Raw genomic sequence first — 56,512 nt, forward strand, 5'->3', positions numbered from 1 at the left:
ATGTCTGAAATAGGTTGATTGTGCATGAGACCTCGCTCCTCCTTTCAGTCCATGAAAATTGTCCGCGAGGGGCGAGGTCTCCTCCTTCATGAGTCTCCTCCGTCACCTACTGAAATTGTACGCCCTCGAACTTCACACGAAGGCCGCAAAAACCTGGTTAGCCACCGGCAAGGCCGTAGGGGTGAGGCGAACCCATCCCCCGTCATATTCCAGCAACCCCTGCTTCACGAGCCTCTCCAGGACCGGCCCATAGGCCTCCTCCAGAGTGGAGCCGAAACGAGCGGCAAACCAGGAGCGATGCACCCCCCGGCGCAGACGTAGACCCAGAAACATGGCCTCGGCCATGGCTTCCCTCCGGCCGACCTCCAGCACCTCCACCACCGGCCTCCTCCCCTCCTCCAACAGGCGGAGGTAGGTGGCGAGGTCGGAGGCATTGGCCCAGCGCTTCCCTTCTAAGAAACTGTGCGCCGCCGGTCCCAGGCCCAGGTAAGGGGAAAGACGCCAGTAGCCCAGGTTGTGCCGGCACTCCTTCCCCGGCAGGGCAAAGTTAGAAATTTCGTAGTGCCGGTACCCCCGCTCCTCCAGGAAATCTATGGTCTCCAGGTACATCTCCCGCACCGTCTCCTCTTCACAGGGAGAAAGCTCACCTCTAGCCACTCTTTCCCCGAGAGGGGTATGCTCCTCCAGTTCCAAGGCGTAAGCCGAGAGGTGCGTGGGTTCAAGAGCCACAGCCGCCCGCAAAGTCGCCCGCCACTCCGCCAGCGTCTGGCCCGGCAGGCCGTAAATGAGATCCAGATTAAGGTTTTCCAGGCCGGCGCGGCGGCAGGCCTTCACGCTTTCCACCACTTCGGCAAAAGTATGCCCGCGCCCCAGAAGCCTTAAGTGTTCAGGCTTGAACGCCTGCATCCCTATGCTTAAACGGTTCACTCCCCATGCCACCAAGCTACTGACCAGCTCCGGGGTGAGGGTCTCCGGGTTGGCCTCCACCGTTACTTCCGCCCGGGGAAGAATAGAAAAACTCCGGTGTATAATGTTAAAAATTTCCTCCAGGAGCTTAGGCGGCAGGCAGGTGGGGGTTCCTCCCCCCAGATAGAGGGTAGAAACCTTCAGCCGGTAGCCGTAAACCTCCCGCCATAAAAGCACCTCTCTCTTAAGACCGCTTAAATACTCGAGCGCCGCCTCTTCCCGGTAGGGGTAGGAAACGAAGTCGCAGTAAGAGCACTTGCGGCGGCAGAAAGGCACATGCAGATAAATTCCGGCCACACTCATCACTCGTCTACCCGCAACACGGCCAAGAAGGCTTCTTGCGGTATTTCCACCGTCCCCACTTGCTTGAGCCGCTTCTTCCCCTCCTTTTGCTTCTCTAGAAGCTTCTTTTTCCGGGTGACGTCTCCCCCGTAGCACTTGGCCAGCACGTCCTTGCGTAAAGGCTTTATGGTCTCGCGGGCGATCACCCGCCCCCCTATGGCCGCCTGGATAGCGATCTCAAACAGGTGCCGAGGGATGAGCTCCTTCAGTTTCTGCACCAGCTGGCGCCCCCGGTAGTAAGCCCGGTCCCGGTGCACGATGGTAGAAAGCGCGTCTACCATCTCCCCCGCCACCAGGATGTCCAGGCGCACCAGATCCCCTTCACGGTAGCCGATAAACTCGTAGTCCAGGGAGGCGTACCCCCGCGTCACCGACTTCAGCCGGTCGAAGAAGTCATACATCATCTCCGCCAGGGGAAGTTCATAGGTGAGGATGACCCTTTCCTGACTGGGGTACTCCATGTTCTTGAAGATGCCGCGCCGCTCGCTACAGAGTTCCATGACCGCTCCCACGTACTCTTTGGGCAGCATAATGGTGGCCCGCACATAAGGCTCCTCTATGGCTTCGATCTCCCCCGCCGGCGGAATACGAGCTGGGTTATCCACCTCCAGCACTCGGCCGTTGCGGCAGCGCACGCGGTAGACCACGTTGGGCGCCGTGGTCACCAACTCCAGGCCGAACTCCCTCTCCAGACGCTCCTGCACCACTTCCATGTGCAGAAGCCCTAAGAAGCCGCAGCGAAAGCCGAAGCCGAGAGCTGCAGAAGTTTCCGGTTCGCAATGAAGAGCTGCGTCATTGAGCTTGAGCTTCTCCAAGGCCTCGCGCAGCCGCTCGAAATCCCCCGACTGCACCGGGTAAAGCCCGCAGAAGACCATGGGCTTGACAGGGCGGTAGCCGGGGAGGGGGGTGGCTGCCGGCCTCCCCGCCTCGGTTATGGTGTCCCCAACGCGGCAGTCCCTCACATTTTTTATCTGAGCGGCTACAAAGCCCACTTCACCCGTCTCCAGGGAGGCCACCGGTTCGGGCTCGGGGCGGAAGACCCCCACCTCGGTAACTTCGAACTCCTTCCCGGTCGACATCATGCGGATGCGCATCCCTGGCGTCAGGCGGCCGTCCACTACGCGGACATAGGCCACTACTCCTTTGTAAGGGTCGTAGTGGGAGTCGAAGACCAGAGCCCTGAGTGGGCCTCCATCCTCCCCTTTGGGAGGAGGAATGTCCCGCACCACACGCTCCAGCACTTCTTCAATCCCTATCCCCAATTTGGCCGAAACCAAAAGGGCCTCCTCACCCGGCAGCCCTAGTACCCGTTCCAGCTCCTCCTTTACCCGGTCCGGGTCGGCGGCGGGAAGATCAATCTTGTTGATGACTGGAATCAACACCAGATCGTATTCCAGCGCCTGGTAGGCGTTGGCCAAAGTCTGAGCCTCTATTCCTTGACTGGCGTCTATAACTAACAAAGCCCCCTCGCAGGCCGCCAGGCTGCGGGAGACCTCGTAGGAAAAGTCCACATGACCAGGAGTATCGATGAGGTTGAGCTGATACTCCCGCCCGTCACGGGCCCGGTAGGTGAGCCGCACCGCCTTGGCCTTGATGGTAATGCCCCGTTCGCGCTCGATATCCATCCGGTCGAGCAGCTGCTCCCGCATCTCCCGGGGCGAGATGGCACCGGTGAACTCCAAAAGCCGGTCGGCCAAAGTGGACTTACCGTGGTCGATATGGGCGATTATACAGAAGTTACGGATGAGTTCCCTCGGCACAGCGCTCCTTCCCCCTCGCCCTTAGATTATATCCCAGCGGGCTTCAGGGAGAAAGCTCTTCCGCTAAGGCTGCCGCCAGTACCTCCGCCCAAAGGACTGCTGCCCGCTCCGCCTCCTCCAAAGTGTTGTCCACTCCGCCTATCTCAAAAAGCAGCGCCCGGGGATGCAGATGCTGGTTATATCTCCCCCCTTTCACCCTTACCCCGCGGCACAACCCGGGATACATGGCGTCGGCCTTGGCGGCTACGCGCCGGGCAAAAGCCAGGTTCTGCTCCCAAGTGGGAAAGGGTTGCCGCTCGCCTGAGCCCACCACGATGAGCACGTGGGCCACTGCCTGTCCCTTTATTTCCAGCACCCGGGCATTTTGGGGCTGACGCGAATCCCGGTGGATATCGAAAACGGCCACCGCCTCAGGGTGAGCGACCAGGAGTTCCTTCACCGTCTTCTCCGACTCTAGGTAAGAAGTGGCATAGCAGGTGTCGTGAATCTTATCGCTACGCAGCACCCTGAACCCCCGCTGCTCGAGCTCCTGGGCCAGTACTGCCGCCACCTTGACCACGCCTCCTCTTCCTCCCTCCACCCGTGCCACCCCTTCGGTGGGGGCGTAGGCCTCCCCCGTGTGCGTGTTGTAGATTATGATCAGGGGCCGCGGCCGACCGTCTTCTTTTTTTGGGGGCGGGGAGGGCGCAGGAGCAGCTACCGCTAAAACCGTTTCCTCCCCCAGCGGCAGAACCAAGCGCAGCCAGTTTTTTCTCTCCCAAACCAAGTGAAGAGACGGGCTAAGCCCCGGCTCCCTGACATAGGGCAGGCAAGAGACCAGGCACTGCCGGTAAGTAAGCCAGCCCTTCTGTACTGCCAGGAAGAAACCGGCCAAGGGGAGACCGAACAAGCAGGTGAGAACCAGAAGGTAAAGCCCTTTTCTAAACAAAGTAAATCCCCCTCCCGGGTAAATCTTTATGCCACCCGAAGGGGGACAAGACCGTGACTTCCTCCCTACACCTTAAGGTGTAGGGCTTCCTTTACGGCACGTTCCCCTTTGCAGGTACTGATGCCGGGTTACACCGGTTACCTGACGGCCCTTTTGAACCCGTTATCGGAGGGGACCGGCACTACCGTCCCGACTCCGTCAGGTACCGCTTAAGCGGCCCTTGACGATACCTGCGTTTTTGCTTTCATTCTACCCACAAAACCCGGCCGCCGTGATCGATCCACCCGCCTTTATGGAGGCAGGTTGTCTTTGCTTACGGTTTTATAAGCCTCCTTTTTAAAAGCTAGCGCAGCAGAGTGGGCACGAAGGCGTCGATGAGACCGATGATGAAGGCAGCAATCAGCGCCCCGATTATGCTGACGCTCAGAAGCCCAGGAATGATGAACTGGGCCAGGTAGATGACCACCGCCGCCGTGATGAAGCCCACCAGGCCGCGGCTGTGAGGCGATATCCGGTCGCCCAGCAGGGTTTCTGCCAGGTAACCGAGCAGGGCAATAACTCCCGCGGCGATGAGCGCCCCCAGAAAGCCCCCTCGAACCACGAAGCCGGGCGAGAGCCAGCTAACGATGAGGAGCACGATGGCCGAAACTATAAAGCGGACGATGGCACCCAGCCAGTTTTGGCGCTCCACCCTTGCTCACCTCCTCCTTCCGGACTCCTCTTTAGCTTTCCTCTGAAAGAGCCTGCTTTATTCCTCCTGCAGCAGTTTTTTGCCAAATTTTAAACGAAGAATAGCCAAGACGCCTTGGAGACATATTAGTATCAGGCCACCATTTAAAACTTTCGAGAGGGGTGAGTTGGTGGGGCGCCGGAGGAAAAAGGCCCTGGTCCCGGAAGCCCAACCCGCTCTCGAACGGTTCAAGTACGAGGTGGCTGAAGACCTAGGACTCGCCGACAAGATCGCCCGAGAGGGCTGGGGAGAAATGACCAGCCGGGAATGCGGTCTGGTCGGCGGCAACATGGTAAAGCGCATGATTGAGTACGCCGAGGAAAAGCTCTCGCGCCCGACCGAGCGCTAAGTCCCTTTCCAAAGGGTGGGCGGCTGACGCCCACCCTTTAATTCTCTCTGGGGAGACGGGCATACACATAAGGTAAAAAAGAAGCTTGGCGGAGGAACCGGATGGCCCGTCAATCCCTACTGGCCGGCACCGCCGTTTTGACTTTTGCCAGCCTACTCAACCGGCTTTTGGGCTTCATCTACCAGATATTCCTCATAAGGATCTTGCAGGCCGAAGGAATCGGCCTTTTTTCCATGGTTTTCCCCCTTTATGTCATGGCCCTAGTTCTCGGCTCTGCCGGCATACCGGCCGCCGTGGCCAAGCTGGTGGCCGAGGCCCAAGCCCAGGGAAACCCGGGACGGATAGCCCGCATCTTTCGCCTGGCCCTGCTCCTCACCGCCGTTTCCAGTCTGCTCGTCACCGCTGCCGCCTTTGCCCTGGCTCCCCTCATGGCCCAGCGGATACTAACCAACCCCCAGGCCTATCTCCCCTTCGTTTGCTTACTGCCCAGCATCCCCATAGTCTCTTTATGCTCGGTTTTCAGGGGCCTTTATCAAGGCTGGCAGGACATGTCTCCTACCGCTTCAAGCCAGATCATCGAGCAGGTGGTACGCGTCTTTTCCGGCCTGGCCCTGGCCTTCTGCCTGGCCCCTTCGGGGGTAGCAGCCGCTTCCTGCGGCGCCTCGCTGGGGGTGGTGGCCGGGGAAACGGCGGGTTTCCTTTTCCTGCTTTTTCTTTTCCGCCGCCAGCTCCCGCTGGTCAGTTCCGGGAAGGACGGCCTATGGAAGGAATTTTTTCCCTTAATAAGCTTTGCCCTCCCCGTCACCTTCACCCGGCTCTCCTCCACGCTTTTCCTCTCTTTGGAGGCTCTGCTTATTCCCCACCGCCTGGTGGCCGGCGGCCACTCGATAAGCGAAGCCACCGCCCTTTACGGTCAGTTTGCTGGGGTAGCGGAAACGCTTCTTTACACTCCCAGCATCGTAACGGTATCGCTGGCCACCGCCCTCGTGCCTGCGGTGGCCGAAGCCGCCGCCAGCCGGGATCCCTACCTCTTACGTTCGCGCATCTATAACGCCTTGAGGCTCACCCTCATCGTAGGCCTCCCCAGCGCCGCCACCCTTTACCTGCTGGCTACCCCGCTTTGCCAGCAGATCTTCGGCTATCCGGAGGCCGGCGTTCCCCTGCGCCTCCTGGCGCTGGGAGCTCCCTTCCTCTACCTCCAACAGACGACCACCAGCATCCTCCAGGGGCTGGGATACCCATTCTTACCCTTCCGCAATCTAGTCCTGGCCTCTAGCGCGAAAATCGCCCTTCTTTTCTGGCTGACCGCCCTTCCTCCCCTGGGGATCAAGGGGGCGGCTTTAGCCTTTGCCGCCGGCTACTTCTTCATGGCTGTCCTTAACCTCTTCGACCTTTTGCGCTTGAGCAGCTTCCTTCCGCCGTCTAAGGAGGTTCTTCGACCGCTGGCGGCCACTCTGGCCGCTTCCGTCTGCTTTCTCTACCTAAGCCGAGAGGAAGAAAGCCTTATTCTCTCTTTGGGGAAGCTCGCTTGGCTCCTTTTTTTATTCTTCCTCCTCTTCCGGGTCTTCAGCCGGGAAGACTGGTCGCGCCTGCAAGCCATAGCCGGCAGAATTCTCCGCGGTAGCCGGCTTCGCCGCTAGCGCAAAATAAGAATAGTCCGAAGGGGGTGAAAAGTTATGGCCCGTTTCTTCGTGAGAAAGCGGATTTTCCCGCAGGAAGTGCGCGACTTCTTCAAAACAGAAGTCGCCCGCGAGTTGGGTCTGGAAGAGCAAATTCAGGACGGATACTGGGGAGAGGTTAAGGCCAAAGATTGTGGCCGGGTGGGAGGTAAGATAGGCGGGAGCATGGTGCGCGCCATGATCCGGCGGGCCGAGGAGGCTCTGGCCCGTGGAGAGAAGGTCTGAAAATGGGGGCAGGTCCTCTTAAGAGGACCTGCCCGGTGTTTAAGAAGAAAAGATGTCGTTGAAACGCCATTTTTTAAGCTCTTCTAGGAAGCTATAATTGGTAAGGTCGATCTGGACCGGCGTTACGGAAATGTAGCCTTCCCGCACCGCCCAAACATCGGTTTCGGGATCGTTGCCGTCCAGCTCCAGGGGTTCCCCCGCCATCCAGTAGTAGGCCCTGCCCCGCGGATCGGTGCGGCAGTCCACTACGTTGACGTAGCGCACGCTCCCCAGCTTGGTCACCTTGACCCCGCGCGGTGCCCCATCGGGCACGTTGACGTTGAGCAGAGTTCCTGGGGGCAGCCGGTGCTTTCGCAGCTCCTCCAGCAGAACCAGGACAAAGCGGGCAGCCCAGGTGTAGTCCGGCTCCCGCCGCGTGGCCAAAGATACGGCCACCGAAGGAATGCCGTTAATCACTCCCTCTATGGCCGCCGAGACGGTGCCGGAGTAAAGCACATCGGTACCCAGGTTGGGCCCGTAGTTTATGCCCGAGACCAAGAAATCCGGACGCTCGGGCAAAAGTACCTCCAGGCCCAGCTTGACACAGTCGGCCGGGGTACCGTCCACCACCCAGCCCTTAAGCCTGGGGCTGCGGAAGCCCGCCTCCCTTACCCGCAGGGGGCGGTGGACGGTGATGGCGTGGCTGGCCGCGCTACGCTCGCGGTCTGGAGCCACCACGTAAAGGGTTGCCACGGGCTCCAGCATCTTGCGCAAAACCCCCAGGCCCTCGGCAAAAATACCGTCATCGTTGGTGAGAAGTATCCGCACTCCGCTCCCCCTCGTCTAAGTTTCGTAGATGGAGATTATCATCTCGCCCTTCTGACTGTCTTTGGTAAGGCCGAAGAGTATCCGTTTATGCTTCAGGGTCTTGTTAAGAAAATCGACCACGCGGTAAAGCTCGTCGCAGGCTTTAAAGGAGCGAGTAGCTATAAGTACCAGTTTAGAGCCTTCCTCGGTTTTCATGCCGGCCGCACCCCCTTTCAAGGCCTGAAATCGCGACCCCGGATCAAGGCCAGGGCTTCGGCGCGCGTAGCCGCATTTTGCTGAAAGATCCCCCTTACCGCCGAGGTAACCGTCTTAGCCCCCGGCTTCTTCACCCCCCGCATGGTCATGCACATATGTTCGGCCTCGATGACCACCAGTACCCCGCGGGGGTTTAACTTCTCCATGATGGTATCGGCTATTTGGGTGGTCAACCTCTCCTGCAGCTGCGGCCGCCGGGCAAACCCGTCGACCACTCGGGCCAGCTTGCTAAGACCGGTTACCACCCCAGCCCGCGGTATGTAGGCCACGTGCGCCACCCCAAAAAAGGGAAGCAGGTGGTGCTCGCAGACAGAGTAGACGGGGATATCCCGCACCAAGACCATTTCTTCGTGGTTTTCGGTGAAGTACTTCTCCAAGTGAACCGCCGGGTCCTCGCGTAAACCGGCGAAGATTTCGGCGTACATCCGGGCTACCCTTTCGGGCGTGTCGCGCAAGCCCTCACGCTCCGGATCCTCCCCTATGGCCTCCAAAAGCAGGCGCACCGCCTGTTTGATTTTCTCTTGGTCGAACATCGCGCTCCTCCTGACCTAAAGCCAGCCGCAAATTTTGTGCACCTGCGGGATGAGGCGCACATCCGAGGTTTTCCTCAGGGCCCACTCCTGCATCTCCAGAAGCCTCATCCCTGAGGGGCGAGAATTGGGGTCTCTGGTGGTTACCGGTTGCAATACGAGCACGGCCCTGGCCTTCTCGGCCAATTCCCCCGCTCGCTCCACTTCCTCTTTCGAGGTCTGCCGGCTGACTACCGCCTTGAGTATGACTTCCTTTCCTTCGAGCCTGGCCAGAAACTCTTCGTGCTCACTCCAGTAGGACCTAAGCCCGGTGCTACTTGGAAGTTTGAGATCCATAGCCACTATGTCCACCAGATCCACCACTTCCTCCAAAGCGTGAGGCAAGGTGCCGTTGGTCTCCAGGTAGATCCGGCAGCCGACCTGGCGCAAGGCCGGCAGGAGCTCGCGCAAGAAAGTCGGATAAAGTAGAGGCTCGCCCCCCGTCAAGGCCACGGCTCCGTGCCTCAACTGCCGCAGCAGGTTAACCACCAGCAGGACCACTTCTTCCGGAGTAAGGGGATTAGGGAGATGAAAAAAGCGCTGCCTTCCCGCCACCAGCTCCACCCGGCAGGTGGCAGGCGTATCCCGGGGAGTGTCACAGTAGCGGCAGGCGAGGTTGCAACCGGCGAAGCGCACGAAAAGGTGCCGCGTCCCCACGTAGGGACCTTCTCCCTGGACGGAGGAGAAGATCTCCCGCAAAGGGGCTAGGGCTACGGCACTCCCCTCACCTTGCACCGCGCCAGGAACACCCCCTTCGTCTCCCCGGCGTAGGCCTCCATGATGGCCTCGGCCAACTCTCGGATCTCTTCCTCCCGGAGGCCCAACTCTAAGAGGCCCACCGCCTTCACCGGCACCCCCTCGGCCCGGACGTTAAGCCCTAAGTGGATCATAACCGAGACAGGGGTCACAGTGGCCACCGACACCGAAAGCTTCCGGTCTTCCGCGAAAAGGTCGTCCCCCCGCCGTTCAAGAGGCCTGACCCCTTTCCTCTCCAGCATCTCTTTGGCAATCACCACCAGCAGGCGCTGCCGAAGAACTCCTTTTTCCAGATCCTGCTCGAAGTGCTCGACCAGAAAGTGGAGCATATCCGGGCTATAGATGACAGAAGAAGCCAGGTAGTCGGCTACGTCCACTAGAGCCTCCCTTTCCACCCGACAGGGGCCGCGAAAGGCCACTATACTGTCCCCCTGCAGGCCCAGATAACGAAAGGCCCAGAGGGAAGAAAGCTGGCTACCGTCATAGGTAAGGGTCTCGCGCAGGTAGAGGGTGCGCATCGCTTCTCCTCACTCCCCTTCGACTTCCCGCAAGGCGCGGAAATAGCGCAGGCAACTGGGGCACCGGCCGCACATCTCTTCTCCCGCCCGGTAGCAGCTCCAGATAAAGGAGAAGGGTAACCCTAGGCGCTTACCCAGCCGGACGATGGCCCTTTTGTCCAGGCGCTGGGTGTAGCTTATCACCCGCACCTTTCCCCGCGTAGAGTAGCGCAGGACTTCGTTCACGGCGTTTACAAAGGGAGGGCTGTTGTCGGGAAAGCTCTGAGCCTCCTCCGCATTAAAGCCGGCTACCACAGCCTCTGCTCCCAGGCTTTCTGCAAAAGCCGCTCCTACGCTCAAAAAAAGCGCGTTCCGGTTAGGAACCCATACCGAACGGGCCAGTTGGTCGGCTAAAACCTCGTCGTCCAGCTCCCTCGTTTCGGGTTCCGGCATCCCCTCCCCCGAGGCCATGGCCGGGGGCAAAAGTTCCTGCAAGAAGGAAAGGGGCAGTACCCGGTGGGGTACACCGTAATGACGAGCGAGCTTGGACGCTGCCTCGATCTCTCTTCTGGCCGCCGCCTGGCCGTAGTCGAAGGTAAGGGAAAGAACTACCTCTCCATCCTCCACCGCACAGGCTAAGCAGACGGCCGAGTCCAGACCCCCCGAGAGGAGGACTACGCTTCTCAAGGAGTATACACCACCCAGGCAGAAGGAGATTCCCCTACCCTTACCTCCTGCAAGGTTACGGCGGAATAGGAGGCCAGCCTGGCAGCCACCTCGTGATAAATGTACCGGGCCAGGTTCTCAGCCGTGGGAGGAAACTCTTTTCCAAAGGGAGGTAACTCGTTGAGGTACTGGTGATCCAGCTTGGCTAGTACCTCCCGCAGGATCTGCTTGAGCACAGCAAAATCCAGCAACATCCCGTCCGGCCCCAACTCCTCCCCTATCACCGTCACGGCGACCTCCCAGTTGTGCCCGTGCAGCCGGCTGCAGGGGGAAGGGTGGTCCGGCAACCGGTGGGCGGCGGAGAAAGAACCCTTAACCGTCAGCCGGTACAAAATTCCTTCCCCTCCAGGAAAGCCGTAACCTTCTCCAAGACCTCGCCCTTGCTCACGAGCCAGTTTTCCCCCGTGCGCCGGAGCTTGAGTTCTACCTTGCCCTCCGCCGCGTGCCTGCCCACCGTGATCCGCAGGGGATAGCCCACCAGGTCGGCGTCCTTGAACTTCACTCCTGGCCGCTCCTCGCGGTCGTCCAACAGCACCTCTATCCCCTTTTCTCGCAGGAGGTTGTAGATCTCCTCGGCCAGCTCCCGCTGGGGTGCTTCCTCGTAGTTGACGGGTAACACCAGCACCTGGAAGGGAGCCACCGCCACAGGCCAAATAATTCCCTCTTCGTCGTGGTGCTGCTCCACCACCGCCGCCATGGTGCGGGTTATTCCTATGCCATAACACCCCATGATGATGGGGCGCTTCTCCCCTCTCTCGTCCAAGTAGTAGGCGTTGAGAGCCCGGCTGTACTTGTCGCCCAACTGGAATATCTGCCCTACCTCTATGCCGCGCACGCTCAGCAAGGGCCGACCGCAGCGGGGGCAGGGATCCCCCTCACTCACCTGGCGGATGTCGGCCACGTCTTGCACGGGGAAGTCCCGGCCTGGCAGGACATTGATGTAGTGGGCATCCGGTCGGTTAGCCCCCACCGCTCCCGCCTTCACGTGGAGTACCTCCCGGTCTACCACTAAGGGCAGGGAGAGCCCTATGGGACCGGCAAAGCCGGGTGGCGCTCCCGTAGCTTCTTCCACCAGGTCTTCGCCGGCCAACTCGAGCTCCAGCACCCCTAGGTGGTTCTGCAACTTGACCTCGTTAACTTCCCGGTCACCCCGCACCAGAGCCGCCACCAGGCCTTTTTCTGTGCGGTAGATGAGGGTTTTGATTATCTGCTTGACGGGAAGCCCCAGGAAAGCGGCCACCTCCTCGGCCGAGCGCACTCCCGGTGTGACCACCAGCTCTATCGGCCCTTCTTCCCCGATTTCCTCCAGGGAAGATAGGCTCTCCGCCTTCTCCACGTTGGCCGCGTAGCCGCAGGTTGTGTCGGGGCAGTAGACCACCACCGCCTCCCCCGCTTCAGCCAAGGCCATGAACTCGTGGCTCACGCTCCCCCCTATGGCTCCCGTATCCGCCTCCACGGCCCGGAAGTTGAGCCCCACGCGGGTAAAAATCCGGGTATAAGCCTCGTACATCTTCCGGTAGCTCTCTTCCAGTCCGGCCCAGTCCCGATCGAAAGAGTAAAGGTCCTTCATTATGAACTCCCTCCCCCGCAAGAGCCCGAAGCGGGGACGCCGCTCATCCCGGTACTTGTTCCCTATCTGGTAGAGGAGCAGGGGGAGTTGCTTGTAGGAGCGAACCTCGGCAGCTACCAGAGCAGTTATCATCTCTTCGTGGGTGGGGCCGAGGCAGAAGTCGCGCCCGTGGCGATCCTTCAGGCGGAAAAGCTCAGGTCCGTACACTTCCCAGCGACCCGAGCGGTGCCAGAGCTCCGCTGGCTGAAGGATGGGCATCAAGATTTCCTGCCCGCCGGCTCGGTTCATTTCCTCGCGAACGATGTTCTCAATCTTGCTACATACGCGCTTTCCCAAAGGGAGCAGCGTATAGATACCGGCCGCCACCTTGCGGATGAAGCCCGCCCGCAGCAAAAGCCGGTGGCTGGCCACCTCCGCTTCGGCCGGCACTTCCCTTAAGGTCGGCACAAGCCAAGTGCTCAACCGCAAAGCTTGGTCCATCCCCCTTTCATTCTACTCCTTCTATGCCCATTTCTTTGATGGTTTCTAGGAGTTCCTCTACCAGTCGCTCGGCCGGCACCTTCTTCACCAAGCGGCCGTGTCGGAAAATAACCCCCCAGCCTCGCCCCCCGGCTAGGCCCACATCGGCCTCCCGCGCTTCCCCCGGCCCGTTGACCGCGCACCCCATTACCGCCACCTTTATGGGTGCCGTCACCCGGCGAAGCCGCCGGTCTACCTCGGTGGCTATGGCAAGCACGTCTATCTCGCAACGCCCGCAGGTGGGACAGGAAATGAGCTCTATCCCCCGCTTCCTGAGTCCCAAAACCTTGAGGATCTCCCAAGCAGCCCAGACCTCCAGACAAGGATCGCCGGTTAGGGAAACGCGGATGGTATCCCCTATCCCTTCTGCCAACAGGATTCCTATTCCCACGGCTGACTTTATGAGCCCCCGGTTCCCGGGACCCGCCTCGGTTATCCCCACGTGCAGAGGATAGTCCACCTTCTGACTCAAAAGCCGGTAGGCCTGGACCGTCAAGGGGACATCGGAGGCCTTGACGGAAACCTTTATCAAGCGAAAGTCCATCTCCTCCAGCAGGCGCACGTGGCGCAAGGCGCTTTCCACCAGAGCCTCCGCCGTCACTCCCCCGTACTTGGCGTAAAGGTCCTTTTCCAGCGAGCCGGCGTTTACCCCTATCCTTATGGGGACCCGGCGCTCCCGCGCCTTGTCCACCACCTTCTCAATCTTTGCTTTATCCCCTATGTTTCCTGGGTTTAGTCGTAACCCGTCGGCTCCGGCTCCCAGAGCCGCCAGGGCCAGGCGGTAATCGAAATGAACATCGGCGACCAGGGGGAGCGAAACTCGCGCCTTTATCTTCTCGAGGGCCCGGGCCGCTTCTAAATCCGGCACTGCCACCCGGACCACTTCGCAGCCGGCCTCCTCCAACGAGCGGATCTGGGCCACCGTGCGCTCGACGTCCTGAGTAGGGGTTTTGGTCATGGACTGAACCACCACCGGCGCCCCGCCGCCGATCTGGATCTTGCCCAAAAACACCGGACGAGTGGGCCGCCTCACTTCCCCATCCCTCCGGTCAGGTGCAACAGATCACGGTAGGTGATGACCACGATGAGGAAGAGGAGCAGGGCGAAACCCACCAGGTGAATCAGATTTTCCTTCTTGGGATCGAGGGGACGCCGGGTCACTCCTTCCCAGAAGAGGAAGAGGAAGCGAGCTCCGTCGAGGGCCGGTATGGGAAGGAGATTGAAAAAGCCCACGTTGATGCTCAAAAAGGCGGTGAACTGGAGCAGGGGAGAAAGCCCCATCTGGGCCACCTTGCCCGTCTCCACTGCTATGCGCACCGGACCGCCTATGTCGGCCGGGGCCTGGTGCAGGAGGAGATGCCCCAGGAAGAGGAGGATGAGCTTTATCATGTTGGCCGTCGCCACGATGCCCTGCTTCAAAGACCCCAGCAAACCCGGGCGCTCGTTCACCACCACCGGCACGATACCGATCTTATTCTTGCCTGTTTCGTCCGGCTGCGGGCTTACCACCAGGTCGGTAAGCTTACCGTCCCTTTCCACCGTGATGGTTCGCTCCTGGGAGGGACCGCGTCCAATGATCCTGGCTATCTCCTTCCAGGAGTTGACCGGTTGCCCGTCTATGGCCACAATGCGATCCCCGGGCTTGAACCCCGCCGCTGCCGCTGGGTAGTGGGGTAGGACCTCGGCGATGCGGGTGGTGGCTACCGGTATACCCTGCCAGAGAAAGACTATGGCCAGCAGGAGCACGGCCAGGAAAAAGTTCATGAAGGGTCCTGCCAGGATCACCAGCATACGGCTCCAGACCGGCTTGCGGGCGAAGCTGTAGGGAGCTTCCCGCTCTTTGTCCTCCGGGTCCATCCCCACCAGCCGGACATACCCGCCTAGGGGCACCAGGCGCAAGCTGTACTCGGTCTTGTGGCGCTTAAACCCTCCCAGCCGGGGACCGAAGCCCAAGCTGAACTCGTAAACACCTATCCCCACCAGGCGGGCGGCCAAAAAGTGCCCTGCCTCGTGGATAAAGATGATGAGCCCGAAAACAAAAATCACCGCTAGGGCAGTTAAGACTATTCCCACTGCTTTATCAGCGCCTCCGCTTCCTTACGCGCCCAGGCATCGGCCTCTTCGATGGCCTCCAAGGAGAGTTCCTTGACCACCTGGTGGCGCCTCATCACTTTTTCCACCACCGCTGGGATACCCAGGAAGGGAAGCCTTTCTTCTAGAAAAGCCGCCACCGCCACTTCGTTGGCAGCGTTGAGTACCGCCGGCATGGTTCCGCCGATCTTTCCCGCCTCTATAGCCAGACTGAGGCAGGGAAAACGCTCGCAATCGGGCTCGGCGAAGGTTAAGGTCCCCACCCGGGCCAAATCCAGGGGGAAAAGCTCGGTGGCCATCCTCTCGGGGTAACTAAGGGCATAGAGGATGGGCAAGCGCATATCGGTCACACTCATGGCTCCCAGCCAGGCTCCGTCGATGAACTCTACCAGGCCATGCACGATGCTCTGGGGGTGAATTAGTACCTTAATCTTATCATACTCCAAGCCGAAGAGCCAATGGGCCTCGATGACCTCCAATCCCTTGTTCATGAGGGTGGCCGAGTCCACCGTTATCTTGGGGCCCATGCGCCAGGTGGGGTGGCGTAGCGCCTCCGCCGGCCGAACCTTAGTCAGCTCTTCCAAGGAATATTCCCGGAAAGGCCCCCCAGAAGCCGTGAGGACTATCCTCTTCACCCCTTTCCTTCCTTCCAAGCACTGCCATATGGCAGCGTGCTCGCTGTCCACCGGTAGAATGAGCGTACCCCTCTTCTGGGCCTCCCGCACCACAATCTCCCCGGCTACCACCAAGGTTTCTTTGTTGGCCAGAGCTACTCTTTTACCAGCTCTTATGGCCGCCAGGGTGGGCTTCCAGCCTACCGCTCCTGTAACCGCCACCAGCACCGTATCCGCTCCCGGCCAGGAAGCCAGGTGCTCAAGCCCTTCCTCCCCCCAAAAGATGGACGGGCGGGACTCAGAGGGAAGCGACTCCGCCAGTAACCGCGCCTCCTCCGCGCTGGCCAGGGCCACCGCTTCGGGGCGAAAGGAGAGCACCTGCTCCCGCAAAAGCTTCCAGTTCCTCCCTGCTGCCAAACCCTTCACCCGGAAGCTTCCCGGGAAGAGTTGCACCACTTCCAGAGCCTGCCTGCCTATGGACCCGGTACTTCCTAAAATCACCAACTCGCGCACAAGATTTTACCCCCTCGCCAACTTTCAGTCGCGGGAAGCCTGCCAAGCTCGGTAGAGAGCCTGGATTACGATGACCGCGACGGGACCCAGCACCAGCCCCCCGGGGCCGATGAGCTTCAAGCCCGCGTACATGCCGAAGAGCACTGCCAAGGGATGAGCCCCCAAAGTGAAAGCCACCACCCTGGCCTCCAGCAACTGCCTCAAGACAAAGGTAGAGCCGTAAACTAGAGATAACTTGATGCCCAAGGGAACAGACCCGCTGAAGAAAGAGTAAGCGATCCAAGGTAAGAAAAGGGTGCTCGGCCCTAAAACGGGTAGGAGGTCTAGAAGACCGGTTAGGAGCCCCAAGGTCAGAGCGTACTTGACGCCGCTCAACCAGAGCCCCACGGTGGTCACCAGCGCTGTCAGGGAAACGAGGAAGAACTGGGCCTTGAGGTATCCCCAGAAGGCAGTGGAGGTGCGCCGCAAGAGATTTAAAGAGGTTTCCCCCCAGGGTTGGGGCCAGAGGCGTTGCCACCAGCTCTCCAGCAAGTAGCGGTCGCGCCCGATGAAGTAGGTGGCTAGGAAGCTCACGAAGACTATGAGGAAGAAACCGGGGATGGCGCCGAAGAAGGAAATGAGAGAGGTGGCCAGCGAGGCAGCCCACTTCTGGGCGCTGGCCGCCAAAGTGTTTAAGGCCATTTCTAGGTAGCGGGCCGCCTCCGGAGGAAGGGTCCCGTAGCGCTCCCGCAGCCAGTTAAACCACCGAAAAAGTTTGTCTTGCGCTTCCAGGGCGTAAGCTGGAATGCTGCCGGCCAAATCCCCTAACTCCACCGCCAGATAAACCCCCAGCAAGGTGAATACCAGCCCCAGGAACAAAAGGAAGAAAAGTATGGCGAGAAAGACGGCTACCCCCCGGGGCAGGCGGCGCTCCAGGGGCCGGACCAAAGGCTCGAGGAACAGGGCCAAAACCGCGCCGATGAGGAAGGGTAGAGAAACGGGGAGAAGGTAGCGCAAAAGCCAGAGGGTAGCTGCCACCAGGATGGCTCCCGCTACCACGCTGCTCGCCGCTAGCCACAGGCGCCGCCACCACTCGGGCAAGGCCCTACCCCCCCAAATGCCAGTAGGCGAAGTAATATACCAAGGGGGCGGAAAGGCACAAGCTGTCAAAGCGGTCGAGAACGCCACCGTGCCCCGGTATGAGGCTGCCGGCGTCCTTTTTATTGCTGGCCCGCTTCACGGCCGAAAGGACGAGATCGCCAAGCTGCGCCGCTCCCCCTACCCCCAAGCCTAAGAGAAAGAGGCTCAAAGGGGAAAGACCGAGCCAAGGGGCAAAGAGCAAAGAAAGGCCCCCGCTGGCCAGAAGCCCTCCCACCGACCCTTCCACCGTCTTGCCGGGACTGAGTTGCGCAACCAGGCGGCGCCTGCCCCAGAGGCGGCCGGTGAAGTAGGCCACCGTGTCGAAAGTCCAGGTGATTAACAAAAGAAAAAGGAGCCAGAACCAGCCGTTAGGCAAGGAGCGAAGAAAGAAAGGGAAAAGCAGTAAAGAAAGATAAGTGCAGGAGAAAAGGGTAGCTGCTGCCTCCCAAGGAGAGAAGCGAGGGAAAAGGAATACCAGGGCTAAGGCGGTGCATATGGCCGCGGGCAAGACGGCAAGTTCATAATTCGGTCTCCCCAGTTGGGCCGCCCAGATGAAGAAAATGGAGTTAATCCACGGCCAAAGCGGAGGTATTCTCAAAAGCAGCGCCATCTCCCGCAGGCCCAGCAGGTAAAGCAGGGTCAGGAAAAGAAAAAAAGGCCATCCACCCCACCACCCCAGAAGCAGGATGAGCGGAGCTCCCAGAACCGCGCTCAAGACGCGCAAGCTGAGTTCCCGCGGCAGAGGCATCTAACTCCTCCGTACCTCAACCCATTTTCAGGCCCCCGAAGCGCCGCTCCCGGCGCTGGTAGGCCACCAGGGCCTGCAGGAAATCCTCTCTGCTGAAGTCGGGCCAGAAGACCGGCGTTACATAAAGCTCCGTGTAGGCCAGCTGCCAGAGGAGAAAATTGCTGACTCGCATCTCCCCGGCAGGCCGGATGAGCAGGTCGGGATCGGGCAGCCCCGCCGTGTAAAGGTGGGCCGCCACCGTGTCCTCGTCGATTTCCTCCGGATCTAATTCCCCTGCACGAACCTTGCGAGCGATGGCACGTACCGCGTCCACTATTTCTCTGCGGGCACCGTAGTTGACCGCCAGATTGAGCAGGAGGCGCTCTCCCAGCGCCGTCTCCCTCTCCAGCCGCTCGGCCGCTGCTAGCACCGCCGGCGGTAGCTCCGAGCGGCACCCTATCACCTTCACCTTTACTCCTTTCTTTCGCAGCTCCTCGATCTCGCGGGTAGCATACTCTATGAAGAGGTTCATGAGAAAGTTTACCTCTTCCGGAGGGCGACGCCAGTTCTCGGTGGAAAAGGCGTAGGCCGAAAGGATAGGAATGCCCAACTCACCGCAAAGCTCCACTATTCGTCTCAAGGTCTCAATTCCCGCCCGGTGGCCGGCGGAGCGCGGAAGACCCCTCTGCGCGGCCCAGCGCCCGTTGCCGTCCATGATAACGGCCACATGCCGGGGCAGGGCCTCCGGCCGTATGAGAGCCAAAAGCTCTTTTTCATTCCGGGGCAGTTCTTCCAGATTCCCCCCTGACTGTCGCTTTACCGGATTGGGCATTAAGACTCGCTTTCCTCCTCGCAGAGGGGGCAGGGGCGGTGCGGCACGTAGACCACCGTCAACTCTGCCTGCTGGGGTCCTGTAACCTTTACCCGCACCACTCTAGCTTCCCCTCGGTCTTCCGCCCGGGGAGCCAGGGTAGAACGAACCGTAATCTGCCAGCCCTGCGCCTCCAGCCGCTCCTTTGCTTCCGCCAGCGGCCAGCCAAGCACTTCGGTCAACATTTTAAACTTCCATGATCTCCTTTTCCTTGGCCGCCAGGAGGTTATCCACTTCCTTAATATATTTCTCGGTGAGCTTCTGCACTTCTCCCTGGAGCCTCTTTATCTCGTCTTCTGAAACGTTTTCTTTTTTCTGCTTCTCCTTGAGTTCGTCGTTGGCCTCGCGGCGGATGTTGCGGATGGCTACCCGGGCCTCCTCCGCCCGCTTGCGCGCCACGCGTACCAACTCTTCTCTCCGCTCCTGAGTGAGCTGCGGCAAGACCAGACGGATTACCTGCCCATCGTTACTAGGGGTTAGCCCCAGGTCGGACTTGAGGATGGCCTTTTCGATTTCGTTAATGATCGATCGGTCCCAAGGCTGAATCACCAACAAACGGGGCTCCGGGGCGGTGATGGTGGCCAGCTGGTTTACCGGGGTGGGAACCCCGTAGTAGTCCACCATTACCTTCTCCAGTAGGGCAGGCGAGGCCCGCCCGGTCCTTATGGCTGCCAGGTCCTTTTTAAAATGCTCCACGGCCTTCTTCATGGAGAGTTCGGCACGCTCAAGGGTTTCCTGCACCCCTCTTCACCCCCTATGAAGGTCCCGACCTTCTCTCCCAGAAGGATCCTGCGGATGCCGCCCGCTTCCTGGACGTTGAAGACTATGACGGGCAGCTTGTTTTCCATGCAGAGGGAAGCCGCCGTGGCGTCCATAACCCCCAAGCCCAGGTTGAGCATTTCCATAAAGGTGAGGTACTCAAACTTGCGCGCCCGGGGGTTGCGGCGGGGATCGTCATCGTAAACGCCGTCCACACCCCGCTTGGCCATTAAAATGGCTTCCGCCTCGATCTCCGCCGCCCGCAGAGCTGCCGTGGTGTCGGTGGAAAAGTAGGGGCTGCCCGTTCCGGCGGCAAATATGACCACCCGCCCTTTCTCCAGGTGACGAATAGCGCGGCGTCGGATATAGGGCTCGGCCACTGCCCGCATTTCGATGGCCGTCTGTACCCGGGTTTCCACCCCTAGCTTTTCCAGGGCGTCCTGGAGAGCCAGGGCGTTGATAACTGTGGCCAGCATCCCCATGTAGTCGGCCGTGGCTCGGTCCATGCCCCGAGCGGCACCAGCCAAGCCCCGCCAGATGTTGCCTCCGCCTACCACTATGGCTATCTCCACGTTAAACTCCTGCTTCACCTGCTGGATTTCGCGCGCTACGAAGGAGACCACCGCCGGGTCGATCCCGTAACCCTGCTCTCCCGCCAGTGCCTCCCCGCTTACCTTTATTACTATCCGGCGGTATTTGGGCTTAGTTGCCATTCCTGGCTCAGCTCCTAGCCCTTGAGCCCTTCCCCGAGCTCATACCGGGTAAAGCGCCTGATCACTATGTTTTCCCCTATCTTGGCTATAAGCTCATTCAGGAGGTCGCGCACGGTTATCTCCGGGTTCTTGATGAAGGGCTGCTCCAGAAGACAGACTTCTTTAAAGAATTTCTCCAGGCGCCCCTCCACCATCTTTTCGATGACGTGCTCCGGCTTGCCCTCGTTACGGGCCTGAGCCCGCAAGATCTCCTTTTCCCGCTCCACTACTTCCGGAGGAACGTCTTCCCGCGCCACGTACTCCGGCTTGGCCGCCGCTATCTGGAGGGCTATGTCGTGGGCAAACTGCCTGAACTCCTCGGTGCGGGCCACAAAATCGGTCTCGCAGTTAACTTCCACCAGTACCCCCACCCGGTTGCCGGGGTGGATGTAAGCCGTGATCACCCCTTCGGCGGCTACCCTTCCCGCCCGCTTGGCGGCCGCCGCCAGGCCTTTTTCCCGGAGATAGATTATGGCCTTTTCTATGTCCCCTCCCGTTTCCATGAGGGCCTTTTTGCAGTCCATCATGCCCGCACCCGTGCGCTCGCGCAACTCTTTCACTAGCTTGGCCGGAATCTCCGTCAAAACCTCGAAACCTCCTTTTCCCGTAAAGTTGCGAGTTTAAACAGATAGAGGGGGCCAAGCCCCCCTCCTTTTAGCCTACTATTTCTTCTTCCGCCTCTTCCGGAGCGGGCTCTGCCACTACTCCTTCTCGCCCCTCGATCACGGCGTCCGCTATCTTGCTGGTTATGAGCCGGATGGCCCGGATGGCGTCGTCGTTACCCGGGATGACGTAGTCGATCTCGTCCGGGTCGCAGTTGGTGTCCACGATGGCGACTATGGGGATGCCCTTCTTGCGGGCCTCCGCCACAGCTATCTTCTCTTTGCGCGGGTCCACCACAAACAGGGCCGAGGGGAGCGAGTGCATGTTCTTAACCCCGCGGAAGTACTTTTCCAGCTTCTCCTTTTCCTTGCGCAGGCGCATGGCCTCCTTGCGGGGCCTGAGATCTATCTCGCCGTTGGCCTCCATCTCCTCCAGCTCCCGCAGGCGCTCGATGCGCCTCTTTATGGTCTGGAAGTTGGTAAGCATGCCCCCCAGCCACCGCTGGTTGACGAAGAACATACCGCAACGGGTGGCCTCTTCTTCGATGGTCTGCTGCGCCTGCCGCTTGGTGCCCACGAAGAGGATGGTCCCTCCCTGGGCAGCCAGGTCGCGAACGAAGTAGTAGGCCTCCTCCAGCTTCTTCAGGGTCTTCTGCAGGTCGATGATGTAGATCCCGTTGCGGTCGGTGAAGATGTAGGGGGCCATCTTGGGGTTCCAGCGCCTGGTCTGGTGTCCGAAGTGCACGCCCGCCTCGAGCAACTGCTTCATCGTAACTATGGCCACTTTTCCACCTCCTTCCCCCGTTGGTTTTTCCTCCGCCGCTTTCATCCCTCCGGGAAACCGCTCTTCGAAGAAGCGGCACCCTCCCGCAAGTCAAGCGACGTGCGTTTTAAAACCTGGCAGAACGCCAAACCCCATTTTACCATGCCGCTTTGGGGGGCGCAAGCTCACAAGATGTAGCGGCTCAGGTCCTCCCGCTTGACTATGGGCTCCAGTTTTCGGCGCACGTAATCGGCATCTATAACTATTTCCTGCCCTTTCATCTCCGGGGCTGCGAAGGAAATGTCCTCTATAAGTTTCTCCATTACCGTATGCAGGCGCCGCGCCCCTATGTTTTCCGTCTGCTCGTTCACCGTATAGGCGATGTCCGCTACAGCCTGCAAGGCGTCGGGGGTAAACTCCAGCTTCACCCCCTCGGTGGCCAGCAAGGCCTGGTACTGGCGGATGAGAGCGTTGGCCGGCTCGGTGAGGATCTGAAGGAAGTCCTCCCGCGTGAGGGGCTTGAGCTCCACTCGGATGGGGAAGCGCCCCTGCAGCTCGGGTATGAGGTCGGAGGGCTTGGCCATGTGGAAAGCCCCGGCCGCTATGAACAGGATGTGATCGGTCTTTACCGGACCGTACTTGGTCGGCACGGTGGAGCCCTCTACAATGGGTAGAATGTCGCGCTGGACACCTGCGCGGGAGACATCGGGCCCCGGCCCTATCTCTTTGCCGGCTATCTTGTCTATCTCGTCGATGAAGATGATGCCGTGCTCCTCCGCCCGCTTTATGGCCTCGGCGGTGACTTCCTCCATGTCGATGAGCTTGGCTGCCTCTTGCTGGGCCAAGTAGCGCCGCGCCTCCTTAACCTTCACCCTCCTTCTCTTTTTCCGAGGAGGGAAGAGGTTACCCATGAAGTCCTGGAGGTTGATCCCCATCTCCTCCACCCCGGCTGCCGAGAAGATTTCCAGGAAGGGGGTGCTCCGGTCCTCCACTTCGATCTCCACGTACTCGTCCTCCAGCTCTCCCCGCAGCAGCCGCTCCCGCACCACCTGCCGCCGGTAAGCCAGCTCCTCCGCCGCCCTCCTCTCCTCTGCCCCCATCCCCTCCGCCGGGCGGGAGTAGCCGAAGAGCAACTCCAGAGGGTTGCGGGCAGGCGCTGCCGGGGCAGGAACCAGGATCTCCACCAGCCGCTCTATGGCCAGCTCCTGGGCCTTGTCCTCCACCGCCGCCATCTTTTCCTGCTTAACCATGCGCACCGCCGTCTCCACCAAATCTCGCACCATGGCTTCGACGTCCCGGCCCACGTAACCTATCTCGGTAAATTTGGTGGCTTCCACCTTGACGAAAGGAGCCCTCACCAGCCGGGCCAGGCGGCGGGCTATCTCCGTCTTACCCACCCCGGTGGGACCTATCATGAGGATGTTCTTGGGCATAACCTCGTCTCGTAGCTCCGGCGGCAAGAGGCTCCTCCGGTAGCGGTTGCGCAGGGCTATGGCCACGGCCCGCTTGGCCTCTTCCTGTCCCACGATATATTTATCGAGCTCAGCCACTATTTGCCTGGGCGTCAGATCCTCCATGACTTATATCTCCTCCACCACAATGTTTTCGTTGGTGTAAACGCAGATGGAGGCAGCTATGCGCAAGGCCTCGCGGGCGATGGTGGCAGCGTCGTAGTCGGTGTGCCAAAGAAGAGCCCGCGCCGCCGCCAGGGCAAAGGGTCCGCCCGAACCTACCGCCACGATGCCGTCGTCGGGCTCCAGCACCTCACCTCCGCCGGTAATGAGGAGCAGATGCTCGGTGTTCGCCACCACCAGAAGGGCTTCTAGGCGTTCGAACCGCCGGTCGGTGCGCCATTCCTTGGCCAGGTTCACCGCCGCCCGCAAAAGGTTCCCTTGCGCCTCTTCTATCTTAGATTCGAAGCACTCAAAAAGGGTGAGGGCGTCGGCCACACTCCCGGCAAACCCGGCCAGCACCCGCCCCTGATAGAGGCGGCGCACCTTGCGGGCGTTGTGCTTGATCACCGTGTTCTGCGCCAGGGTCACCTGCCCGTCGCCCGCCATGGCGGTACGCCCGTTGCGGCGCACCGCTACTATGGTAGTCCCTTCCAAACGCACAAAATCCCTCCTTCAAGCCCGGGGATGGGTTTTTTCGTAGATGTGCTTTATCCGCTCAAGACTTAACCGGGTGTAGATCTGAGTGGTGGCCAAGCGCTTGTGCCCCAAAAGCTCCTGCACCGTCCTGAGATCAGCCCCTCCGTCCAGCAGATGGGTGGCGAAAGAGTGGCGGAAGGTGTGCGGGGTCACCTTTCCTTTAATAACCCCCGTCCTGGCCGCGTAGGAGGTCACGATCAGCCTTATCCCCCGGGCGGAGAGGCGCTCCCCCCGATGATTCAGAAAAAGGGCCGGTTCTTCCTCTCCTTGAGAGCGCCGGCTGAGGAGCAGGGGTCGCCCCCGCTCCAGATAGTCTTTTAAGGCCGCCACCGCCAGCGGGTGCAAAAGGGCAATCCGTTCCTTACTCCCCTTGCCCCATACCCTCAGCTCTCCCCGTTCCAGATCCAAGTCCGAAAGGTTTAAATGCTCCACCTCGCTTACCCGCAGCCCGGCGCCGTAAAGCACCTCCAGCAGGGCCCGGTCCCGCCAAACTTTAGGATCCGCTCCCTTGGGGGCCGTCACCAGGGCCTCGGCCTCGTGGGGGGAAAGGACGCGAGGGAGGCGCTTCTCCCGCTTAGGGGCACTCACCAGCTTCAAGGGGTTGGCGTTGAGTATCCCCTCCCGGCAGAGGAAGCGGAAGAAGCTGCGCCAGGCGGCCAGCTTCCGGGCAATGGTATTGCGGGAAAGGGACCTCTCGTGCAGATGCCCCAGGAAGCGGCGGAAAAGGGAAGGGGTTATAGACCGGAGGGAAAGCTCCGCCTCCGCCACCCCCAAAAGCCGGGCGAAAAAAGAAAGCCCCTCCAGCAAATCTTTCTGGTACTCGGTTAAAGTCCGCAAAGAGGCGCCTTTTTCCGTCTGCAGGTAGACTATGAAGCGATCAATGAGGCTATACATTTTCTTCAGACCTCCAGTTGGTGGGCTTTGATGAACTCCTCCAGCACGGCCAGAGCCCTCTCGGCCAGGAGCAGGCGGCGCCGTCTTTTGTCCCGCACTTTGTGCTCGAGCGGAGGGAAAAGCCCGTAGTTTACGTTCATGGGCTGGAAGTGACGGGGATCGGCGGTGGTTATGTAGTTGAGCAGGGCTCCGTGCGCCGTCTCCGGGGGGAAGACCAAAGGTTTCTCTCCTCTCGCCAACCGCGCCGCGTTTATTCCCGCCACCAAGCCTGCCGCCGCCGATTCCACATACCCTTCCACCCCCGTTATCTGCCCGGCAAAGAAAAGCCCCGGCTTCTTCTTGCAGAGAAGGGTGGGTTCCAGCAGAACAGGAGCGTTTAGGAAGGTGTTGCGGTGCATCATGCCGTAGCGCACAAACTCCGCCCTTTCCAGCCCAGGAATTAAGCGAAAGACCCTCTTCTGCTCGCTCCACTTTAGGTTGGTCTGGAAGCCCACCAGGTTAAAGAGGGTGCCCTCTCGGTTGTCCTGGCGTAGCTGCACCACCGCATAAGGCTGCTTGCCGGTGCGAGGATCGATAAGGCCCACCGGCTTCAAGGGGCCGTAGAGCAAGGTCTCCCTGCCCCGGGCCGCCATAACTTCTATGGGCATGCAGCCCTCGAAGTGAATCTCCTTCTCAAACTCCTTAAGAGGTACCCGCTCCGCCGTAACCAGCGCCTCGTAAAAGCGGTCGTACTCCTCCTTGGTCATAGGGCAATTAATGTAGGCTGGCTCTCCTTTGCCGTAGCGAGAAGACCAGAAAACTTTCTCCTGGTCGATGGACTCCAAGGTAACTATGGGCGCCACGGCGTCGTAGAAGTAAAGGTACTCCTCCCCGGTGAGCTCCTTTATGGCCGCGCTCAGGGCGGGAGAAGTCAGGGGGCCGGCGGCGATTATGGTAGGGAAATGATCGGGTATGGAGGTGACCTCCTCCCGGCGAATTTCGATCAAGGGGTGCGAACTCAACGCCTCGGTGATATAGGCGGCAAAACCCTCCCGATCCACGGCCAGGCTCCCTCCAGCCGGAACCCGGTTGGCCTCCGCCGCCTGCATGATAAGGGAGCCTAGCCGCCGCATCTCTTCCTTCAAGAGACCCACCGCGTTTTCCAGGCTTTCCGCGCGCAAAGAATTAGAGCACACGAGCTCCCCGAAGTAACCGGTGTGGTGCGCCGGGGTCATCTTGTGAGGACGCATCTCATAAAGAATCACCTTTATTCCCCGCCGGGCGATCTGCCACGCCGCCTCCGATCCGGCTAGTCCCGCTCCCACGACCACTACCTGCATTTTTCCTCACCCCTCAAGGCGCTGGTAGCCGCACGACTCGTTGGTGCAGACGACCTGCTTTTTCTTCCCCCTGCCCCGTCGCACCATCAGGCTCCCGCACTCTGGGCAGGGTTCGGGCACTGGCTCCGACCAGACCACGAAGTCGCACTCGGGGTAACGGCTGCAGCCGTAGAAGTACCTTCCCTTCTTGCTGCGACGCTTCACCAACTCCCCTCCGCAGCGCGGGCACTTCACCCCCGTCCCCACTGGCATCCGCATCTGACACTCCGGATAGCCGGAGCAGGCCAGAAATTCCCCGTAGCGTCCCGTCTTTTTCACCATGGGGCGGCCGCATCGGGGGCAGGAGATATCGGTGAAGGTGTCGGGCAAGGATACCCTTTCGATGGCCGCTTCCGCCCGCACCAGATCCTGACTGAAAGACTGGTAAAACTCGCGCAGGATGTCCACCCAATCGGCCTGTCCCTCTTCTACCAGATCGAGCTTCTCCTCCATGGCCGCGGTGAAGCCCACATCCACTATGCCCGGGAAGTGCTCCTTTAGAAGCTCTACCACCGTTCTACCTAAAGGGGTAGGGTGCAGATATTTGTCCACCCGCACCACATAGCCTCGCTTGAGAATGGTCTCGATGGTAGGGGCGTAGGTGCTGGGGCGCCCCACCCCCTTCTCCTCCAGCGCTTTGACCAGCGTGCCCTCCGTGTAGCGAGGCGGCGGAGTGGTAAAGTGCTGCTGGGGGACGAACTCCTCGAAGGTGAGGACTTCCCCTTCCCGCAAAGGGGGAAGCTTTCCTTCTTCTTCCTCTTCCTCCGAGCGCCAGAGGCGCAGGAAGCCGGGAAAGAGAAGATGAGTGCCGGTGGCGTAAAAGGTATAATCCCCCGCCTCTATCTCCACACGAGTGAGGAAGTACCTGGCCGGCGCCATATGAGCCGCCAGGAAGCGCTCCCAGATGAGCCGGTAAAGCTTGTACTGATCCGGGGTAAGGTAAGGCTTGACCTTTTCCGGCGTCCGGTAGACATCGGTGGGCCTTATGGCCTCGTGGGCGTCCTGCACCCGACCTTTGGCTTTCCTTTCTTTAGGCAGGATATCACCCACAAACTCGGCTCCGTAGTGCTCCTTTATGAAGGCCCAGGCCCTCTCTTTAGCCTCCTCCGAAACGCGGGTGGAATCGGTGCGGATGTAGGTTATCAGCCCCACTGGACCTTCCGGCCCCAGATCCACCCCTTCGTAGAGTTGTTGGGCCACGGCCATGGTGCGCTCCAGACGCATGCCCAGGTGGCGGTTGGCCTCCTGCACCATCTGGCTGGTGGTGAAGGGCAAAGGGGGAGCTTTGCTCCTCTCCTGCCGCACGACCCGCGCCACCTTCCAGTCGACCGAAACCGTGGAGAGCATAACCCTCTCCACTTCCTCTGCTGTGCGGCAGGTGAACTTTTTGCCCTTAAAGCGGGCCAGCTTGGCCAAGACCCGCTCCCCCCCGGGAGCAAGGAGCCAGGCCGCCAGATCCCAGTACTCTTCGGGCTCGAAAGCCTCTATCTCTTCTTCCCGCTCGACCACCAGTCTCAAGGCCACAGATTGCACCCGGCCGGCCGAAAGCCCTCGCTTTACCTTGCGCCACAGAAGTGGGCTCAGGCTGTAGCCCACCAGCCGGTCTAAAACCCGCCGCGCTTGCTGGGCGTTTACCCTGTTGAGATCGATGGGACGGGGGGATTTCAAGGAGTCCAAGACCGCATTCTTAGTGACCTCGTGAAACTCGATGCGGCAAGGAGCTTCCGGGGGTATGCCCAGGAGAAGGCAAAGATGCCAGGCAATGGCCTCCCCCTCGCGGTCGGGGTCGGAGGCCATGAGCACCGTATCGGCCTTGGCCACGTAGTTTCTGAGCTCTTGGACCACCTTCCCTTTACCTCTTATGGTGACGTACTTGGGGGTGAAGCCGTTTTCCAGATCTACCCCCAGCTCGCTCTTAGGAAGGTCGCGCACGTGCCCCATAGAAGCTTTTACCAGAAATTGAGAGCCTAGAAACTTGGAAAGCGTCCGGGCCTTGGCCGGCGACTCCACTATGATAAGATGCTTCACCTGGGATCCCCCTTTCTTCTCCGGGAGCGAAGCAGATTTTCTCCCTGTCGCGTGAGCAGATAGGTCCCCCCTCCTCCGGGCCGCACTACCCCCTTGAGCTCCAGCATGGAGAGCAGGCTAAGGCAAGCGTCCACCGACATCTTGCCCCGCTCCACCAGTTCCTCCAAGGAAAGAAAGCCGGCCGCCAGCAGGGAAACTACCTCCTCCTCTTCTGGATTCAACGCCAAACCTTCCTCTTCCTCCGCCCCAATTATCTCCCAGCCCAACACTTCCAAAACGTCCTCTGCTTTTTCCACCAGGTAGGCTCCCTGCTTCAGCAAAAGATGAGAACCTTTAGCCTGCGGGGTGGTCACCCGGCCGGGAACGGCCAGCACCTCCCGGCCGTATTCCAGCGCCAGATCGGCCGTTATCAGAGCACCGCTTTTCTCGGGCGCCTCCACCACGATCACAGCGTGGACCAGCCCCGCTATTATCCGGTTGCGTACCGGAAAATGCCAGGGACGCGCCTCGGTCCCCAGGGGGAACTCGGAGATGAGAGCCCCCTTCTTTTCTATTTCCTGCCATAGCCTCCAGTTTTCACGGGGATAGCAGCGGTCACAACCTGTGCCCAGAACCGCCAAGGTGCGGCCCCCGCCGGAAAGCGCCCCCCGGTGGGCCGCCGCGTCGATACCCCGAGCCAAGCCGCTCACTACAGTCACGCCGAAGCGAGCCAGATCACTGGCCAGGCTCTCCGCCACTTCCCGGCCGTAGCGGGTCGGGCGCCGGGTTCCCACTATGGCTACGGCCCGCTCCTCCCGCCTTATCTCTCCCAGGTAAAAGAGGGCTACCGGCGGCGAGTCTATCTCCCGTAGTAAAGCCGGGTAATCCGGCTCAGCCAGGGTGACGTAGCGCACTCCCAACTTCCTGAGGCGCTCTTCCTCCTTTTTCAGGTCGAGCTTTGCCCTCCGGCCAGCCAGGGCCTCCGCCAGCCTCTCCCCCACCACGCTGGCCCAGTGCCTAGGAGAAGCCAGGAAGGCCTCGCGTGCTGAGCCGAAAAAAGAGATGAGCTCTTTCACCCGCCGCGACTGGCCGGGAAGCAAAAGCTGCCAGGCCAGGCAGTAAAGGCGCTCTTCCGCCGAGTTCAAGCCACCAGGACCTCCTCTACTTTGCCCTCGAGGTAAGTAAGATGCCCCGCCGTTATGCGCACCGCCACCAGCTTGCCGGCGAGCTCAGGTGTCCCGTCCAGGATAACTGTCTTGTAGGTCCGCGTTCTTCCTTCCAGCCGGTTGGGGTTGGTGCGGCTGGGGCCTTCCACCAGCACTTCGTGCACCCTGCCCACCTCCGCTCGGTTGCGCTCCCGGCTTATGGCCTGCTGCAGGGCCAGCAGACGCTTTATGCGCTCCACCTTAACCCCATGCGGCACCTGGTCGGGGAAAGAAGCCGCAGGCGTGCCAGGCCGGGGGTTATAGATGAAGACGAAGGCTTGGTCGAAGCCGACTTCCCGCACCAGCAGGAGCGTTTGCTCAAAGTCCTCTTCCGTTTCCCCGGGAAAACCCACCATGATATCGGTGGAGAAGCTGGCCTGCGGTAAAGCCTCCCTTATCCTGCGCACCAAGTTAAGGTAATCCTGCCGCGTGTACCCCCGGCCCATGCGCCGCAGTATTTTATCCGAACCCGCCTGCACCGGCAGGTGGAAGTTCTCGCACACCTTGGGGAGCTCGGCCACAGCCCGAATGAGGTCCTCCCCAAAGTCGCGCGGGTGGGAGGTGGTGTACCTTATGCGCCATATTCCCTCTACCGCGTTGAGCTGGCGCAGTAAATCCGCAAAGGTCACCGGCGGCTGAAGCCCCTTGCCGTAGGCGTTTACGTTTTGCCCCAAAAGGAAGATCTCCCGATAACCTTCCTTCGCCAGCTCCTTTACCTCCCGCAAGACGTCCTCCGGCCGGCGGCTGCGTTCCCTGCCTCGCACGTAAGGCACTATGCAGTAGGTGCAAAAGTTGTTGCAGCCGAACATAACCGGCACCCAGGCCCGCAGCCGGCTCTTCCGCCGTATGGGGAGCCCTTCCACTACTCCCCGTCCTTCTGGAGAGACCGCCACCACCTGGCCCCGCTCGGCCTCCAAGATGAGGCGCGGCAACTCGTGGCGATCGTGCGTTCCTACTATTAAATCTACAAAAGGAAAGCGGCGTTTAATTTCCGCCGCCGCTCCCGGACGCTGGGGCAAGCACCCCGTAACGCCTAAAAGCAGCCACGGCCGGCGCCGCTTGAGGCGCCCCAAACTGCCCAGAAGCCCCCAGACCTTATTTTCCGCCGACTCGCGCACACAGCAGGTATTAAGCAAAATGAGGTCGGCCTCCTCCGGACTGCTGGCCCGCGTGTATCCCATCTCCTCGACCAGACCGGCCATCACTTCGCTGTCCCACTCGTTCATCTGGCAGCCGTAGGTAAAGATATAGTATTTTCCTCTGGCTTGGTCCCCTGCCACGGTAAAATCCCTCCCGCTAGCATATTTTCTCATCCACGCCCGCCCTAAGACAACTAATGCCTCCTCGGAAGCCAGCGGGCCAGCAGAAGGACGCCTATCGCTCCCAGTATCTCCCCCGCCACCAGCCAGGGGCGGGAAACATAAATATACTTTTCTAGGAAGGGATCGGTCAAGATCAAGCCCGCCCCCACCTTACCCAGAAGGGCGGCGGCCAAGTAGCAGACCCAGGAGTAGCGGTCCATGAGGGCACAAACGAAGCTCGATCCTCCTACCACTAGGGGGATGCTCAGCCCCAGCCCCAAGGCGAGCAAGATAATGTTCCCTTCAGCCACTGCCGCCACTGCCAGGATGTTATCGGTACTCATCGCCACATCGGCTATCACGATGAGTTTTATGGCTTCCCAAAAACTCCTTGCCGCTCCGGTGTTGTTGCCCACCGGGCAGCTCACGTTCTCCCGCAGAAGCTTCACCGCTATACCGAGCACGAGGATGCCCCCTATGAGCTTGAGCAGGGGCAGGAGCACAAGTTGCGACGCCACCGCCGTGAGGCCCACCCTTAAGGCTACTGCCAACCCCGCTCCCAAGAATATGCCCAGCAGGCGCTTGCGCCGGGGGAGACGCCGCACCGCCATAGCGATGACACAGGCATTATCCCCCGCCAGCACAAGGTCGATGAGAACTATGCTCAGTACCCCCAGAAGGAATTCCTCGGACAATCTAAATGCCCTCCTAACGCTCTTCGAAGGCTTGTTCTTCGCCGCAATCATAATGATATCTATGTGGTTTTTCCAGCCGGCATAACGTTCCTTCCCTCTCCCCGCTCCTCTTGCTATACTAAGGTGGATACCAGAAGGATTAAGGAGGGGAAGTTTTAGTGCTTTACGAGAGTACGCGTGGGCAGGCGCCGCCGGTCAAAGCAGCGCAGACCATCCTGCAGGGGCTAGCTCCCGACGGCGGGCTTTACGTGCCCGAATTCTTTCCCCGGCTACGCCTTAGCTCCATTGAGGAACTGAGCCGCCGTTCCTATCCCGAGCAGGCGGTGCGCCTTATCTCCCTCTTCCTCACCGATTTTTCCCCTGCGGAAGTATCCTCTGCTGTCCTGGCTGCCTATAATCTTTTGAAGTTCGACACCGAAGAAATAGTCCCCCTCAAAGTGCTGGCTCCCGATACCGCTGTTCTAGAGCTCTGGCACGGCCCCACCCACGCCTTCAAGGATCTGGCCCTGACCCTCCTGCCCCATCTCATGACCCGGGCGGCGCAGAAGCTGGGACTGGAAAAAGAGATAGTCATCCTGGTAGCCACTTCGGGGGACACAGGCAAGGCCGCTCTGGAAAGTTTCCGGGACGTTCCCCAAACCAAGATAATTGTCTTTTTCCCCAGCGAAGGGGTAAGCGAGATCCAGAAAAGGCAGATGATAACCCAGGAAGGAGAAAACACCTTTGTGGTAGCCGTGGAGGGAAACTTTGACGACGCCCAGAGCGGGGTCAAGCAACTCTTCGGCGACCCGGAGCTCCGCCGGAAGATGGAAAGCGCCGGGATGACCTTCTCCTCGGCCAACTCTATCAACTGGGGAAGGCTTCTCCCGCAGATAGTCTACTACTTCAGCGCTTATGCCCGCCTCCTGCGGGACAAGCTCATCCGCCACGGTGAGGAGATCAACTTCGTAGTCCCTACCGGCAACTTCGGCAATATCCTGGCTGGTTTCCTGGCGCGGGAAATGGGGCTTCCGGTGAAAAGGCTGATCTTGGCCGCCAACGCCAACAACGTGCTCACCGACTTTATTAATACCGGGGTCTATGACCGCCGCCGCCCCTTTCACCGCACCATTTCCCCCTCCATGGACATCCTGATCTCCAGCAACCTGGAAAGGCTTCTCTACCTAGCCACCGACCGGAACGCGGAGAAGGTGCGGCAGTGGATGACCTCCCTCGCCAGAACGGGCGTTTACCAGGTCGACCAGGCCACCCACGAGCGGATAAAGCAGGTCTTCTGGTCCTCCTGGGCAAGCGATGACGAGACTCTGGCGGCCATAAGGGACGCCTATACCCGATACGGCTACCTTCTCGATCCGCACACCGGCGTAGCCTGGCACGTCTTCAACCGCTACCGGGAAGAGACGGGGGACAGCACCAGGACCGTGATCCTTTCCACCGCCAGCCCCTTCAAGTTCGCCCGGGACGTCATCCGTGCCTTGGCCCCCGAAAGGCTGGCCGGCAAAGAAGAGTTTTCCCTACTTAATCTTCTGGCCGAGCTTACCGGCTGGCCCATACCCCGGGGACTGCAAGGACTGGAAAGCAAGCCTATCCGGCACACACGCAAAGTGACCCGGGAAAAAATGCGGGACGTAGTGGAGGAAATCCTGGGCCTCACACCTTAAAGCGGAAGTAAATAACGTCGCCGTCCCTCACCCGGTAGTCCTTCCCCTCCAGGCGCAAAAGGCCGGCCTCGCGCACCTTAGCCGGCGAGCCCAGCCGCTTCAAGTCCTCGAAGTTAAAGACCTCCGCCCGGATGAAGCCCCGCTCGATGTCCGAGTGCACCTTCCCGGCCGCTTCCCGGGCGGTGGTTCCTTCTCTTATTGGCCAAGCCCGCACCTCGTCTTCGCCCACCGTAAAGAAAGAAATGAGACCTAAGCTCCGGTAAGCCGCCCGCGCCAGCCGGGCTATCCCGGGCTCCGTCAGGCCCAGATCGGTCATGAAAAGCTCCTGCTCCTCCGGCGGAAGAGAGGCTATTTCCTTCTCTATCTGCGCCGCCACCTCCACCAGCGGTATGCCGCGGGCGTTTGCCTCGCGCAGAAGCTCTTCCTTCCCTTCGTACCCCTCCTTGAGACCCCGCTCGTCCACGTTCACCGCCAGGATGATAGGCTTGACGGTAAGAAAGCCGTAATTGGCGAAGATAGGTCCCTCCTCCGGGGAAAGGGTGAGCTTCTGTAAGAGTTCTTCCTGCTCCAAGATTTCCCGGCAGCGCTCCAGCAGTTGAACCTCCACTTCTTTATCCCGCCGGGCCTTCTTCCCCTCGCGAAGCCGCTCCAGGCGCTTCTCCACCAAGCTGTAATCCGCCAGCCAGAGCTCGGCCAGAATCTCCCGAAACTCCTCTGTCGGGCTCATCTTCTCGAAGTAAAAGGGAAGGTCGGGATGGTTGAAAGCGCGGACCACAAAGCAGAGCGCATCGGCGCTGCGCACCTCTTCCAAGAAGCGGATACGCGCCTCCTTTTCCCCTTGCCGGGGGTCGAGGCCGGGTATGTCCTTGAAATCTATCCGGGCGGGAGTGACTTTGCGGGGCTGGTAGAGAGAAGCCAAGAAGTCGAGGCGGCTGTCAGGAACCGGCGCCGAACCCCGCCTTACCCTAGGCTCGCTGCCGGGACCGGTGGGAGCTTTAGCCCCGGTCAGAAGATTGAAAAGGGTGGTCTTACCTACCAGCGGAAGCCCGACGATGCCTATCTCCAAAACTCGTTCCACTCCTTTCGCAAGGCTGCTGGTCAAAAGGCTGGATACTAGTCTAACACGCTAAGTTTTGGGATACAACGCACAAGAATACGCCCCTCTTGGTTTACGAGGGGCTACAGGGTTATAAAAGCGGAGCCTAGGCGCAAAGAGGGATGGTTATAGGGCCAAGGGGTATTTGAGGCTTTCGGCCAAGATTTCGGCAGTGTGCTTGGCTTTGCCTGAAAAGACGCTGCCAATCTGCCAGAGACAACCCGGACAGTCCAGAGCCACGGTTTCCGCTCCACTTCCTTCGATCGCCTGAAGCTTGCGCTTTAGAATGGCCCGCGAGAGTTCGGGAAACTTCAGCGTGAAGGAGCCGCCGAAGCCACAGCAGAGCTCCGGCGGGGCCATTTCCTTGAGCTCCGCCCCACCTGCCAGCAAAAGCTCCCGGGGAGCGCGGTCGGCCCGCAGGGTGTATTTCAGGTGGCAGGAATCGTGGTAGGTGATCCTCTCCCTTATGGGAGCTAAGATGGGCAGAATTTCTTCCCGGCGCTCCCATACGAAGGAGGAAAAGTCGGTCACCTTCTCCGCCAGCACCCGGGCAAGCTCCGCCCACTTGGCGTCCCCCTTCAGCACCTCCGGGTAAAGGTACTTGAGGGCTACGGTACAGGTGGGGCAGGCTGTGATCACGGCCTCCGCCTCAATTTCAGCCAAAGCAGCCAGGTTTTGCTGAGCCAAGCGGGCAAAGGTACCCGGCAAGCCCGCCTGCCAGACAGGAAAACCACAGCAGCCCTGCCCTTTCGGGTGCACCAGCTCCCAGCCCATAGCCGCCAGCACCCGGTCCACCGCCTCCCCGATCCTGGGAAAGACGTAGTCGATAAGGCAGCCGGAGAAAAAGAGCACCTTCCCCCGGGGACTTTGGGGCCGGGGCAGGCGAGCCGTACGGTCCCGGAAGGGAACTAAGCTTAAAGGCGGTAAAGCCCGCCCCTCGGTAAGCTCTGGGAAAAAGGGCAAGCGGCAGAGCTTCCCCTCCTTCACCCAGGGAGCCTGAAGCCGGGCGGCGGTTCTCAAAAAGGTGTGGAAAAGGCGGCGCCGAGGTAAGATTCCTGCCAAAGCCACCCGAGCAGCCGGCCCTACTCCCTTCTTCGCCACCACCCTCCGCCGGAGCTCCTCAATGAGCCCAGGGAGATCAATGTTTGCCGAGCAGTACTCCCGGCAGCGCTGGCATCCAAGACAGAGTTCCTGCAGCTGCGCCGCCTCTTCAAAGCCGGTGAAGAAGGCCGTGAGGATGACCCCAATACCGCCGGTGTAGACCGCGCCGAAAGTCCCGCCCAGCTGCTGATAAACCGGGCAGACGTTAAGGCAGGCCGCACAGCGTATGCACTTGAGCGCCTCCCGGAAGACGGGATCGGCGGCCATGCGGGTCCGCCCGTTATCGAGCAGAATGATGTGTAGTTCTTTTTGCGGAAGGTAGTTGCCTTCTGGATCTACGGCAGGAACGGAGCCGGTAATTAGAGTAACGTAGCTGGTCAGGATCTGGGCCGTAGCACTCCGGGGAAGAACTTCCAGCACGGGCACGATATCCACCAGACGGGGCACCAGCTTCTCCAGCCCCACCACTACCACGTGCACCGGCGGCAAGGTGGTGGTAAGGCGAGCGTTGCCCTCGTTGGTCAGAATCACCAGGGTACCTGTTTCGGCCACCGCCAGATTGGCCCCGGAAATACCCATCCAGGCGCCCAAAAACTTCTTGCGCAGCTCCCGCCGGGCCAGCTTCACCATCCGGCCGATGTCCGGCTCCACTTCCACCCCCAGCTTTTCCCGGAAGATCTCTGCCACCTCCTGCCGGCTCAGGTGAATGGCCGGCATCACCAGATGAGAAGGACGCTGGCCGGAAAGCTGAATGATCCACTCTCCCAGATCAGTTTCCACCACTTCCAGGCCTTGCTGCTGCAGGTAGCGGTTAAGGTGGAGCTCTTCGGTGGCCATGGACTTGGACTTCACCACGGTCTCGATCCCCTTGGCGCGCGCCAGATCGGCTATGTAGGCTCTTGCCTCCTCGGCGCTGGCCGCTCGGTAGACTACCGCCCCCCGCCTGGTGGCCTCCCGAGTAAACTGCTCGGCCAGCTCCTCCAGCCGAGCAATGGTCTCCTCCTTGATCTGCGCTACCTTTTGGCGCAGGGTAGCAAAATCCTTGCCGGCGTAGGCTTTCTCACGCGCTATCACATAGTTGTCGGCAAAATGGGTGAGGGCCCAGCTCACACGCCGGTTGGCCAAAGCCTTCTTCACCTTTTCCCGGAGCTCATTCATGCGAACACACTTCCTCCTCCCCCAACAAGACAATCAACAGACGTCCCGGTCCATGCACTCCAACGGTAAGCACCCGTTCGATATCCGCCGTGCGGCTGGGCCCGGAAACAAAGGCCAGGTAACCGGGAATCTCTCCCCTTGTAAGCCAATAATTTAGTGCTTCCTCCAGGTTAGCCACCAGTCCCCTTACCGGCACCAGGGCCAGGTGCACCAGAGGAAGCATGGAAAAAAGCCTGGTGTCAAGCTCGGTGGCATCGTGAACCAGGGTTCCCGTCTCGGCTACGGCCAGTTCAAAAGCGGTGATACCCATCTCGGCCGTCTCGGCCTGCTCCCGGAGGGAGCCTTTGACCAACTCGGCCCCGGCCGCTTCGATCACAGGGATCAGGTCCAGAGAAGCCAGGAGCGGAGAGGAAGCCAGGGCCACGCGCCGTACCCCAGTGCTCTCAATGATCTCCTTGACCAAAGCTCTGGCCTCCCCCGGGCTGCTGGCCCGGTAAACCTCGGCTCCCAGTAGCCGTGCCTGAGCAGAAAAAGCCGAGATGAGTTCCTCGCGCTCCGCCAAAACTCTTCCCTCCAGAACTTATTTCCTTTGCCGGTAAGCCGCCACTCCCAGAACCAAAAGGAGCAAAAGCGAACCTAGAAGCAAGCTCAGTCCTTGAGACAGAGCCTGCGGAGTGGCCGCTACTTTAGCCGCCGGCACCGGCGGCGGAATTATCCCCGGGAAGAGATAAGCCTGCAAGGTGGCGATTACCCCAATGATAGCCGTGAACAAGATGCTGTGGAGCACACAGAAGCGGAAAAGCTCGCTTTCTTTGCCCACCAGGCCGGTGGCACCCGTACCCACAGCTATACTCTGCAGGGAGATCATCTTCCCCGCCACCCCGCCACTGCTGTTGGTGGCTATGGTAAGCACCGGGTTAAGCCCCAGGCCCTCAGCGGTTATCTGCTGCATTTTGCAGAAGAGGGCATTGGAAGAGGTGTCGCTACCGGTAATGACCACCCCTAACCAGCCAAGGAAGGCGGACATGAAGGGGAAGAGGGCGCCCGTCACGGTGAAGGCCTTACCTAAAGTAGGGGTCATGCCGGACCAGTTGGCCACAAAAGCGAAGCTCAAAACAGCAGCGATGGTCAGGAGGGCGAAGCGCAGATCCCTAAGGGTCTTGAGGAAAACCTCTACAAACTGGCCGACGCTCACCCGCAGAACGATGGCGCTGATGATGGCCGCGATCAGGATAGCTGTGCCTCCGGCGGAAAGCCAGTTGAAGTTGTAGACCACCGATAGAGGCTTACCGCCAGCGATGATAGCCTGATCAAGTCCATTGAAGACTATTTTTATCGTGACCTTATCCAGCAGGGCCTTAACCGGCTTAAGACCCCAGTCGCTGATAAGTATCATCAAGGCAATGAAGGGAAACCAGGCTCTGAAAACTTCCCCAGCCGAATATTTTTCGGCCTTCAGTGTGGCTGGGGGCTCGTCAGAAAAGCGCCAAATAGTGGGGGGCTGCCACACACGCAGAAGAACCACCAGCGCCAAGATGGAGACCAGCGCCGAGGCGACGTCGGGCAACATGGGGGTCATATAATTGGAGGTGAACCATTGGGTCAGAGCGAAAGAAACCCCACTTACTAGAATGGCTGGCCAAACCTCCAGCGCTCCCCGCCAGCCGGCCATGATCAAAACCAGCCAGAAAGGAAGGAAAATGGAAAGAAACGGCAGCTGGCGACCTACCATCTGGCTTATGGCCATGTCGTCGATACCGGTCACCGCTCCAGCAGTAATGATAGGGATACCGATGCCTCCGAACGCTACCGGCGCTGTGTTGGCGATAAGACATATGCCCGCAGCGTAAAGAGGGTTAAAGCCCAGGCCGGCCAGCATAGCCGCAGTTATGGCCACCGGAGTGCCGAAACCCGCCGCTCCTTCTAGGAAAGCACCGAAAGAGAAGGCTATGAGCAACGCCTGGAGGCGGCGATCTTCGGTGATGGTGGCGATGGAGCCTCTGATGATTTCAAACTGCCCCGTCTTGACCGTCAAGTTATAAAGAAAAACTGCTGCTATTACTATCCAGCCTATAGGGAAAAGGCCCATCAAAGCCCCGTAAAGAGCGGTTAAAAAAACCATTTTCGCGGGCATTCCGTGAAGAGAAAGGGCCAAAAGAACAGCCAGAAGAAGGGTGAGAAGACCCGCCACGTGGCCCTTCATGCGCCAAAAAGCCAGGGCGCAAAAGAGAAAGATTATCGGTAAAGCATCGAGCAAAGCCGAAAGCCACAAGTTACCCAGCGGATTTACCGCCTGCGTCCAGGTCACCGCATTTCCTCCCTTCTCTCCTTCCTCCAAATCGCTTCTGGGGAAAAGCACTGAGAAGCCCTTTTGCTCTCACCTCCTGAGCTAAGGACAAATTTTTGATCACCATATGGTTGAATGGTCTGACCATTAATACAATTCGACCTAAGGAGGCTCATTTCCTTTCGCCATTGGGGATGTATTTTTGACCGTTCGGGGAGAAAAAATTAACCACTCAGGCGTGCTTAAGCAGGCGGGCCAGCTCCACTTCCACCTTCCACAGGTGCTGGTACATTATCTCCCGCGCCCGAAACTTATCCCGGGCAGCCACGGCCAGATAAATTTCCCGGTGCTCTTCAAAAAGGCGCTGCGTAGTGCCGGCGGTAGCCGAAAGCCAGAGGGCTCGGGTGATGCGTAAGGTCTGGCCTATGATCTCCTGAATGGTGTTCATCAAACTGCTGATTAGGGGGTTGCAGCTAGCCTGAGCCAGCGTGAGGTGAAAACGCAGGTCTAGCTGCGCCGCTTTCTCCCCCTCTCCCTGAGGGAGAGTGGCTTCCATCTCTTCAATTATCTGCTCCAGCTCCCGCAGGAGCTCCGGCGGACACCTCTCGGCGGCCAGACCCGCTGCCTCCACTTCCAGAGCCTTGCGCACCTCCAGGATGTTCTGTACTTTGTCCTTCTCTAAGAGCAAGATAAAAACCAGAGGCTCGATGACGGCATTGGGCTCAGGCCGCTTGATGAAGATGCCTTCCCCGTGTTTTATCTCCAGGATGCCAGCCAGGTTCAACGCCGAGAGCGCTTCACGCACCGAGGCCCGGCTAACCTGTAGTCTTTCCGAGAGTTCCCTCTCGGTTAAAAGCTTGTCCCCCGGTGCCAGTTGCCCCTCTATGATAAGTGTCTTTATTTGCTCCAGGATACCTTCGGAGGTGCGCCTGGTCTTAACAGGCTTAAGCCCTTTCATGCAATCTCATGCTCCTTGCTAGTTTTTCGGACAGTCGCTTAAATTATACCACACGGGGGGAACCAGCAGGAGAAAGAGGGAAGAAAGAGAATTGCTTAAAGAGTGGTCATACCACCAGATTACTTAACCAATACTCGAAGGGGGATTCCTATGACGCTGGAGAAAGCCATCGAAGCATTGCGCCGAGAACTAGGACCTCAGAACGTGATCACCGCCCCTGAGGAGCTAATCTGTTACTCGTACGACGCCACCGCCGACCTGCCGGAAGGACGCCCGGATGTAGTGGTTACGCCGGAGAACACCGAGCAGGTAGTAAAGGTGGTGAAGATTGCCCGCCAGTTCCGTTTGCCCATCTACCCGCGCGGCGCGGGCACCAACTTGAGCGGAGGAACTGTACCCCTGAAAGGCGGCATCGTGCTGGCCACGGTAAAGATGAACCGCATTCTAGAAATAGATCCCACCAACCTAACAGCCACCGTGCAGCCAGGGGTGATCATTCAGGAACTGAATAACGCGGTGGCCCCTTACGGCCTTATTTATCCTCCCGATCCAGGAACGGTAGCTACCGCCACCATGGGGGGAAGCGTGGCTGAATGTTCGGGCGGCCTGCGTGGCTTAAAGTACGGGGTGACCAGGAACTATGTCATGGGGCTGGAAGTGGTGCTGGCCAACGGAGAAGTGCTGCGCTGCGGGGGGAAGACCGTTAAAAATGTGACTGGGTATGATCTGGTGCGCCTCTTCACCGGTTCTGAAGGAACGCTGGGGATTATCACCGAGATCATTGTGCGGCTCATACCGGCTCCCCCGGCGCGGGAAACCATGCTGGCCGGGTTTTCTCGTTTGGCCGATGCCGGAAACGCGGTGACTCAGATAATCGAGCACAAAGTGATCCCCGCCACCTTGGAGATAATGGATCGGGTAACGGTTGAGGTGGTGGAAAGCTACGCCCGCATAGGGCTTCCTACCGATGTCGCAGCCCTTTTGCTCATCGAAGTAGATGGACTCCCGGAAGTGGTCAAAGCCGAAGCCAACACCGTAAAGAGAATCGTTGCGCAGAATAACGGCTGGATAAAGACGGCCGAAGACGAAATCCAGAGAGAAAACCTGTTAACCGCCAGAAGAGCGGCCCTGCCCGCCCTAGCCCGGGTCAAGCCCACCACCATTCTGGAAGACGCCACCGTACCCAGAAGCAAGGTAACGGACATGCTTCTGGCCCTGGAGGAAATAGCCAAGAAATATAACCTGCTGATCGGCACCTTTGGGCACGCGGGAGACGGTAACCTGCACCCTACCATCTTGGCCGACGCTCGCGACGAAGAGGAGATGAAGCGGGTAAGGGCCGCGGTTGAGGAAATCTTCCGGGTAGCCATTTCCCTAGGCGGCACGCTGACCGGCGAGCACGGCATCGGAGTGGCCAAAAAGAGGTTCTTGCCCTGGGAGATGGGAGAGACGGGAGTGTGGGTGCTGAAGCAGATAAAGAAAGCTCTGGACCCGGACAACCTCCTCAACCCAGGAAAGATCGTCGACCTTGCCCAAGAGGAAAGGAGCTAAAAGATGAACCCGCTAAACGGCTTAGGAGCCGTCGAGGAAGAAATTATTAGGTGCATGAAGTGCGGCAACTGCCAGGCGGTATGCCCCATCTACCAGGAGCTCAAGCTGGAGTCCTCCGTGGCGCGAGGGAAGATCCGTTTGGCCGAAGCCCTGTTCAAGGGGGAAATCCTTGCCACTCCGGCTTTGAGCGAACGCTTCGACCTTTGCCTCACCTGTCTGGCCTGCGAGTCTATATGCCCCAGCGGGGTGAAGGTAAGCGACATCATTTTGGCTACCCGAAGGGAGCTTGCCCGCAGAAAAGGCTTGCCGTGGATCAAACGAGCACTCTTCTCCACTTTACAGCACCCTAGGATCTTGCGCCGGGGTGCCAAAATCGCCGCCCGCTTACAAGACTTGGTCTTCAGGCGCCTGGATTCGGACAAGATGCAGCCCCGTTTTCCCCTGGGGCTGGAAAGACGCCGCATATTCCCGGCTTTAGCCCCTCAAAGCCTCCTCGAGCAGGTGGAGGAAAAATATTCTGTGCCCAAGCCTCTGGCTCGGGTGGCCCTCTTCGCCGGCTGCCTTACCAATTACGTTTTTCCCGGTGTGGGCCTGGCCACCCTCTACCTCCTCCGGCAGCACCGCGTCGAGGTGGTCGTTCCCCGAAGCCAGCATTGCTGCGGCTCTCCCCTGATCTACGGCGGAGCTGCCGACGTGGTCAAAGAAATGGCCCGGTCCCACGTAGCCCTCTTCTCCGGCTTTAAGGTGGACGCCATTTTAACCCTCTGCGGCACCTGTGGAGAGGCCTTCCATCACTTTTACCCCCGACTCTTGCAGGATGCGCCCGGCTATGGGGAAAAGGCGGAAGAGTTAGCTCAAAAGACGATGGACATAGCCCGCTTTCTCTACCAGCTGCCTCTAGACAGAAACCTGCTAAAACCCCTTGAGCTTACCGCAACCTACCACCAGCCCTGCCACCTGGGGAGGGGCTTAGGGGTGGTGCAGGAGCCGATAGAACTCATAAAGAGCGTCCCCGGGGTTCGCTATGTGCCTTTGCAGAACCCGGCCCGCTGCTGCGGCAACGCCGGCTCCTTTTCCCTTACCCACTATCCCCTCTCCTACAGCATCCTCACCCATAAGTTAAAGGACATAGCGGCCACCGGAGCCGAGGTGGTTCTTACTGGCTGCCCCGCCTGCCGCATGCAGCTGCTGGACGGGCTAAGCCAGGAAAGGATGCCGCAGAAAGTGTGGCATACGGTGGAGCTCCTGGCCCGCGCCTGCGGCTTCAGCAAATAAAAAAGCCACCAGCAACTGGTGGCCTTTACTTTTTCCCCTGGAGGCGGCACCCGGATTCGAACCGGGGAGTCACGGCTTTGCAGGCCGTTGCCTTACCACTTGGCTATGCCGCCTTGCACATCTTCATTATAAGCCACCTTGACGGGAAGAAGCAAGCTTTTTATAATCAAGACCAGGTCCAAAATACTTAACTAATTTAAGAATCTCGGCAGAGAGGCGAAAGTGATGGCTTCGGTCATTGAAGTAGAGAACCTGGTGAAAGACTACGGCAAGGTGCGGGCGGTGGACGGGGTTTCTTTCCAGGTGGAAGAGGGAGAGATTTTCGGCTTCCTGGGCCCCAACGGAGCGGGCAAGTCCACCACCATAAAGATACTCTGCACTCTTTTAAAGCCTACCGGGGGCAAGGCCCGCATAGCCGGCCACGATGTGGAAAAAGAGCCCGACCGGGTGAGGAGGCAGATAGGAATAGTCTTTCAGGACAATTCTCTCGACGACCGCCTGACGGCAGCCGAAAACCTCTACCTGCACGGCCTGCTCTACGGCCTTCCCCGGAAAGTGATAAACCGGCGGATCGAGGAGATGCTGGAGATGGTCGATCTGGCCGCCTGGAAGAAAGAAGTGGTGCGGAACTTCTCCGGCGGCATGCGCCGCCGCCTGGAGATAGCCCGCGGGCTCATGCATTCCCCGCAAGTTCTTTTCTTGGACGAGCCCACGGTGGGACTCGACCCTCAGACCCGCGCTGCCATCTGGGACTATATCCACCGGCTGCGCCGGGAAGAGAAAATCACTGTCTTCATGACCACTCACTACATGGAGGAGGCGGAAAACTGCGACCGCATAGCCATCATCGACTTCGGCCGCATAAAAGCCTTGGACACCCCGGAAAGGCTAAAACAGCAGCTGGGAGGGGACGTGATTACTTTAGTTCCTGCCGACGGGGCAGACCTGGGGCCCGTACTCACCGAGCTTTACGGGCTAGAGGTGAAGCCGACCGGTGAGGGGCTGTGCTTTCGGGTAAAGGACGGGGCCAGCTTCATTCCCCGGCTGGCCGCCGAGCTGGGCGAGCGGATAAAGAGCATCCACCTGCGCCGCCCCACCTTGGACGACGTTTTCTTAAGTCTTACCGGCCGGGCCATAAGGGAAGAGAAGGCCTCCGCCGCCGAGCGCCTGCGCTACAGTCCCCACCGGCACCGCCACTAAGAGGCTTTTTACAAGAGGTGTTTTCTATGGGAACGGCGATACGGACGGTATACACCATCTGGCTTAGGGAGTGGTTGCGCTTCCTGCGGGAAAGGAGCCGCATAATAGGCATGATCGGCCAGCCCCTGCTCTACTTCCTCATCGTGGGGCAGGGCATTTCGGCGGCCATGGCCTTCCGGGCCGCTCCTCCGGGGGTAAACTTGAGCTACCTGCAGTTCATGTACCCGGGAATCCTAGCCATGTCGGTGCTCTTCACCTCTATCTTCTCCGGGATTTCTATAATATGGGATAGGGAGTTCGGCTTCCTCAAGGAGGTGCTGGTGGCGCCCGTACCCCGCTGGGCCATAGCCCTGGGCAAGGCTTTAGGAGCAAGCACCGTGGCCCTCTGCCAGGCGACCATCCTCCTGGCGCTGGCCCCTCTGGCCCAGGTTCACTTGACCCTGCCGCTTGTAGGGAAGCTTTTGGCGGTGCTCTTCCTTATCTCTTTGGCTATAACCTTTATGGGCGTGGCCATAGCCAGCCGTATGGAAACCATGGAGGGCTTCCAGATGATCATGAACTTTTTAGTCATGCCCCTTTACTTCCTAAGCGGCGCCATGTTCCCCCTGGCCAACGTGCCCGCCTGGATGTCCGCCTTAATGCACTTTGACCCGCTCACCTACGGGGTGGACGCCCTACGCCACCTGATCTTCGCCGACGCCCACCCTCAGGTCCTGGCCTTTCTGGTGCATTTCCCCTTCATCACCGACCTTTTGGTGCTGACCGGTATGGTGCTGGTCTTGGGAGGAATGGGTTCCTGGTTCTTCAGCCGGCAGGTTTAATCCCGGCAGTGCCTGACCGTGTAGCAGGCCAGAAAGAAGAACAAGACAGAGTAAAAGATGAGCACCCCCAGCGACAACCAGGGAAAGGAACCGTGAGCGCCGAGTTCCCGCAGGGCCAGGTTGGTATGGGTGAGGGGAAGGATCTCGATCAGCTGCCGCACTCCTGGGGGGAGCTTGGCGGTGCTGAAGAAAGTACCGCAGAGGAAAGACATGGGCATGATGATAAAAGTGGTGAAGTTGGCCATATCTTCGTGGGAGTTGATGGTCATGGCAGCCACTACCCCCAGGGCACTGAAGAGAAAGCAGGTGAGGAAGAGAACCAGGAGAAAAGCCCCGCCCACCGCCAGCTTGGTCTTGAAGAGAAGGGCTAAGCCCAGGATGATGAGGGCAGCAATCAGGCCCCGCAGGGTGGCTGCTAGCACCCGTCCCAGCACGAAGGAAAAGGTGCTCACCGGTGCGATCAGGTACTCTTCCAGGGTTTTGTGGTAAAGGCGGGCCATGTTAAGCGGAGTACCCGCAGCGCCGAAACTGGTAGTCATGGCGCTTAAAGCCACGATCCCGGGAATCACGAACTCCAGATAGCTTCCCTGGGGCATCTGCACGCTCCGGCCTATCCCCCAGCCGAAGGCGATGAGATAAAGGAGGGGGTTCACCAGGCGCGAGGCAAAGAACTTCCAGAACCCCCGCTTGAGCACCACCAGTTCTCGCCACAAGACGGCATAAAAATCCATCGCTCTCCCCCTTAGTCCCTCACCCGACGTCCGGTCAGCTCCACGAAGACGTCCTCTAGGTTGACTTCTCTTATCAGCACCGTGCCCGGCAGGTGAGCGGCAAAGTTTACCGCCTCCTCCCGGCTGCCGAAGAAGTGGTAGTCCACCACCCCGTTGTAAAAGCTCTCTACCACCGCCTTGCCCAGGCGCGCCTTGAGCTCGCCCGGTGTGCCCAAGGCAATGAGACGGCCATGGTCCACTATTCCCACCCGGTGGCAGAGCAGTTCCGCTTCCTCGATGTAGTGGGTGGTGAGAAGGATGGTCACCCCCTGGTGGTTGAGCTGCCGGATGAGCTCCCAGATCTTGCGGCGCGTCTGGGGATCCAGGCCCACGGTGGGCTCGTCTAAGAAAAGAACCCGGGGATGATGCATGAGTGCCCGAGCAATCATAAGCCGGCGCTTCATCCCGCCGGAAAGCTGGGGAGTGAGATCGTGGCGCCGGTCGGAAAGCCCGATGAACTCCAGAAGCTCCTCCATGCGCCGCCGTCTCTCCTCCCGGGGAATGCGGTGCAGCCGCCCGTGCAGTTCCAGGTTCTCCCAAACGGTGAGCTCCTGATCGAGGTTGATGTGCTGGGGCACCACACCGATTATCCTCTTCACCTGCTCTGCTTCGGTGCTGAGGCGGTGCCCGGCGATGTACACCTCCCCCGCCGTGGGTCGGGTGAGCATGGTGAGAATCCGGATGGTAGTGGTCTTGCCCGCCCCGTTGGGCCCCAAAAGCCCAAAGATTTCCCCCTCTTTTACCTGGAAGGAAAGGCCGTCCACCGCCCGGATACGGCCGAAGACTTTCACCAGGTTCTCTACCCGGATCATTTTTCTAACTCCAGGCCCGGCGCAGGGCTACCGCCAGCCTGTCGGCCTCCTCCACCTCCTCGAAGGGGCGGCGCCGCAGACGGTGCCGGAAGACCAGGGGCGCCGTGGCCAGGATGTCCTCCTCCCTCACCTCGGTGCGCCCTTCATAGGCCGCGTGGGTTTTGGCCGCCTTCATGAGCACGATGTCGGCCCGGTGCCCGTCTACCCCCATCTCCACCGCCAGGGTGGCGATGCGCAGGAGCATCTCGTCGCTTATCTTAACCGCGGGCAGGATCTCCCGCGCCGCCAGGATGCGCCGGCGGATCTCCTCCTGCGCCGGCTCCCACTGCCTACAGAACCCCTCGGGATCTTCTTCAAAGGCGGCCCGGCGCTTCACTATCTCCACCCGCGCCGCCGGGTCCCTAACCCCCACCACGTTTACGCAAAGGCCGAAGCGGTCCAGCAGCTGGGGTCTCAACTCCCCTTCTTCTGGATTCATAGTACCCACCAGGATGAAATTGGCCGGGTGGGAGAAAGAGACCCCTTCCCGCTCCACCGTGTTGACCCCCATGGCGGCTGCATCCAGCAGGACGTCCACCACGTGGTCGTCCAGGAGGTTCACCTCATCCACGTAGAGTATCCCCCGGTTGGCCTCGGCCAGAACGCCGGGCTCGAAGCGCTTCTCCCCCTTCTTGATGGCGTGCTCCAGGTCGAGCGTACCCACTACCCGGTCCTCGGTGGCCGAAACCGGAAGGTCCACCACCCGCATGCGCCGAGTGGCCACCGGCAACTCCTCCCCCCGCTGGTGTCTCTCCCGGCAGCTCTGGCACATAGTGGTCACGTCGTCCGGATCGCAACCGAAGGGGCAGTCAGCCACCACCTTGAGCTCCGGCAGAAGGGCCGCCAGTCCCCGCACGGCTGTGGACTTGGCCGTCCCTTTCTCGCCTCTTATGAGCACGCCCCCGAGTTTGGGGTTGATGGCGTTGAGGATGAGGGCCAGCTTCATCTCCTCCTGGCCCACCAGCGCGGCGAAAGGATAGACCCTTCTTTTTCTTTCTTCCGCCAAACCCTAAACCTCCTTCCAAACTAAAACAAAGGGCACTGCTTCCTCCGAGAAACAGCGCCCCTTTTTCTCGTATCCTAAGAAGCAACCCACTCGGTCCACTGCCAGTTGGGTATCTCGTCCACACTTATCTCCTTGCGGTATCTGGGCACCGCCGGCTCCTCCGCTAGTTCTATCGCCCCGTAAGGGCAAGCCTCCACGCAGTTACCGCAGAAGATACATTTAAAGGGGTTATAGCGGCGCAGCCAAACGATCGAGTAATCTTGCCGTCGCGTATCCCAGGCCGTGTCGAGCTCTATAGCCCCGGTAGGACAGGCCCTCTCGCACTCCCCGCAGAACTCGCAGTACTCCGGATGAAAAACAAGCCTCCCTCGCGATCCGTCGAAATACTCCCGCCTTTCAGAAGGGTAACGCCGCGTGACCGGACCGGTAAACAGATTCCGCAGGACAACCCCCAGCATCCCCATAAAACATCACCCCCATTACCTTTCCGTACAAGCGATGCACGGGTCAATGGAAAGGGTGATCACGGGTACATCTGCCAACTCGCATCCCGGCAACATCACGAGCAACGTGGGCAGATTGGCGAAGGAAGGCGTGCGCACTTTGAGTCTCTTGAGGTTGGGCGAGCCGTCCCCCCGGCAGTAGTAAATTACTTCCCCGCGCGGTTGCTCTGCCCGGTGTATCGCTTCTCCCTTGGGATTATCTTCTACGGGCACGTTAATTTCCCCTGCCGGCAGCCGGTCGAGCACCAGGTTAATAAGCTCCCAGGACTGCCACACCTCCCGGGCCCGCACCATCATCCGGGCGTAAGAGTCGCAGCCCTCTTCCACCACCGGCTCAAAGCCTAGTTCCCCGTAGGCGGCGTAGCCGTCCATGCGGGCATCAAAAGCCCACCCGCTTCCCCTGATGGTGGGGCCCACCGCCCCCAACTGCCAGGCCACGTCTTTGGGCAGAATGCCCTTACCCCAAGTGCGGCTTTTGATAGTACGGTCATGCTGGAACACCTGGAAAATGGGGGTGTAAAGTTCCTTGAACTGCTTCAACATCTTGCGCACGGTGCGGATCTGCTCCGCATCGAGGTCCTTCCGCACCCCTCCCACCACGCAGGTGGACTGGATTATGCGGTGCCCAGAGGTGAGCTCCGACACGTCCAGCACCAGCTCCCGCGCCCGCCAGCACTGCATGAAGAGGCTCTCTAGACCAAAGCCGTCGGCAAAAAGCCCCAGCCACAAAAGATGGCTGTGCATGCGGGAAAGCTCGGCCCAGAAAACCCGCAGGTACCGGGCCCGGGGAGGAACCTCTATCCCCATGGCCTTCTCTATTACCTCGCAGTAAGCTTCCGCGTGGATGAAGCTGCAAATGCCGCAAATGCGCTCGCATAAGAAAACGTTGTGCTTGTAAGGGTTGAGCTCGCACCCCTTCTCTATGCCCCGGTGCATGTAGCCGATGCGCGGCTTTACCTCCACCACCTTTTCGTCCTCGCAGGTAAGGATCAGCTGCACCGGTTCGGGAAGCACCGGGTGCTGAGGTCCAAAGGGAAAAGTTACCCTGGCCATCACTTAATCACCTCGCGTTGCCGGGCCACCCGGAGCAGGGGAAACCGCGGGCTCTCGTCGGCCAGCAGCATGCGCTCCCCGAAGTCGAGCACCATGCCGGTTACTTTAAGGCCGGTCATCTCCCGCATCTCGTTCTCCGCCAGCACCGCTCCCAGCAGTATAGAAGAAATGCTGGGCACCTCTTCTTCCTTTTTCACCCGCAGCCGCAGGTTAACCGAATCCAGGCCTTTCTGGAAGTTGTAAATGACCTCGAACTCCTCCCCCTCATCGATGCAGATGGCGGTGCCCAGCCTGGCCCCCTCTTTCACCAGCCGCTCCACCTCAAGAAGAAGTTGCTCCTTGCTGATCTGGTAATCCTTTATGACTCTCATTCTTCTAGCTCACCCCGCAACTTCTTGAGCGCCAAGACCACACCGTCGATGATGGCCTCCGGCCGGGCGGCACACCCCGGCACATAGACATCTACCGGGATTACCTTGTCTATTCCCCCCATGATGTTATAACAGTTGTGGAAGACGCCGCCGGTGCAGGCGCAGGTGCCCACCGCCACCACCACCTTGGGATCGGGCATCTGGGCGTAAAGATTCTGCAGTACTTTGTAGTTGCGGCGGTTAGCCGGGCCGGTCACCAGCAGGATGTCGGCGTGTTTGGGATTCCCCATGTGCAGAATACCGAAGCGCTCCACGTCGTAGTAAGGAGTGAGGCAGGCCAGTATCTCTATATCACAGCCGTTGCAGCTGCTGCTGCAGAAGTGCAAAAGCCAAGGAGACTTCACCCGCGCCTTGGTCAAGAGCCCCATAGTCAACTCCCCCTTAAACCCTAAAGCAGGCCCCGGATCAGGTTGAGGTAGACAATGTTGGCCAGGGCCAGCCCCATCCCCTCAACCCAGGTGAAGTAAAGCATAGTCCGCCAGCGCAGCCGGGCCAAGATATTGTCGATCAGTATCTCCAGGAAGAAGGAGAACACCGCCAGTAAAAGCCCTGCCCACCAGGGACGGGCCCAGAAGAGGAAGACCAGCCCCAGCAAAAGCACCAGCTCGTACCAGTGAGCCAGCTCGATCAGGGCCAGCGATTTTCCGGAATACTCCGTGTAGACCCCTCGCACCAGCTCCTGGTGGGCATGCTCCGACGCCGCGATGTCGAAGGGCGACTTGCGCATTTTTATGGTTAAAGCCGCCAGAACGGCCAAGAAGGTGGGCCAGAGAGAATGGATGAGCGCCCCTTCCTGCCGGAAGACGCTGGCCACCTGGAAAGAGCCGGTTTTCAAGAAAATGGCCACCGCGGTGAGCAGGAGCACCGGCTCGTAGGCGAACATCTGCAAGAGTTCCCGGTTGGCACCCAAGTGGGCGTAGGGGGAGCGGACAGAGTAGGCCCCCAGCGCCAGACAGGCGCCGCCGAAACCCAGGATGAGCACCACTGCCAGGAGGTCCTGCCCCAGAAAGAAGAGGACGGTGGCCAGCAGCGTAAGGGCCAGATAGCCGCAGGCCCAGGCCAAAGTGGCCCGGGAAGAAATCAGAGTCTTTTTCCCCATGAGCTTGAGGAAGTCGTAGAAGGGCTGCCAGATGGGGGGGCCTATACGCCCCTGCAACCTAGCCGTAAGTTTACGATCGACACCGCGCAAGAACCCTCCCAGCAAAGGAACCCCTATCAGCACCGCCAGCACCAAAAGCCCGTTCGTCCCGTTCATGCTCCCACCCCCGCCACCAGTAAGATCACCAGCAAGAGCATGAGCCCCAGCAGGTTGATCCAGGGGTTGAGCCGTGCCTCCCCCCAGGAGGCAGAGAGGTAAAGCCCCCCCGTCTCGAGGGGCACGGGCTGGTCTCCTATCCCCCGGAAAGCCGCTTCTTCTACCGCCAGGTTCTCCCCGCAGAGATAAACCGGCCGGTAGTCCTCGCGCCGGGCCCGGAAGGTCAAGAGGGGTAGCAAAAGCGCCGCTCCTGCCACCAGGAAGACCGGCCAAACGGTGAAGAAGCCGTAGGGACTACCCCAGCCGCTCCAGTTGGCCGCAACCTGCGGCTGGTAGCCCAGGGCCGTCACAGCGGGTAGTACCAGTTCCCGTACTAAGCCGCCCACCAGCACACTCGCCACCAGCAGAAGCCCGGTGAGTCCCAAGACGGTGCCGTAGGCGTAGACACCCTTTCGCTTCTCCAGCTTCTCTTCCTCACGCAGCGGCACGGTGCTCAAGAGCCTTCCCAGCCACTTCACCCAGAAGACCAAGCTGGCCGCGCTGCCCACGGCGATAAAGGCAGCCACCAGCGGGAACCAGGCGGAAGTAGAGGTAGCGGCCGCTTCCAGGCTGGCCCATTTCCCCAGCACCGCGCCGAAGGGAACGAAAGCCATGGAAAGCATGCCCACGATGCCGACCACCGCGGCCACCGGCGAACGGTTGACGAGCCCCTCCATCACCTCTATATCCCGCGACCCCAGTTGCTGCTCGTAAATGCCCACGGTCATAAAGAGTAGCCCTTTAGAAAGGGCATGGAAGATCAGGATGACCAGGGCAGCGGCCAAAGCCAGGTCGGTGTTAATCCCCGCGCAGGCGATGATGAGGCCCAGGTTGGCCACTGTGGAAAGGGCCAGAACCCGCTTGGAGACCGTCTGGCTTATGGCCAAAAGGGAAGCTGCCAGGTAGACAAAAGCGCCGAACACCGCCAGGGCGGAAGAAAGGACGGTACCGAAAAGGGCGGGGGCCAGACGCAGCACCAGGTAAACGCCCGCCTTCACCATGGTGCTGGAGTGAAGCAGAGCCGAAACCGGAGTGGGAGCCACCATGGCGCCCAAGAGCCAGCTCTGGAAAGGCACCTGGGCAGCTTTGGTGAAGGCCGTAAGGGAAAGGAAGGCCAGCGGCAAAAGCAAAGCTCCCCCCAGGCTGGCTTCTTGAACCACCGCGACCAGGGAAAGGGTTCCCAGTGTGCGGTAGATCAGGAACATGGCCAGCACACAGGCCACGCCGCCGATGAGGTTCATCCACAAAGCCCGCAGCGCCGAAGCCTGCGCCTCCTCCGTGCGGTCATGCCGGATGAGCTCGTAACAGCAGAGGGTGGTCATTTCCCAGAAGAAGAAGAGCCAGAGGAGGTTGTTGGCCATGACCAGGCCGTTCATCACGCCCAGGAAACCTACCAGGAAACAGAAGAAAAGTGGCTGCCGGGTGCGCTCCAGGTGAAGGTGGGCTTCGTGCTCAGGCATGTAATCCAGGGCGTAAACGCAGATGAGCGAGCCGATCACGGAGATAACCAAGACCATGATGGAAGCGAGCGGGTCCAGGAGGAAGGTTGGGTGCACCGTGAGGCCGTGAGGCAACTGCCAGAATTCTAGGAGCGAAAGGAGTACCCCTTGCAAAGCGGCCAAACCGGCCACCAGATAATGGCGCCAGCGAAAGCCCACGTAAAGGAAATAGGCTACTAGGGCGAAATCCAACCAGTTAATCAGGGTCGAAAGCCAGGGTGCGGTATCCAGTCCTTGTGGGCTTCCTTTCCCCAGGGTTACCGCTGCCAGGAGTACCGCCATAAAAGCCAAAATCGCCGCCGTGCCTAATACCAGAGCCTTTCGCAGCGTGGAGCGGTAAACGGAGAGGGAAAGAAGCCCCGCAACTATGGGAAGTAAAACCAGCCAGGCCACCAACCAATCCAATCTCATAAACCCCTACCCCCTAAGGCCGAAGCAAAACCTTTCCGCCTTCAAGGCTACACCGCCGGTTTCGTACCGGTTCTTCCTTTCCCCCTACCACCCCCATCTTAAAGTCAAGTTAAAGCCTTGATTAAGGATATTTTAAGTTTGGCTCAGAAAAGGTGTCAAGGCTTTAAGGGCCAAAAAAGAGCTTGTTCCCAAATTAACATTGCTTGTCGGCCATCAGACACCGGCAGCGGAAACCTTAATTATCCTGTCTATTTCTTCCTGCAAGGCCGGCGGCAGACCCTCGATGCGTACGTTGAGGAAGCCGCGCACGATGACGGCCAGCGCCTCCTCCTCGTCCAGCCCCCGCGCCATCAGGTACTCCACCGCCTCCTCGGCCACCTTCCCTACCGCCGCCTCATGGGAAAGCTCCACGTTGGCCGTGCGGGCCTCCAGCTCCGGAACGGCCAGGATCCGACCCTGGGGGGTGAGCATCAGCCCGTGGCACTCCAGATGCCCCCGCACCCCGGCCACCTCGCCCACCAGAAGGCCCCGGGAAACGATCTCCCCGCCAGTGGTGATGGCCCGGGAGATGAGTTCCGCCTTGGTGTCCGATGCCCGCAGGTAAACACGGGAGCCCACGTCCATGCTCGTTCCCGGTGGAGCGAGCAAGATGGACTGGGAGCGAACCACCGCCCCCGCCCCGGCCAGGTAGGTGCTGGGGTTGGTTACCAGCTTCTTGGCCCCGCTCAGACAGATGTAGTTATAAATGTAAGTTCCCCCTTCTTCCACCCACACTGCTCCCTGGGGCGTGCTTTCCACTTCTTCTCCCCACCGGTGGATCATGGTGAAGGTGAGCTTGCCTCCCCGCTTAATAAAGGTCTCGGTTATACCTATGTGCTGCCCGCGGCGCACGCAGGCCCCGGAAGCGCAGCCGGTTATGAGCTTTAGCGAAGCCCCTTCCTCCACGATTACCAGGTTGTGTACTTCCTGCCGCGTGCCCTCCCGCGCGATGAAAAGGCTGCTTTGAACCGGGTGATGCACTTCCACCCCGGGAAGCACCCGGACGAAGTAACCTCGAGCCTCCGGATCTTCAGGTCTCGCTTCCGGCAAAAGACGCCCCAGGTAATCCTCCACCCAGGGATAAAGCCGGCGCGCTTGCGCCAGGCTCAATACCTCCAGCCCTTCCTGCCAGCTCTGATACTGGAACACTTCCTGATCGAACTGCAGGTAGGTCCCACCCCTTCCTTCACCGCTGAGCTCGATGCCCACGCGCAAAAGGCATTCCTTTTCCTCCGGCGGCAGGGAAGCGAGGTCTAAAGAAGAAGTCAGTTCTTTAGACACAGAAACACCCCCCGTTGAGGTTCATGCAGCGTATGCACTCGGTGTACCCCACCTTCTGGATGCAACTGAAGAGCTCGCGGGGGTTGCCACTGCAGCAGAGCTTGCCCTGGAAGAGGACGTGCCCCACGTCTGCCTCCACGTAGTTGAGAATGTAGCCCGTGTGGGTGATGATCAAGCCCCCCTTGGTCCGGCTGCGCCGCACCTCCCGCAGCGAGCGGGGATCCCAGGGAGCTGGTTCCTTCTCTAAAAGGTAGTTGACCACCTTCCCGATGAGTGCCATGTTCTCTACATCGACCCCCGACTCGGGCTCGTCCAGCATTACCAGGCTGGGGTTCTGGGCCAGGAGCTGCAAAAGCTCGGAGCGCTTGAGTTCCCCACCGGAAAAGCCATAGTTCACTTCCCGGTCCAGGAACTCGGAGAGCTTGAGCTCCTCCGCCATGCGCTCCAGCGCCACCCCGTCCTGTTTCAGCCGACGCACCAAATCCCGGAGCAAAACCCCGCGCAGCGACGGAGGCCGCTGAAAGGCCAGCCCTATACCCTTGACGGCCCTTTGGTCCACGGGTAGGGAGGTGATGTCCTCGCCCCGGAAAAGGATGCGCCCCTTCACCACCCGGTAGCGGGAAAAGCCCATGATGGTCCCCAAAAGAGTGGTCTTGCCCGAGCCGTTAGGGCCGAAAAGCACGTGCGTCTCCCCTGGATTGATCACCAGGTTTATGTCCCGGAGCACTAGACGCTCCCCCACGGCCACGCTCAAGTCTTCCAGCACCAGTAGCGGCTGCACAACTCCCTCCTCCTTTAAGTCGCTTAAACGCGGCCGAAGGCCGCGATGAAACTCCCCACTTCTACCCCCCAGCTCCTGGCCACTGGGCCACACTTGGCCTTGAGGAGGTGAAAGACTCGGGAATCGGACTTTTCCGAAAGGGTCTCGTAATTCCCCATCCCCTTGGCCAGGATGAGGTCCGCCCGGCGGAAAAGCTCAAGAAAGGCGGGCGAAGCCGCTTCCAAGTCCAGCCCGGGCGAGTCGGTGCCGGTGGTCACCACCCGCCCAAAAGCTTCCACCAGACTCTCCCTTTCCAGATCGGCCAGAGTAAGGTCGTTCTGGATCGGCTTCTCTTTCACCACGTAGTAGGCTTCTTCGACCCGCGCCGCCAGGTAGCGGAAGAGGGGCAGGTCAAAGTAAGCCTCCCCCGCGTTGTCGGCCAGGTAGAGCACGAGGCGTGCCTTTTTAAGCCTTTCGAGGAAGAGCCCCGTCTCGTCTATGACGAAATGCACCGGCCGCTCGAGTTCCGCCCGCACCACCTCTAAGTCCCTGAAGAAGTCCAAGGAATTACCCAGGACCGCCAGGCGGAAGAGGGAAGCCGGATGGTTCTCCTCTAAATGCAGGCAGGAGAAGAGTTCCTGCGCCATGGCCATCTCCCGCTCTTTTACCGGGCGGAAGGGATCGGGGTTGCCGGTAACCTCCTTTATCACCCGCTGGGTCAAGGTAGCGATGGTGGTAGGGACCTTGTCCAGAGAGAATTCGGCTTGCAAGACGGCCTTTCCTTCCGCGCGGGCTTTTTCCCTCAGTTCCCCCTCCGGCGCAGCCAGCTGGGCCGCCATCTCCACCAGCCGTCTAAGGCAATCGTAGCATTCTTCTTGCGCCCGCAAAACGCTCCCTCCCGGAAAAGATTTGCTTTTAAGCCAGCTCCACCACGGTCACCCCCGCCCCACCTTCCTCCGGGGTGCCGAGGCGGAAAGACTTCACCTGGGGGTGGCGGGAAAGGTAGTCGCGTACCGCAGCCCGCAAGGCCCCGGTTCCGTGCCCGTGGATGACGGTCACCCGCTCCAGCCCGGCCAGGAGCGCCGCGTCCAGGTGGCGGGAGAGGTTCTCCAGCGCCTCCTCCACCCGCTGACCCCGCAGGTCGAGCACCGGCCGGGCCCGGGCGGAAGGGGCAGAAACCACAACACCTCTCAGGCTTTCTCTCTTGGCCACCGGTCGCACGGCTGCCGCCGGGAGCTCCAGTTTAAAAGCTCCCACCTGCACCGTCAAAGAATCTCCTTCCACGGCCACTACCATCCCCTCCCGCCCCAAAGAGGGAACGAAGACCGGATCCCCGGGAGCAAAGGAGGCGGGGGCGGAAGAAAGGGGTACGGAAATAAGGGGAGAAGCGTAGCGCTCCCCCAGCGCCCCCAACCGCTCGCGCAGCTTCTGCACCGCCCTTTCCCGCTCCTGCGCCTGCTCTTTACGTATTTGCTCCTTGAGCTCTTGGAGCAAGGTCTCCGCTTCTCGCCGGGCCTGTCTCACCAGCGCCGCCGCCTCCTCCCGCGCCCGCTGAAGGATCTTCTTCCTCTCTTCTTTGAGCCGAGCCTCGATCAGACGGTAGCGCTCGGCCAGGGCTTCGGCCTCCCTTTTCAGGCGGCGCGCCTCCTCCCGCTCTTTTTCCGCCTCGGCCAACCTGCGGGTGAGCAGGGTGGCGAGTTCCCGCGCCTCCCTCTCCTCCGGGCGCAAAAACTCTTTAGCCCGCGCCACCAACTCGGGGCTGAGTCCTAAGCGCCGGGCCATTTCAAAGGCTAAGGACTGCCCCGGTCGTCCCAGCACCAGACGGTAGGTAGGGGTGAAGGTCTCGGGGTCGAAATCGACCGCGGCGTTCTCCACCCGCGGGTGGAGCAGGGCGAAATCTTTAATTTCGCCAAGGTGGGTAGTGACCACCACTTTCACCCGGCGCCGGGCCAGTTCCTCCAGGATGGCGCAGCCCAAAGCGGCTCCCTCCCGGGGGTCGGTCCCCGCCCCGAGTTCGTCCAGCAACACCAAGCTCTCCTCGTCGGCCTCGGCCAGGAAGCGGGCGAGGTTGCGGAGGTGGGCCGAAAAGGTGCTAAGGTTTTCCACCACGCTCTGCTCGTCCCCGATGTCGGCCAAGACCCGCCGGAAAAGGCCTATCTCCGCGGCTTCGGCCGGCACCCCCAGACCAGCCTGGGTCAAGAGAACGCTTAAGCCCGCGGTCTTAAGGGCCACCGTTTTGCCCCCGGTGTTGGGCCCGGTGATCACCAAGATGTCGAACTTATCGCCCAGCTCCAGGTCCAGAGGCACCGCCCGCCGGCCCAGGAGGGGATGGCGTACCTGCTTCAGCCGCAGCACGGGCCGGTCCTCCAGTCGGGGGGTTACCGCCTCCCACTCCTCTGCCAGCCGC

Annotated in this window: 57 protein-coding genes and 1 tRNA gene (1 of these 58 cut by a window edge); 8 read left to right on the plus strand and 50 right to left on the minus strand. The window is 60.1% G+C overall.

Annotated elements, in window-relative coordinates; all coding sequences use genetic code 11:
- Positions 1–132: 132 nt before the first annotated feature.
- The 4 genes from hemW to DXX99_RS07355 all read right to left on the minus strand — a co-directional run bounded on the left by hemW (position 133) and on the right by DXX99_RS07355 (position 4,687).
- A complete protein-coding gene (gene hemW, locus DXX99_RS07340; RefSeq protein WP_115792854.1) occupies positions 133–1,269 on the minus strand; it encodes a radical SAM family heme chaperone HemW in 1,137 nt (378 codons plus the stop codon).
- Complete coding sequence (gene lepA / locus DXX99_RS07345) at positions 1,269–3,068, minus strand: translation elongation factor 4 (protein WP_115792855.1); 1,800 nt, start codon at positions 3,066–3,068, stop codon at positions 1,269–1,271. Before lepA ends, hemW begins: the two co-directional genes overlap by 1 nt.
- 43 nt (positions 3,069–3,111) lie before the next feature.
- Positions 3,112–3,996 (minus strand): stage II sporulation protein P, encoded by an 885-nt coding sequence (gene spoIIP / locus DXX99_RS07350; RefSeq protein WP_165847767.1) that lies wholly within the window; start codon positions 3,994–3,996, stop codon positions 3,112–3,114.
- Between the two features lie 343 nt (positions 3,997–4,339).
- On the minus strand, positions 4,340–4,687 hold the full coding sequence (locus DXX99_RS07355; RefSeq protein WP_115792857.1) for a phage holin family protein: 348 nt from the start codon (positions 4,685–4,687) through the stop codon (positions 4,340–4,342).
- A 169-nt stretch (positions 4,688–4,856) separates the two neighbouring features.
- Between DXX99_RS07355 and DXX99_RS07360 the strand changes: the two genes are divergently transcribed.
- The 3 genes from DXX99_RS07360 (at position 4,857) to DXX99_RS07370 (ending at position 6,979) form a co-directional block, all read left to right on the plus strand.
- Entirely contained in the window at positions 4,857–5,075 is a 219-nt protein-coding gene (locus DXX99_RS07360) for an alpha/beta-type small acid-soluble spore protein (RefSeq protein WP_015738625.1), read from the plus strand.
- A 101-nt stretch (positions 5,076–5,176) separates the two neighbouring features.
- Positions 5,177–6,715: a stage V sporulation protein B gene (gene spoVB, locus DXX99_RS07365; protein ID WP_115792858.1), complete on the plus strand. Its 1,539-nt coding sequence runs from the start codon at positions 5,177–5,179 to the stop codon at positions 6,713–6,715.
- A 36-nt stretch (positions 6,716–6,751) separates the two neighbouring features.
- Positions 6,752–6,979: an alpha/beta-type small acid-soluble spore protein gene (locus DXX99_RS07370; protein WP_115792859.1), complete on the plus strand. Its 228-nt coding sequence runs from the start codon at positions 6,752–6,754 to the stop codon at positions 6,977–6,979.
- A gap of 39 nt (positions 6,980–7,018) precedes the next feature.
- On the opposite strand, the gene surE is transcribed toward DXX99_RS07370, so the two are convergent.
- The 27 genes from surE to DXX99_RS07505 form a co-directional block, all read right to left on the minus strand.
- Complete coding sequence (gene surE / locus DXX99_RS07375; RefSeq protein ID WP_115792860.1) at positions 7,019–7,786, minus strand: 5'/3'-nucleotidase SurE; 768 nt, start codon at positions 7,784–7,786, stop codon at positions 7,019–7,021.
- Positions 7,787–7,801: 15 nt separating this feature from the next.
- Positions 7,802–7,981: a YpmA family protein gene (locus DXX99_RS07380; protein WP_115792861.1), complete on the minus strand. Its 180-nt coding sequence runs from the start codon at positions 7,979–7,981 to the stop codon at positions 7,802–7,804.
- A 17-nt stretch (positions 7,982–7,998) separates the two neighbouring features.
- A complete protein-coding gene (gene folE / locus DXX99_RS07385) occupies positions 7,999–8,574 on the minus strand; it encodes a GTP cyclohydrolase I FolE (RefSeq protein WP_115792862.1) in 576 nt (191 codons plus the stop codon).
- Positions 8,575–8,589: 15 nt separating this feature from the next.
- Entirely contained in the window at positions 8,590–9,345 is a 756-nt protein-coding gene (locus DXX99_RS07390) for a 7-carboxy-7-deazaguanine synthase QueE (RefSeq protein ID WP_115792863.1), read from the minus strand.
- Positions 9,321–9,884, minus strand: coding sequence for a DUF366 family protein (locus DXX99_RS07395; protein WP_115792864.1), 564 nt, complete (start codon positions 9,882–9,884; stop codon positions 9,321–9,323). Before DXX99_RS07395 ends, DXX99_RS07390 begins: the two co-directional genes overlap by 25 nt.
- 9 nt (positions 9,885–9,893) lie before the next feature.
- Complete coding sequence (queC, locus tag DXX99_RS07400; RefSeq protein ID WP_115792865.1) at positions 9,894–10,550, minus strand: 7-cyano-7-deazaguanine synthase QueC; 657 nt, start codon at positions 10,548–10,550, stop codon at positions 9,894–9,896.
- Positions 10,547–10,921: a 6-carboxytetrahydropterin synthase QueD gene (gene queD / locus DXX99_RS07405; RefSeq protein WP_115792866.1), complete on the minus strand. Its 375-nt coding sequence runs from the start codon at positions 10,919–10,921 to the stop codon at positions 10,547–10,549. The genes queC and queD overlap by 4 nt, the downstream gene beginning before the upstream one ends.
- Positions 10,909–12,627, minus strand: coding sequence for a proline--tRNA ligase (locus DXX99_RS07410; RefSeq protein ID WP_115792916.1), 1,719 nt, complete (start codon positions 12,625–12,627; stop codon positions 10,909–10,911). Before DXX99_RS07410 ends, queD begins: the two co-directional genes overlap by 13 nt.
- Before the next feature lie 19 nt (positions 12,628–12,646).
- Positions 12,647–13,711 (minus strand): flavodoxin-dependent (E)-4-hydroxy-3-methylbut-2-enyl-diphosphate synthase, encoded by a 1,065-nt coding sequence (ispG, locus tag DXX99_RS07415; protein WP_115792867.1) that lies wholly within the window; start codon positions 13,709–13,711, stop codon positions 12,647–12,649.
- The gene (gene rseP / locus DXX99_RS07420; protein WP_115792868.1) at positions 13,708–14,751 is read right to left on the minus strand and encodes an RIP metalloprotease RseP; all 1,044 of its coding nucleotides are present in this window, start codon (positions 14,749–14,751) and stop codon (positions 13,708–13,710) included. The genes ispG and rseP overlap by 4 nt, the downstream gene beginning before the upstream one ends.
- A complete protein-coding gene (locus DXX99_RS07425; RefSeq protein WP_115792869.1) occupies positions 14,742–15,896 on the minus strand; it encodes a 1-deoxy-D-xylulose-5-phosphate reductoisomerase in 1,155 nt (384 codons plus the stop codon). Before DXX99_RS07425 ends, rseP begins: the two co-directional genes overlap by 10 nt.
- Before the next feature lie 24 nt (positions 15,897–15,920).
- Complete coding sequence (ytvI, locus tag DXX99_RS07430; protein ID WP_165847768.1) at positions 15,921–16,976, minus strand: sporulation integral membrane protein YtvI; 1,056 nt, start codon at positions 16,974–16,976, stop codon at positions 15,921–15,923.
- A 4-nt stretch (positions 16,977–16,980) separates the two neighbouring features.
- Positions 16,981–17,763 (minus strand): phosphatidate cytidylyltransferase, encoded by a 783-nt coding sequence (locus DXX99_RS07435; protein WP_115792871.1) that lies wholly within the window; start codon positions 17,761–17,763, stop codon positions 16,981–16,983.
- 16 nt (positions 17,764–17,779) lie between these two features.
- On the minus strand, positions 17,780–18,574 hold the full coding sequence (locus tag DXX99_RS07440; protein WP_115792872.1) for an isoprenyl transferase: 795 nt from the start codon (positions 18,572–18,574) through the stop codon (positions 17,780–17,782).
- A complete protein-coding gene (locus DXX99_RS07445) occupies positions 18,574–18,798 on the minus strand; it encodes a hypothetical protein (RefSeq protein WP_115792873.1) in 225 nt (74 codons plus the stop codon). The genes DXX99_RS07440 and DXX99_RS07445 overlap by 1 nt, the downstream gene beginning before the upstream one ends.
- Position 18,799: 1 nt before the next feature.
- On the minus strand, positions 18,800–19,354 hold the full coding sequence (gene frr / locus DXX99_RS07450) for a ribosome recycling factor (RefSeq protein WP_115792874.1): 555 nt from the start codon (positions 19,352–19,354) through the stop codon (positions 18,800–18,802).
- Entirely contained in the window at positions 19,318–20,085 is a 768-nt protein-coding gene (gene pyrH, locus DXX99_RS07455; protein WP_115792875.1) for a UMP kinase, read from the minus strand. Before pyrH ends, frr begins: the two co-directional genes overlap by 37 nt.
- Positions 20,086–20,099: 14 nt before the next feature.
- Positions 20,100–20,708 (minus strand): translation elongation factor Ts, encoded by a 609-nt coding sequence (tsf, locus tag DXX99_RS07460; RefSeq protein ID WP_115792876.1) that lies wholly within the window; start codon positions 20,706–20,708, stop codon positions 20,100–20,102.
- Between the two features lie 70 nt (positions 20,709–20,778).
- Positions 20,779–21,495 carry a 30S ribosomal protein S2 gene (gene rpsB / locus DXX99_RS07465; protein WP_476692343.1) on the minus strand — a complete coding sequence of 239 codons (717 nt, stop codon included), beginning with the start codon at positions 21,493–21,495 and terminating at the stop codon, positions 20,779–20,781.
- 179 nt (positions 21,496–21,674) lie between these two features.
- Positions 21,675–23,066 carry an ATP-dependent protease ATPase subunit HslU gene (gene hslU, locus DXX99_RS07470; protein ID WP_115792877.1) on the minus strand — a complete coding sequence of 464 codons (1,392 nt, stop codon included), beginning with the start codon at positions 23,064–23,066 and terminating at the stop codon, positions 21,675–21,677.
- Between the two features lie 3 nt (positions 23,067–23,069).
- A complete protein-coding gene (gene hslV, locus DXX99_RS07475; protein WP_115792878.1) occupies positions 23,070–23,603 on the minus strand; it encodes an ATP-dependent protease subunit HslV in 534 nt (177 codons plus the stop codon).
- A 12-nt stretch (positions 23,604–23,615) separates the two neighbouring features.
- Positions 23,616–24,533: a tyrosine recombinase gene (locus tag DXX99_RS07480; protein ID WP_115792879.1), complete on the minus strand. Its 918-nt coding sequence runs from the start codon at positions 24,531–24,533 to the stop codon at positions 23,616–23,618.
- Between the two features lie 5 nt (positions 24,534–24,538).
- The gene (trmFO, locus tag DXX99_RS07485) at positions 24,539–25,852 is read right to left on the minus strand and encodes an FADH(2)-oxidizing methylenetetrahydrofolate--tRNA-(uracil(54)-C(5))-methyltransferase TrmFO (protein WP_115792880.1); all 1,314 of its coding nucleotides are present in this window, start codon (positions 25,850–25,852) and stop codon (positions 24,539–24,541) included.
- A gap of 6 nt (positions 25,853–25,858) precedes the next feature.
- Complete coding sequence (topA, locus tag DXX99_RS07490; protein WP_115792881.1) at positions 25,859–27,919, minus strand: type I DNA topoisomerase; 2,061 nt, start codon at positions 27,917–27,919, stop codon at positions 25,859–25,861.
- Entirely contained in the window at positions 27,916–29,043 is a 1,128-nt protein-coding gene (gene dprA, locus DXX99_RS07495; RefSeq protein ID WP_115792882.1) for a DNA-processing protein DprA, read from the minus strand. The genes topA and dprA overlap by 4 nt, the downstream gene beginning before the upstream one ends.
- The gene (gene miaB, locus DXX99_RS07500; RefSeq protein ID WP_205664666.1) at positions 29,040–30,383 is read right to left on the minus strand and encodes a tRNA (N6-isopentenyl adenosine(37)-C2)-methylthiotransferase MiaB; all 1,344 of its coding nucleotides are present in this window, start codon (positions 30,381–30,383) and stop codon (positions 29,040–29,042) included. Before miaB ends, dprA begins: the two co-directional genes overlap by 4 nt.
- Before the next feature lie 53 nt (positions 30,384–30,436).
- On the minus strand, positions 30,437–31,099 hold the full coding sequence (locus DXX99_RS07505) for a YjbE family putative metal transport protein (protein ID WP_205664667.1): 663 nt from the start codon (positions 31,097–31,099) through the stop codon (positions 30,437–30,439).
- Positions 31,100–31,257: 158 nt separating this feature from the next.
- Between DXX99_RS07505 and thrC the strand changes: the two genes are divergently transcribed.
- Positions 31,258–32,760, plus strand: coding sequence for a threonine synthase (gene thrC, locus DXX99_RS07510; protein WP_115792885.1), 1,503 nt, complete (start codon positions 31,258–31,260; stop codon positions 32,758–32,760).
- On the opposite strand, the gene ychF is transcribed toward thrC, so the two are convergent.
- The 5 genes from ychF to DXX99_RS07535 all read right to left on the minus strand — a co-directional run bounded on the left by ychF (position 32,750) and on the right by DXX99_RS07535 (position 39,360).
- Positions 32,750–33,838 carry a redox-regulated ATPase YchF gene (gene ychF / locus DXX99_RS07515; RefSeq protein WP_240610863.1) on the minus strand — a complete coding sequence of 363 codons (1,089 nt, stop codon included), beginning with the start codon at positions 33,836–33,838 and terminating at the stop codon, positions 32,750–32,752. The genes thrC and ychF overlap by 11 nt on opposite strands.
- 144 nt (positions 33,839–33,982) lie before the next feature.
- On the minus strand, positions 33,983–36,115 hold the full coding sequence (gene ldhH / locus DXX99_RS07520) for an L-lactate dehydrogenase (quinone) large subunit LdhH (RefSeq protein ID WP_115792887.1): 2,133 nt from the start codon (positions 36,113–36,115) through the stop codon (positions 33,983–33,985).
- Positions 36,108–36,677: a LutC/YkgG family protein gene (locus DXX99_RS07525; RefSeq protein WP_115792888.1), complete on the minus strand. Its 570-nt coding sequence runs from the start codon at positions 36,675–36,677 to the stop codon at positions 36,108–36,110. The genes ldhH and DXX99_RS07525 overlap by 8 nt, the downstream gene beginning before the upstream one ends.
- Positions 36,678–36,695: 18 nt before the next feature.
- Positions 36,696–38,423, minus strand: a complete 1,728-nt coding sequence (locus tag DXX99_RS07530; protein ID WP_115792917.1) for an L-lactate permease — start codon at positions 38,421–38,423, stop codon at positions 36,696–36,698.
- 211 nt (positions 38,424–38,634) lie between these two features.
- The gene (locus DXX99_RS07535) at positions 38,635–39,360 is read right to left on the minus strand and encodes a FadR/GntR family transcriptional regulator (RefSeq protein WP_115792889.1); all 726 of its coding nucleotides are present in this window, start codon (positions 39,358–39,360) and stop codon (positions 38,635–38,637) included.
- A 150-nt stretch (positions 39,361–39,510) separates the two neighbouring features.
- Between DXX99_RS07535 and DXX99_RS07540 the strand changes: the two genes are divergently transcribed.
- Together DXX99_RS07540 and DXX99_RS07545 are read left to right on the plus strand one after the other, a co-directional pair.
- The gene (locus DXX99_RS07540) at positions 39,511–40,911 is read left to right on the plus strand and encodes an FAD-binding oxidoreductase (protein WP_115792890.1); all 1,401 of its coding nucleotides are present in this window, start codon (positions 39,511–39,513) and stop codon (positions 40,909–40,911) included.
- A 3-nt stretch (positions 40,912–40,914) separates the two neighbouring features.
- Positions 40,915–42,186 (plus strand): (Fe-S)-binding protein, encoded by a 1,272-nt coding sequence (locus DXX99_RS07545; RefSeq protein ID WP_115792891.1) that lies wholly within the window; start codon positions 40,915–40,917, stop codon positions 42,184–42,186.
- Positions 42,187–42,224: 38 nt separating this feature from the next.
- On the opposite strand, the gene DXX99_RS07550 is transcribed toward DXX99_RS07545, so the two are convergent.
- Positions 42,225–42,299, minus strand: a tRNA-Cys gene (locus DXX99_RS07550).
- Between the two features lie 112 nt (positions 42,300–42,411).
- Between DXX99_RS07550 and DXX99_RS07555 the strand changes: the two genes are divergently transcribed.
- Both DXX99_RS07555 and DXX99_RS07560 read left to right on the plus strand, forming a co-directional pair.
- Positions 42,412–43,386, plus strand: coding sequence for an ATP-binding cassette domain-containing protein (locus DXX99_RS07555; RefSeq protein WP_115792892.1), 975 nt, complete (start codon positions 42,412–42,414; stop codon positions 43,384–43,386).
- A 26-nt stretch (positions 43,387–43,412) separates the two neighbouring features.
- Positions 43,413–44,207, plus strand: a complete 795-nt coding sequence (locus DXX99_RS07560) for an ABC transporter permease (protein ID WP_115792893.1) — start codon at positions 43,413–43,415, stop codon at positions 44,205–44,207.
- On the opposite strand, the gene DXX99_RS07565 is transcribed toward DXX99_RS07560, so the two are convergent.
- The 13 genes from DXX99_RS07565 to DXX99_RS07625 all read right to left on the minus strand — a co-directional run.
- A complete protein-coding gene (locus DXX99_RS07565; RefSeq protein ID WP_115792894.1) occupies positions 44,204–44,938 on the minus strand; it encodes an ABC transporter permease in 735 nt (244 codons plus the stop codon). The two genes, DXX99_RS07560 and DXX99_RS07565, sit on opposite strands and share 4 nt — an antisense overlap.
- A gap of 11 nt (positions 44,939–44,949) precedes the next feature.
- Complete coding sequence (locus DXX99_RS07570; RefSeq protein WP_115792895.1) at positions 44,950–45,789, minus strand: ABC transporter ATP-binding protein; 840 nt, start codon at positions 45,787–45,789, stop codon at positions 44,950–44,952.
- 4 nt (positions 45,790–45,793) lie between these two features.
- Positions 45,794–46,834: a magnesium chelatase ATPase subunit I gene (locus DXX99_RS07575; RefSeq protein ID WP_115792896.1), complete on the minus strand. Its 1,041-nt coding sequence runs from the start codon at positions 46,832–46,834 to the stop codon at positions 45,794–45,796.
- A gap of 74 nt (positions 46,835–46,908) precedes the next feature.
- A complete protein-coding gene (locus tag DXX99_RS07580; protein WP_115792897.1) occupies positions 46,909–47,298 on the minus strand; it encodes a 4Fe-4S dicluster domain-containing protein in 390 nt (129 codons plus the stop codon).
- 15 nt (positions 47,299–47,313) lie between these two features.
- Positions 47,314–48,390: a hydrogenase large subunit gene (locus DXX99_RS07585; protein ID WP_115792898.1), complete on the minus strand. Its 1,077-nt coding sequence runs from the start codon at positions 48,388–48,390 to the stop codon at positions 47,314–47,316.
- Complete coding sequence (locus DXX99_RS07590) at positions 48,390–48,761, minus strand: NADH-quinone oxidoreductase subunit C (RefSeq protein WP_115792899.1); 372 nt, start codon at positions 48,759–48,761, stop codon at positions 48,390–48,392. The genes DXX99_RS07585 and DXX99_RS07590 overlap by 1 nt, the downstream gene beginning before the upstream one ends.
- Positions 48,758–49,189, minus strand: a complete 432-nt coding sequence (locus DXX99_RS07595; protein WP_115792900.1) for an NADH-quinone oxidoreductase subunit B family protein — start codon at positions 49,187–49,189, stop codon at positions 48,758–48,760. Before DXX99_RS07595 ends, DXX99_RS07590 begins: the two co-directional genes overlap by 4 nt.
- A gap of 20 nt (positions 49,190–49,209) precedes the next feature.
- Positions 49,210–50,076, minus strand: coding sequence for a respiratory chain complex I subunit 1 family protein (locus tag DXX99_RS07600; RefSeq protein ID WP_115792901.1), 867 nt, complete (start codon positions 50,074–50,076; stop codon positions 49,210–49,212).
- Positions 50,073–52,025: an NADH-quinone oxidoreductase subunit 5 family protein gene (locus DXX99_RS07605; protein ID WP_115792902.1), complete on the minus strand. Its 1,953-nt coding sequence runs from the start codon at positions 52,023–52,025 to the stop codon at positions 50,073–50,075. The genes DXX99_RS07600 and DXX99_RS07605 overlap by 4 nt, the downstream gene beginning before the upstream one ends.
- A 213-nt stretch (positions 52,026–52,238) precedes the next feature.
- On the minus strand, positions 52,239–53,345 hold the full coding sequence (locus tag DXX99_RS07610) for a SufB/SufD family protein (RefSeq protein WP_115792903.1): 1,107 nt from the start codon (positions 53,343–53,345) through the stop codon (positions 52,239–52,241).
- On the minus strand, positions 53,338–54,126 hold the full coding sequence (locus DXX99_RS07615) for an ABC transporter ATP-binding protein (protein WP_115792904.1): 789 nt from the start codon (positions 54,124–54,126) through the stop codon (positions 53,338–53,340). Before DXX99_RS07615 ends, DXX99_RS07610 begins: the two co-directional genes overlap by 8 nt.
- A 23-nt stretch (positions 54,127–54,149) precedes the next feature.
- Entirely contained in the window at positions 54,150–54,992 is an 843-nt protein-coding gene (locus DXX99_RS07620; protein ID WP_115792905.1) for a damage-control phosphatase ARMT1 family protein, read from the minus strand.
- A gap of 28 nt (positions 54,993–55,020) precedes the next feature.
- Positions 55,021–56,512 carry the 3' portion of an endonuclease MutS2 gene (locus tag DXX99_RS07625; RefSeq protein WP_115792906.1) on the minus strand. Its footprint extends 836 nt past the window's final position, so only the last 1,492 of its 2,328 coding nucleotides appear in the window; its start codon lies beyond the right edge, outside the window; the stop codon is at positions 55,021–55,023.

The organism is Ammonifex thiophilus (genome assembly GCF_003368535.1).
GTDB classification, from domain to species: Bacteria; Bacillota; Desulfotomaculia; order Desulfotomaculales; family Ammonificaceae; genus Ammonifex; species Ammonifex thiophilus.

Excerpts from the sequence above, each read along its gene's own strand:
- hemW (WP_115792854.1), bottom strand. The coding sequence starts at position 1,269 with ATGAGTGTGGCCGGAATTTATCTGCATGTGCCTTTCTGCCGCCGCAAG.
- spoVB (WP_115792858.1), top strand. The coding sequence starts at position 5,177 with ATGGCCCGTCAATCCCTACTGGCCGGCACCGCCGTTTTGACTTTTGCC.
- DXX99_RS07370 (WP_115792859.1), top strand. The coding sequence starts at position 6,752 with ATGGCCCGTTTCTTCGTGAGAAAGCGGATTTTCCCGCAGGAAGTGCGC.
- DXX99_RS07380 (WP_115792861.1), bottom strand. The coding sequence starts at position 7,981 with ATGAAAACCGAGGAAGGCTCTAAACTGGTACTTATAGCTACTCGCTCC.
- folE (WP_115792862.1), bottom strand. The coding sequence starts at position 8,574 with ATGTTCGACCAAGAGAAAATCAAACAGGCGGTGCGCCTGCTTTTGGAG.
- DXX99_RS07395 (WP_115792864.1), bottom strand. The coding sequence starts at position 9,884 with ATGCGCACCCTCTACCTGCGCGAGACCCTTACCTATGACGGTAGCCAG.
- DXX99_RS07435 (WP_115792871.1), bottom strand. The coding sequence starts at position 17,763 with ATGCCTCTGCCGCGGGAACTCAGCTTGCGCGTCTTGAGCGCGGTTCTG.
- DXX99_RS07440 (WP_115792872.1), bottom strand. The coding sequence starts at position 18,574 with ATGCCCAATCCGGTAAAGCGACAGTCAGGGGGGAATCTGGAAGAACTG.
- DXX99_RS07445 (WP_115792873.1), bottom strand. The coding sequence starts at position 18,798 with ATGTTGACCGAAGTGCTTGGCTGGCCGCTGGCGGAAGCAAAGGAGCGG.
- pyrH (WP_115792875.1), bottom strand. The coding sequence starts at position 20,085 with ATGGCAACTAAGCCCAAATACCGCCGGATAGTAATAAAGGTAAGCGGG.
- rpsB (WP_476692343.1), bottom strand. The coding sequence starts at position 21,495 with ATGAAGCAGTTGCTCGAGGCGGGCGTGCACTTCGGACACCAGACCAGG.
- hslU (WP_115792877.1), bottom strand. The coding sequence starts at position 23,066 with ATGGAGGATCTGACGCCCAGGCAAATAGTGGCTGAGCTCGATAAATAT.
- DXX99_RS07480 (WP_115792879.1), bottom strand. The coding sequence starts at position 24,533 with ATGTATAGCCTCATTGATCGCTTCATAGTCTACCTGCAGACGGAAAAA.
- trmFO (WP_115792880.1), bottom strand. The coding sequence starts at position 25,852 with ATGCAGGTAGTGGTCGTGGGAGCGGGACTAGCCGGATCGGAGGCGGCG.
- ldhH (WP_115792887.1), bottom strand. The coding sequence starts at position 36,115 with ATGAATGAGCTCCGGGAAAAGGTGAAGAAGGCTTTGGCCAACCGGCGT.
- DXX99_RS07535 (WP_115792889.1), bottom strand. The coding sequence starts at position 39,360 with ATGAAAGGGCTTAAGCCTGTTAAGACCAGGCGCACCTCCGAAGGTATC.
- DXX99_RS07540 (WP_115792890.1), top strand. The coding sequence starts at position 39,511 with ATGACGCTGGAGAAAGCCATCGAAGCATTGCGCCGAGAACTAGGACCT.
- DXX99_RS07545 (WP_115792891.1), top strand. The coding sequence starts at position 40,915 with ATGAACCCGCTAAACGGCTTAGGAGCCGTCGAGGAAGAAATTATTAGG.
- DXX99_RS07555 (WP_115792892.1), top strand. The coding sequence starts at position 42,412 with ATGGCTTCGGTCATTGAAGTAGAGAACCTGGTGAAAGACTACGGCAAG.
- DXX99_RS07560 (WP_115792893.1), top strand. The coding sequence starts at position 43,413 with ATGGGAACGGCGATACGGACGGTATACACCATCTGGCTTAGGGAGTGG.
- DXX99_RS07565 (WP_115792894.1), bottom strand. The coding sequence starts at position 44,938 with ATGGATTTTTATGCCGTCTTGTGGCGAGAACTGGTGGTGCTCAAGCGG.
- DXX99_RS07570 (WP_115792895.1), bottom strand. The coding sequence starts at position 45,789 with ATGATCCGGGTAGAGAACCTGGTGAAAGTCTTCGGCCGTATCCGGGCG.
- DXX99_RS07580 (WP_115792897.1), bottom strand. The coding sequence starts at position 47,298 with ATGGGGATGCTGGGGGTTGTCCTGCGGAATCTGTTTACCGGTCCGGTC.
- DXX99_RS07585 (WP_115792898.1), bottom strand. The coding sequence starts at position 48,390 with ATGGCCAGGGTAACTTTTCCCTTTGGACCTCAGCACCCGGTGCTTCCC.
- DXX99_RS07590 (WP_115792899.1), bottom strand. The coding sequence starts at position 48,761 with ATGAGAGTCATAAAGGATTACCAGATCAGCAAGGAGCAACTTCTTCTT.
- DXX99_RS07595 (WP_115792900.1), bottom strand. The coding sequence starts at position 49,189 with ATGGGGCTCTTGACCAAGGCGCGGGTGAAGTCTCCTTGGCTTTTGCAC.
- DXX99_RS07600 (WP_115792901.1), bottom strand. The coding sequence starts at position 50,076 with ATGAACGGGACGAACGGGCTTTTGGTGCTGGCGGTGCTGATAGGGGTT.
- DXX99_RS07605 (WP_115792902.1), bottom strand. The coding sequence starts at position 52,025 with ATGAGATTGGATTGGTTGGTGGCCTGGCTGGTTTTACTTCCCATAGTT.